Raw genomic sequence first — 56494 nt, 5'->3', positions numbered from 1 at the left:
TGCATTTTCATAAGCGATCCGGGTTAAGAGTTCTCTTAAAAATTCTTCACGTGATCGATGACGTCTATGAGCTAAAGTGTCCAGCAGTTTCACCGTCTCATCTGTCAGTCCCCGAATTTTTACGTCGGCCATTCTTCTCGTCTCCTTTCATTCTTTTCTCGTCCGTCCGGAAAGTTTGCATCCTATTTTCTGCCTCAAGCTCGCAAGAGGGGAAAGGCAGAATTGAAGCGGGATAAGGGAATCGTGCCCCCAAAAGCAGGGGGGTTTGGCGGTGCCAAACCGATCACGTTGGGGTCATAAAAAGCCGCAAATACAGTCTGTAGACCGTGTAAAGTAACGTTTGCACCGTTTTATACGTCCTCAATATTATCCTTTATTTCCATATTTTAGGAATAGACCGTCTTACACTCCCTCAAAAATTGACAATTTATTGTTCTTATCTTGCTTATCTGTAATTTTATGTTTAATTTTAATCATCATTTGTTGGGGACTTTGATACCCTTTTCAAGCAGTTTCTGGTTTGCATCCTGGATCTGAAGTTCCAGTTTTTTTATCTTGTCCTGAAGGTCCCGCTGGAGTTTGACCTGATCCGAAATGCTTGACTGATCGTTCTCCACATTGGATTGAAGATTAGTAATTGTGTTCTCCGTACTCTGAATTTCATCGGGTGTCTGATACTTTTCATTGGCTCGAAGGGAAGTAATTTGCTGCTGCGTTTTTTGAACATCGGCTTGGTCGCCGTCAATGATTTTGCCAATCTTTTTAATCAGCGTCCGTGCGTCTTGTTGCTCCAATCGAGCATACATAATGACATAAGCTTCGTAGCTTTGTGAAACGAGTGCACGATTATCACTCATATGGACACCTGAGACCTTCCAGGTCCCCTGTTCAAAATTACCTTGCGTAGCTGCCCCATTATTTGAAGAATTGGAACCGGAAGCAGTAAGCAAATTGGAAAGATTCACATCACCAATAGAAGCATTTCCATTCTCATTCCAGACGCCAATATCGATGACCAGCTGCCGATAATCCATCGGAACGTGATAAACTTTGAGCACATAATATTGGTCGGTTACTTGCACCAAATCACTTTTAAGCTGAGTCCGTTCAGGAAGTACAGCGACGATATTTCCTATCTTTTTAACACCACTTGTGTCATCACTTTGTGCGGAAATCAGTAGCTGGGCATAGCGCGTTTTTGGGTTTAAGGATTCGGAAATAATGGTTAGATCCGTATTCTCAAGGGTTAATAAACTCCTTGACCCCACACCACTGTCGGCAAAATGTGACCCTGTATAAGTGAAAATACTAAAGCTGAGATACCCAACAGAGAGCACACACAGTACAGCCATAAAATATAAAAACCAGCCCCCGCGATCGGAAAAAAGTTGCGTTTTGGCATGACCTAATGGATGAAAAATTCGGTCCCAAAATGCATCGATCTTATCCTGAAATTCATCCATTGTTCCACTCACCGCTCTTCCTCAAGGACTTCCAAACGCTGAGCTAGATGCTGTTTAGTGACATAGGCATCCCCTTCGATCAGCTGAGGTTGAGGGTCAATTTTAACAGCGGTCTCTTGAATGTTTTTAGCAACTAAGAGATCATTCCAGTCTTTCGGAATCGTCTCAGCCACCGGAACCCAGCTGTTGTTATAGGCATTGTGATAGTAACGAATTTTCGGTTCGTATTGAAAGACTTCCGTTTTATCTTTTATCGCTTTGAAGTAATCGCCAATGACCTGACGAAGCTGGACTTGGCCATTGCTCCCCGTGTTTTTGCTAAGCAGATCCGCACAGATCAACGTCGCTTCCTTCACGTTCTGTCGCGCATGGATGTCGGGTTCTCCCGCGCCGCCTTCATGGGCAAAATTCGTTTCTACCTTCCGGATCGCAGCGAGCCAGGTCCAATCAATACCCGCTTGTTCTCCAACTTTGCGGTAGAAAGAAGCGAGTTTTTTCGGCAGAACGAGGTCATACGGAATCTCATTCACCAACATGTCTTTTCCAGAACGGACAAATGAATAATCCCGTACATCCTCAAAAAAATGGTGACCCGCTGCATCGTTATCAACACAAATATGCGCCTCAATTCGCCGATTGAGGCGCTCCTCCAGTAGTCGGTAATTCTTTAAAAGAGTCTTGAGTTTTAAGCCGTTCATCGAAAAGAACCGTGCGTTTTGAATCTCACGACTGCCCTCATCGATCTTCAAAGTCAAAAAAGAAAGCGCATCAACCGGCGCTTCAAAAAAGTAGATCTTGTCAATGTCACGCGTCTTCCCTACATCAAAATAATAGCCATAATCGCCGGTCGTCAGAATTTTTTTAAACCGTTTGTGAACCGGGGATGTGCGTTTTTCAGGTGGAATCAACCAAGTTCCCTCAAGATTAGCTCCCACAATTTTTTCTTTTTCAATCGGGTCATGCCATTTAAAAATAACATTTCGTTGAGTGTCTTCTGCTAAATAACCTTTTTCTATCAATTCACTGACAAGCCAGGCATTAATACGCCGATTTCCAACCAAATATGCTTTGAGTTCTGCCGTCTGTCCCATTTCGTGTACATCGCGATCATAGTCAAAAGACTGTTTTTCCTGCACTTGGACTGCTGTCTCTTTTCTTCGATATCCGCGATGTTCCAGGATATCCGTGACGGCTTCAATAAATGAAAGGTTGTAAAAAGCTTTGGCCAGATTAATACAGCTTCGATTCTCTCGTTCCTCTCCGCTCCTTGAATTCCAGACATAGTAGCCTTTTGAGGGACAAATGACCAGACTGTCGTGCGTTTTGTTACGATAGTAAGCCCCGGAAACATCGAAATCCTCGCCTTTTGATTGCAAATAAGCGACCATGTCCATCTCTCTCGCATCCGCAATTTCTTTTTCAGTGAAAATACGTTTTCCGTACATCGTCAACCCTCCTGTTAAAAAAGCAGACGCTTCTCTATGCGTCTGCTTTTTCTCATGTGTATTGAATTAATATTTGAATCAAATCATTGAATTAATTCATACATTAATTCTATATTTAATTCTTGAATTAATTTTTCAACTAGCGTTCAAATTTCGCCTTCGCGTCCATCTCCCGCTCCATCTGTTCGTAGGCCATCTCGTCTCGCCAGCGATCATATTCTCTTTTAAATGCACGATTCATTTCTCCCAGAAGTCGGTTGGTCGTTACTTTTCTACGCCATTCCCCGGCGCTCGCCGCTCGTGGCATAGGACGTTCTCGCGGCTTGCTTTGACTGACTGAACGAAACTGATCCGAATAGCTTGGTTCCTGGTGAGTGCCCTGCCGGTACCCATTGACTCCGGGATCCCTCGCCTTTTGCCGCTCCTTATCTGCCTTGAACTGTCCTTCAGCATCCTCATCAAAGTGCTGATGTTGTCTTGGAGCAAGCATCGGAAGCCTATTTTCAGGACGTCTGACGTTCTCTTTTTCATGTTTCTCTTCTGATTGATGAAGTGACTGAAGTGAGATTTGCGGTAAAAATTGTTTTGGATCTTTCACCCCTTTTTTACGCATCTCACGATCAAACGATCGAATCTCCCGAAGTAAGGCATTGCCCGTTCGAGAGAATAGATCAGCGATTTTATGTTCGCGATAGCCGCTGGATGGAAGGGGGATCGTCGCGTCACTCCCCGCGCTGCCTGTTGCAAATCCATTATCCTGAATGAGCGTCTCGCCGATCTCATCATGTTTTCGGTAAACCTGATAGTATTCCTGATCCATCTCGTCCAGCTGGGTATTCAACGCCCTGCATTCATCAAGGTGATAGCTTTGAAGATACAAGCGAATCAGCCGGTCCATCGGCTCCTTAAAGTGTTGGCGCTTGGCATAGCCATATTGCCAGTTATTGCGCTGCGGGGGCAGATGTTGATAGACGTCCAAGATGGCCGATTCAAATACTGGATCATAGAGCACCTTCTTCCGCGTGACATCGGCAACGATTATTCGCCGAATGCAATCATCCAACTGACTCAGCTTATCCGTGTAAGCTAACATCTCATTGACAAAATGACGTTTGGCGTCACGGACTGTAGCGGATTCCCGCCGGCCAATCGGTTGATACTCAATTCGGATTTCACCTGTTTCTGGATCAACAATACGGCAGTCCTTCCACGGTCGAGAAGGCTTCTCTTCCACCATTGATACATGGCAGTGAAGATGTTGCGTATTGTAATGAAAAGCAAGTGTAAAAAGCGGTTTTTGCAACTTTTCTCTATCAATAATTAATTCCATTGTTGTGAGGATATTGCGGACGATGCGGGATTCGTCGAAAGTCTCCGTTGCTGGATCGTAGTATCCATGTTTTCTTAGCCAGTCTGTGTCAAAAGTAAAGAGATCTTGCCACAACACAGAGTCCATGATTTGTGCCCGGTCATAACGCGCCACACGCAGCTTTCGTTCTTCTGGTGTCAAATAATGGCCGTCCATGCCAATAAGACCCTCGCTCTTTTTTTTATCATCTTGATAATCCATAAAAAGCGCAAAACGACCATCCGTCATCTTTTCAATCGCCTCTTTGCGTCCCTGATAGCCAAGGAATCCTGAGAAATGAACCGTTCGCTTTCCTTTCCCGTTTTTATGACTTGGGACAATAAACTGGGCATTATAAAAGATACCAGGAGAGCTGCTCATGAGTTCTCACTTTCTGCTGGTTTCGGATGGCTGTGCTTCTTTGTCCAGAAGATACGTTTACGGTCTGACTCGGCTTTTAGTGCCTCTTTTAAAACATCTGAAGGATCTTTCTCTGCCGTAAATACCCTCAAATAGTCGCTATTATGAAGAGGGGTGTTTAATAGGTCGATGATCACGCGATTCTGGCCAACACATTCATCGACCAGCTTCTTTGTGATATTGATCTGATACATCAGCACATCAATTTGATTCATTCTTTCCTGATAAAGCGCAGCATTATGGACCAATCGAACAAAAAACTGACTTAATGATTCGTCAGAACTCATAAGATTCTCGATCTGTTGCTCAGTCTCAGGCTTGTAGTAAATAGATTTTTTGATCATACCCCTTTCCCTTCCTTCATCCTCTTGCCACTACTTCACTGATTGGTCGATCAAACAGTCCCACTAAAATCATTCCTAATCCTATGAATAACGCCCAGAACGCCAAAGATTTTTTCATAAGAGTCCTCCATTAATTGGCCGCCCCGTCCGGCACAAAGATCGAAGCGTCAGTTATTTTATTGTTTTTTTGGCTGATCGTTACTTGATACCAGCTCACCGAACCGGCAGTCGTTTTGCCATCTTCCTGCCAGTTGTAGTTCACTTCAACAAGCCCGGTATCCGCATCCGTCGATGAGGTGTTCAGAAAGAATTGAATCTGCTGAGCCGTCATTCCTTCATCCTTTGACGGCTGAGAAGTTCCTGAAGCCCCACTGATGGGCTTAACGGACGGGGCCTTTGAATGAGTTGTTGAAGTATCGACGCCTTCGCCAGCACCGACGAGTGACTTTAAAACATCAGGTGTGCAATATTGTGAGGCTTTTGAATAGCGCTGATTAAAACTTCTGGCGTCGTAGGTATAGAGACTGTTGAAAAAATCCCTCACCAGCGTCGTATCCTTTTGTATCCGACTTTTCATTAAATCAGAAGCATTTCGACTTGAGAGAGACGGTTGACTCACTATTGAAGTAGGCTGAGTGAGCTTGGCCGCCTGATCACTGGGCTGAGTTCGAAGCTCGCGTTGTAGTTGTGAATTCTCCTTCTTTGCTGTTTGTAAGGTTTTCTGAGCGTCAGACAGCTGGTCGCTAGCTGAAGACAAGGCAGCGGATGTATACGCCGTTGTCGTAAGCAAAGCCAGTAAAATAATCAGTAGCAGGATCATCAGTTTTCTGTTAATCAGCATTTTTCTTACCCCCCCTTTTTCATTTCACAACACGTCCAAATCCGGCTATGTGACTGCTCCAGTAGGGATTACTAAAGACATCTACGACTTCAATCTGTTGAGGAAGAGGATTGTTGTCTGTTTCCGCATTGACCATCTGATTATTCCCGATATAGATACCCACATGGTCCGCCCCTCCGCTACCGAGCTGGAAGAAAATCAAATCGCCAGGAGAGAGCTTACTTTGATCAATTCTTTGGAAATTAGCGTTTCCTTTGAACATCTCTTGCGAGGTCGGCCTCCCTGATATCTGATAACCGGCCTGGCGAAAGGCATAAATCACGAGTCCCGAGCAGTCAAAAGCATCCGGACCGGTTGCGCCCCACACATACGGTTTCCCACACTGAGCGAGTGCAATATTGACAGCGGTTGATGCTTGTCCTGATGCTCCAGTGAGTGCTCCTCGCAATTGACCCGTTGAAGGATCATAATACTCCAATATTTTTTTGTAATAATTGATGTCACCGCCGCCCGCGCCCAGGGAACGTGCCCAAGTATAAAAATCATTGTGCTCATTCAGAGACCAGTCTTTGATTCCGTTTTCCGCCAGCCAACTGGCAAGCGAAGAAAAATTGTAATAGTCACTGGTTAGATTGACATCATTCTCACTTCGTGCGGACAGCGTGTGGCCGGTAACTTGTGAGAGCGTATCCACGGCGTCTTTCATACAAGCTACCCCATAATGTATGCTTTCTGCAGTGGTCAAGCTATTCGGCTTCTTCCCGGCATATTCACTGGCCTGAAAGATGTCCGGCGTCTTCTCTGCGTTGCCTCCGGACTCAACCATGACGTGCGCCAGAAGCACCGGGAGCCAGGATGAATCTAATCCCTGTTTTTTCATTTCTGTCGCAATTGCATCTTTAAAGCGCAGAACCGCGCCAGAAACTGACCCACCAGCAGGCGTTTCCGACTGTTCATAGTTGTAATAGCCACCAAATACGGAAACCGCGCTGTCCGCAACAATAGTCACGAGCATGACTGAGAAGAACAAAAAAACAGCTGCACCCAGCAGCTGCAATTTCCAAATGAGCGGGATCCGTAAGCGAAACATAACTTAGGCCCCCCCATCGAAGATCGCCTGTTCAGCGGCAGGCAATTCGATATGAAAATGAATGTTTCCATACCCTGAAATATTCAGAATGGTATCCCCGGTAGACAGTCCCGGGATCATATCCAATTCCCGCTCACTCAGCTGAGAACGAAAGGCGCGTCGAATACGCTCAGTTGCCTCTGGTGTTTGCTTCATAATGAACTTATAAGTGGTATTGCCGAAAATGGCCGTCAAAATTTTCTCCATGTCGCCATTCACGTTTTGCGGCAGAACATCATCAAAGTTTTGGCTGAACAGGCCAATCTGGCAAAAATACTTACGTCCTTCACGTGCCAGACGGTCGATCGCTTCCATGACATTAACGTTTCCGCTTTTCACCGTGTTGTGGAACTCATCCCAAATGATGTTGGTATAGACGACGTCCGAGAGATCGATTTGACCGAGATCATACAATTTTTTCTGCATATGACCGACTTTAATCGCATGATCCCAAACCATGTTAAAAACTGAAAACAGCTGAGCATTAAACACGTTTTTATCCTGCTTAAGCAGGCTTTCCAGGTTAAACACCCCAAATTTCATGCTATCGAGCGGGGGTAACGAAGTTTTGCGATCAAAGATTCGAGGGTAGGTTTCAACAATGTTAGTCACCGTTAGCATAATCCCGTCGATCCGTTTCGCTTCGTAAGTATCGACATCTTTTCTCAGATGGCCATTCTCATAGTAGGTTTCTTGTAGCCATTTTCTAAAATCAGAATAAGTCGGATAAGCATCGGCCGGATATTGAGTGATTTTATCCATTTCCAGAGGAAGGGAGTTGTAAAACGCTGTGGAGAGTTTGATGAACTCTTTTTCCTCCTTGGCGTCTCTCTCACCTGAAAGAAAGCGATAATTGATTTTAAGAGCGTCCACAAAGGCCATGAAACTGCCGTGTTCATCAATCTCGTTGGAGGCTTCATCCAGCACCGTCGCAAAGACTTGCCACGGATTGACCGTTCCGTCCGACCCGTTCATGTTCATGGACGAGCCACCCAGCCGTTGGCACAATCGGTCAAACTCGGCACTGACCGCAAAAACAAAATTGTTATTGCCTAAGATCACGGTGTGTTCCGACAATATTTTCAGTAACGTCGACTTGCCGCTGCCCATTGTTCCAAACCCCGAATAGTTATAACTGAGGCGCTGAGTGTCCTTATGCGTCATATCCAGAACAACAACACCTTCAGTGGGTGTGAAGCCCATATATAACCCGCGGGGGTCCAATAATTGAGTAAAGTCAAACGGAAAACTGCCAGCAAGCGATAGGGATTTAATTTCCTGACCCATACGATGCATCAAGGCTTTTTGCTCACTGTAATCCGTAAACAGGGCCAGCCACTCAGCCTTGGCCTCAGCGAGAAAAATCTGAGCATTAAAACCTAACGGCTTCAAATCCTGTTGCAGTGCCTTGACTCTTTCTTCGAGTTCCTCAAGCGTTGGCGCGGACAGGTACATGCGTGTGTTTATTTCCTTGGCACTTTCATCGTCACTGATAATATCCGCGATTAATTGATTCAGAGATTCTAATTCAGACAGGGCTTCGGATTTCTGGCTTTGTTTCGTTGCCTCATCATAGCGGGCTTCCTGTTCGGTTACGGAACGGTCAAGAGCGGGTAACAGTCTATTCTTATCAATCGTGTGAATGTCGACAACCGTCACTACACCCTTACGGTTAAACACCCCATTAGCCCAGAAAGGCCCGGGACGACGGGGATAGCCATAAATATGCAGACAGGTTTCGTAGCCGTCTCCCTTGTGCATGTAACGCTCAGAGAAAGCAATCCCACCTTGCGGTTGGATGTAGCCGAGCAGCTCTTCGTCATAGCCGTCTTTATTGATGCCAGCCGCCCAGTCCTTATGTTCTACATCCTCACCGAACTGAATATAATCCGAATTGAGATTGTCCAATTTATAAAGAATCTGTAACTTCTTCTCAAGCGAGATGTCTCGTATTTTGAAATGTTGCCGTGAGCAGGAGAGCAGAAGCTTCCGGTTCTCATGTAGTTCTTTTTCATCTTCAGCAAAAATTTGCACATAAAATTCTTGATGCGTCAACGTTTTTTGAATGACACTCAATTCACGCCGACGTTCTTCCTGAAAAGGATAATAATCCGTGTTGTTGGTTACCCGGATCTTTTTACTGATAAACTCAATCTGTTGCTGCGTATTGGCTGGAAAGTTCATGAAGATCAACTTAAGATCTGGATGATACTTACGCAGGAAAAAAGAAAACTCAATAATCGCGCTGACTTTATCCGCTTCCTGAAGGCTGTCCAGGTTCAAACCACCAATCTCGTAATAGTCCGTCAGACGTTTTTTTTGCTTCAAACAATCCGGACGGAGGACAGCACGGAATGGATGGAGACTGGATACCTTACGGACATCAGATCGACGGACCTTTTTCTCTTTCCTTTGATGCCTTCTCTTTTGATTAATCTTTTCCCGAAGCTTTCCAGCTTCTTCCTTTTCAACTCGGACGGTATCGTCAAGAAACAAAGGGACTCACTTCCTTTCCATTTCCGTATCCTCAAGATTCAAATCATCTACCTGACGTTTAAACCTGACCGGATGATAAACCGTCCGATCGCGCGCCAAGCAGCAGTATAACGATTGATAGAGCAATTTTTTTGGATTCGCTCGTGAAGGCGTGATCCAGAAGAAAAGAAAAAAACCTACCACAAGGTAGGTTTGGATGCGTAACGACACCGGAATAAAGTCGGTGTACATGATGAAGAACATCAGCACAAACAAGGCGACGAAGTGCCGGATTGAAAAGATGTTCCAGAGCTTCGTCGAAGTACGAATTTGTTTGGGAATGTCAAAAACTTGATTCATTTTATCCTCACTCTCTCAGATTATCATTATGATCATAAGCTTGACGTAAAGTCCGTCCCATCCGCTTTCCACGCACATAACTCTTATGAATATTGGTTTTATGAAACTGGTTCACCACGGCTTTCCTTAACGGATGTTGGAATGCAGTTTGAGCTTGGCGAGGTTCAGAATTCAAATGAAAGGAACCAAAAGACGGCTGGCTGGTACCCTCACCATCTGATTGATAGTTATCGCCATTTGAACCACCTAGTGACATCGGTGGCTCAGCTTCCTCGCCTGAAGCTCCCGAATCGAAGGCTGCTGAACGATCTTCAGGACTATTTTCAAGAGATTGCGACAAGCCACTTGCAGGTGATGAAGCCTCAGTTGACGAATGCGGTATGGAAACTGGCGATTCGGGAGGCGAAGTCGAATTCTTGCCAGCTGTCCCAGGCGCGAGCATGGCGGCCGGAGCGCCTTTCGAATGCAGGAGATCAGCTGGAGTGGCCCGAAGTGCTTCATTTTTCTGCTGCTGATTGTCATTTTTAACGCCTTGGCTCAATGCGCCAGGTTTTGAGGTCCCCCCAGGAATCCCAGTTGCCGAAGGGGCACCTTTTTTCGGATGAAGAAGAGCCGACGCACCGGTTTTTGGATTGCCTTTTTGAGTGCCTTGGGCGCCCGAAGCTCCCGGAACAGCAGCCATGCCGCTCCCTTCTTCCTTTGCACTATTATTCTGTCCTTTAGGATCCATGGCTTGTCCCTTTTCGTCCTTGCCTGGATGCAGAAAATGCTCTCCATCACCACTGACATGCGGCCCAGCAGCTTCAGCGCCTGCAAGTTCCGGCTTTTGCTTCCCAGAAATGCCTTTCTTCTGAGCACCGGCTCCGTTAACGGTGTCATTAGCATGGAGCAAACTTTTCCGCGAATTCCCTGTTTTTTTGCCCATACCTGCAGCACCAGCAACCGCACCGGCGACACCGGCCATAAGCCCGGCACCTTTTTTCATCATCTTTCCAGCCATTCCACCGGCAGCTTTAACTCCTAATAAGCCACCCATCATGCCCCAACCAGCACTTACGCCTGCATCTACACCAAACACACGGGCAAACTGGTCAGGTCCGTTAATCACAAAAATTCCGGCAGCTGCTAATGCGATCAGCTGCACCAGCGCATTGATATGGAGGGTATTAAGCCAAGCCGTATAATCCGAAAACAGGGAGATCATCGCACAAATACAAATCACCGTTGCGATCTCTGCAAAAATGTTTTCGATAACACGTCGAAACTTGGCCATTGAGAAAACATCAAAGAAGGAAAGTACCGTCGCAAAAATCTGATTAAATGCCAGATCAATGCCGATTCCGGCCATTTTTAGCATCGATAAAAGCAGCACTAAACCATCGACAAGGAGGGTCACAAGCGCCGTCCAGAAATGCCAGGTATAGCGGTAATAATAATCACCAAAAATCGATTCCAATGAACTGAGCCAACTCGAAATTCCATTCTTTTTTACAGCGACCGTCTGATAGCTGCCATCGTTATTGATCTGACTCCCGATCTTGTATTCAATGTATTTTCCATTGGTCGTAGCCAAACTTTCAACTGTATTGGGATCAGCAATCTCCGTGATATCTATCTCATCTACAGATTTTGTGTCGAGCTCCTTTTTCAAGGATGTATGTCGAAAATCATCCTGAGCAAAGGTATAAATGTCCGTCACATTATTTAAAATGGTCTGCGTGCCTGTCTGCATAGAGATTCCATTGTCAGAGGCAAAAGCTTTTGAAATCGATAGCATATCGTCCATTAGACTCGGCAACGCCAAAATAATTAGGGCCATTAAAAACAAATGAATGATCGCATCTCCGTATTTTATACGGGCACCAATGATCAGAAATAGCCCGAGCCCAGCAAACACAACAACCAAAATCGCTGCCTCAAGAGGTTTGATTGTTCCAAGAAGTTTCTGAACAGACGAGGCATGAAAAAAATCCAATGTCTTGAGCACCGACTGAAAAGAGCCGTCCAGAAGATCGACCAACTGGCCGATCCCGATTAAGATCAACCAACCCAGCTGCCGAAGAAAATAATTAAGGACACTGACTGGATGCAAGAGAAAGCTAAATTTATTCAGGAAACTTAAAATCGACGAATTATCACTCGGAACGTCTAAAGCAAACGCTGCCGCGGGCCATAATAAAACGCCTAGCCCTGCAAATAAGCAGCTAAGCGTTCGCACTCGCCAAAATTGAGGTTTCATCAATGACCTATTGGGTTTCCAACAAAAAGAGGACATTTTTTCTTTAAACCGGAGCCTACGCATGAACTTTCGCCTCCTCAAAGCCTTTTATCAGCTCCGTGATTTTATTAAAAATGACATCCTTATCAACCGACACAAGTAACCGGAACAGCTCATCCAGAGTGGCCTCCGGTCGTGAAAGCACATCTGCGACCTGACCGGCAAAACCTTTTTCCACAGTATTTTTCTGTAAAAGCTCAATAAGACGCGCTTTATCGGTTGTGTTCCAGCGATCGCAGCAGGGAGACAAAGTGGTGACGTCGGCTCCCATCACGTCCAGTAATATTTTCATCCGACGTCGTTCTCGAAGAGTTGCCTGACTTTTTGCTTCGGGTGAAGTAATATTCTCTGGATCCGCAGTGATCGGTTCCTGCTCAACTGTCTTTTCCACTTTCTCAGCTGAATTGATCTCGGGAGGATCCAATGTCACAAGCAAATCTTGTAACTGTAGCCGACGGTGCTCACTTTCATGCGCTTCTGTGATCTCCTGCCAACTGGCGGTTTCCGTTGGCAAGTAATCATAGTAACCTCTCATCCGAGTTCTCCCCTGATTCAAAATGGGATAAGCCGTGATCGGATGTCCTTCAAGATCTTCATTTTTCATAATCCGTAAAATAACGTTCTCTCCAAATTGCATGGACTCCAGTTCACTAACTGTCATCAGTTCAACGTCCTTGACCATTTCTGTCTCATCCTTATTGACAGAGAACCATTTACCAGTACGGTTAACATCCAGTACCGGACGTTTACCCAGCCGCGTACTAATGAGTTCCGTTGTCTCCTTCGATGGGGTTTTGATTAAAAATGTATACCCACAGTTAGAAAGAATCGTATCTTCTGTACCTTGCGGATACTTATTCAGCTGACTAAAGCTCTGCAAGACAATGAAGAAACGAATGTTGCGGCCGAGACAGGCTGACAATTTTGTATCCATATCCGACACCGGAGGCAAGTTGCCAAACTCATCCAAAAGATAAATCACTGGCCGTTTGCATTCTTGATGAGGCGCATCAAAAGCCCGATCAACTAATTTTTTATAGCTCTGTTCAATAAAGAAAGTGGCCAGCTTATGATTGGTCTTATCTTGATCCGGAATAATTAAAAATGTAGCGACCGGCTGGTCACCAAAACCCATTTTCTCAAAATTGAAATCGTTACGCGCCATCAATGTTGCAACACCCGGTTGAATATAAGTTTTCAATCCAGCAAAAACGTGAGCAGCAATGCCACCGAGTGTTGCAGAAGCCTTCGCTGCCATCTTGATACCACCAAACTGTGCACGAGCCGGATGGCTAATCGGAAGTTCACCAAACAACACATCCAGGCAAGTTTTCGTTTTATACTTCTTAAACAACGCCTGACGTTTTTTCGTATCGTTTTTCGCGTACTTTATCAAGTAGGGATGATTTTCACTGGCAATCACGTCGCTGCTAAGTGATTCCATGACCATAGCAAGGGAGTAAAGCCCAGCCCGGTCTGTTTGATGTCGGCGGATGCACTGTTCAATCAGCAAAATGGCAACTGCGGTAAAGAATAACTGAGCGTTGTCGGCCCACATGGGTTCTTTTGCTTCTGGATTTTCGTAAAAGGTATAAGCAATGTTCATAATCGCTTTAATCGCACGATCCAGTGCCTCGTTTCGAAGAATCGGATCAAGAGATTCATCCAAATATTTGGCATAATCCTCAATAGGTGCTGCAAAAGGGTTAAACGCATTGGACTCATAAGTATGCATCAGATTCAGGATCCGGATTTTATAACCTCTTTTTTTCAGCAGTAAATAGTTTTCTTGAATCAGTTCTCCCTTGGGATCGCTGATAATGAAACTTGCCTTTTTTTCCACACTTCTCGGTCGAGAAAAAGCATCCAGAATCGGTGCAACCGAAAAAACTTTTTTTCCTGATCGCGTGATTCCAATGATGCAGACATTCGTGACTTCTTGAGCAATGGAGATAAGAAACTTTTTTGTTGGTGGCTTGAAGAAAAGTCTCGTTTTTCCCAAAAAACTGGGGGCCTTTTCTGTCTGCTGTCTCTTACTCTCCAGTTGTTCAGTATCCACCAGCTCTGGCAAGTGATTCTCTATACGAACAGTTGGAATTTTAAGATGACTCTTTCGTCGCCACTTTCTCACTTCACGATAAGAAAAATGAGCGATCGGCAATCCCGGAACATCATCAAACGAAGCATCAATATCAGACGGCATGAACGGATATTGCTCAACCAGCTCCTGCCGGGTCGAAAAACGATTGGTCCCAGCTGTGAAGCGATCCTCCATTGCGTAGTACGAGCGCCGGAGGATGAGATAAAAAATAGCGGCCCAAACGGCTGTAAAAGCCGCTAGGATCGCACTGAATAATGGATACTGTGTAAATAACGTCATATGCGAAAAGGACTGTGAAAAACTTGCCGAAAAAGGAATTTCAAACACATGTCCATTCCAAGATCTAACCGATTGATAACTAGCGGTAACGGAACTATCAATCACCTGACAAAGAAGTAGAATGATTAGCCAAATGCCTATTATCACAGGCAAAAGCAGCTTCTTCTGAATGAGATAAGAGGGCAGGTTACGATAGGCCTGCCAGCGATTATTCCGCCAATAGTCCGCCTTATCGTCCTTCCATTTCATGTTTATTCTGAGCCTCCAATGTTTGTCCGCTCTGCTGGGCTTGAAGGGCTAAAATTTTACGATTAGCTTCACTGAGCTCATGCAGGAGCGGCAGTTGTTCCTGATAGATCTTATTGGCTTCGCAATAGGCCAACAAAATTTCGTGAATACAATCTTCTGGTGACTCCATGTGGGCCTCAAAATAGGTCCTTAAAAGTATCTTGGTTTCGTTGATTTGTTTTTTCGTGTACTTCTTTGCAGACATTTTTTCGCCTCCTTTCCGTATGTAAAAAAAAGAACGGCCGCAGCCGTTCCTGATTAAAGAACGTTATGTGAACAGATAAAATGAAAGACACCCATTATACGCTTAGGGGGCGCTCACTAAATCTTCTGTGATCGTCGCTTGATAAGTTCCAGCATAAGCGCTGGCTGGAGCTGACACACGCAAAGGGCTGATGATAGAATAAGTTCCCTGACCGTTACCAGAAGAGGCAGAGGCGACGCTAACCGGGCTGCCAGCATCGATGGCTGTATAACTGCTAATGGAACTGGAAACCGTGCTATCGCTCCCGCCGATGCTTGGTTTGCCAACTTGGAGTGATCCTGTCGGCAGTGTGTGCCCATTACCAGTGAGCTGTGTCGCTTGTAGCGTAACGTGCCATCCGTTTCCATTTCCTCGGTTATCCTGGACGCCAAATGCTCCCGTACTGAAATTTATCGACTGATTTTTTCCACTGCCGGTGGATGAGGTTGATAAATTAGTCGTTGGAGTTTGATCGATCCATAGAAGACTTCCAATATTATTGACTGTCACGTTCTGAGTCGAAACATTGCCAACATTATCCTTTGTCTGGAACGCGTACGTTCCATTTTGCGAAACCGTATAAGACGCGGAACTGCTTGTATGCCAGATGCCGTCCGGCGTCTGGATCGCCTGCACGCCCGACTGGCTGTCCGAAGCGCTCGCCGAAAGCGTCACCGGCGTATGGACTTCTGAAGATGGATTCCCCGAAACTGAGAGAGACGGTGCTGTATTGTCAATCTTCACGATCACGGTCTCCTTGTACGTCTGGCCCCGGGCGTCAACAACAGTATAAGAATAGGTACCGGCCTGCGTAAGCGTATCCGTATAGCTCGGATTATTGATCACCGTCCCGTTTGGCAACGTAATCGACTTAATCTGAAAGTCTGACGTATCAACCAGGGAATACTTCAGATTATTAAACGTCACGTCGGCGTCGCCTGTATTCGTGATCGGTAAGTTGGTCCAGGCCTGTAAATTCATGGCATAGCTTGCTGGGATTGACACCGTCTGATTAAACGAATAGGTTCCGTCCGCCTTCAGCGTCGACAGCGGAATTGAGATCATCGGCACGAAGGCTGTCCCCAGGTTATACTCGTTATTCGACTGCGCCATCACATAATAGATAAAGCCGATCGACAGATTGCCGCTGACCTTGGCACTGTTAAACTTAACGGATCCGCTGATATTGACCTGTTTACCGGTGTAGCTGGTATAGTTAGGAAATGTATAGAACACATTATCTCGCGATTTCTGTTCCCCGCTATAATTCGCTCCCACTTGATTATCGCTTGTAATTGTCACCGTGACGGGATTCGTCGTCCAACCAGTATTTGACTGAGATACGATCACGCTTGACGGCGGATTGATATTAGAAACCGGAATCGTCAGATCGCGGACATTGCCGGCCTTGTCATACGTCTTAAAAACATAGTAGCCATTGGAGGATACGGTATATGAAAAAGATGAAGCCGTCGTCGTCGACCCATCCGGCAGCACCGTGTGGTCCACCCCGGACGAATCGTCCGTCGCCGAAAACGTCAGCGCATACGCTCCGTTTTCCCGCTGGCTTAAAACGCTGCTATTCGTCAATGTCAATACCGGCAGCGTTGTATCCGAATTTCCAGTTGTCGACGCAAAGGGCTCCGAAGAATAGTCGACATCGGCGGTTGCATAATTGACATAATTCGAATTGATATAGACGGACGACGCCACCTGGTTATAGGGCAGCTCATCGACAGCCTTCGTCGCCACAATCAAAGCATAGCCATTATCTTTATTAATGACCTGCCATTGGATCGGTACGCCGAGATATTGACCAAAATTGATCGTCTGGCCGAGCGCGAGGCTACTCGCCGCCACTCCGTTCACCGTGGCCGTCGGCTTTAAGTTCAGGGCCGGAACAATGCCTTCCGGCTGATTGGGCCGGTTGTCTTCGGCGGCGTCCGAGCCGTCCCCCATTGTCATCAGCACGTCCCAGTTTGCGAGAGGCGCATAGGCCGTATCGGTCCACCATTTGTCGTCGGACGGCATGCCCCGCACCGCCGTCGCCTGGCTCGTCAGCGGTCGGTCGAGCGCGTAGCCCCGCTTCTGAATATACTGGTACACGTCCCACACATTCAGCAAAAAAGCCTTGTCATTTACAATATGAGACGAATAACTGTTGCCCTTCGACAGCAAATTGGAAATTGCAAAGGTCAGAGATGATGCATTACTGACATTCGGTCCCGAGCACCAGGTATTCGCGCTGCCCGCGCCAAACGCGCTATTGTAGGCCGGGTTATAATTCACCCGATGAGCCGTCACGGCAATGGCGCTTTGGTCGGCACTCGAAAACTCATGCAGAAATCCTTCCGTCGACGCATAACTCGGAGCAGCTCCGGTATACGAAACACTTCCAGCAGCGGCATTACTGTTAAGCCATTCCCGCAGATTCGAGCTGTCCCACCAGGAACTGCCGTCCACTGCTGGGTTGTAACCGTTAACTGACCCGACCGTTAGGTTAAAGATGCTGTTTGCACGCGAAACTTGCGGCAGAGCAGTGATAGAAAACGATAAAAGCAGAATAAGCGCAGCAGTGAGCCGTATCAGCTTTTTAAACATTCGTTTTCCTCTCCTTTTGGACTTGCTGATCTTGAGTCTTATTTTTTTTCCGATTTATGAAAAATAAGAACAGCCAAACCAGTACGGCTCCTATAATAATTCCACCAATTAATAACCCCCAGTTAATCGTATCTGCAGCAACCGGCCGAGTCTGTGTCTCGCTTTGATAGTTCTTAACTGCTTGATCCATCACCGTAAATGGATAGCTCTCTGTAACTGTCTTTCCCGCAACTTGACGGGTAATCTCTAATCGATAATCGCCAGGGCCAAAAGTTTTTGCCCCCCAAGGGATTGAATAACCTATCGAAGAGCAAGGGGCCATTTTAAAACTATCAGTTTGTCCGGAAAACAGCTTTTGATCATTCGTATAAACTGCCCACTTAAAATTGATGTTCGCAATCGTCGCCGAAGCATTCTCTATTGTTGGCAATACAATTGGCCCGCTTGCGGTAATCGTGACAGACGGTTTTTGAAAAGAAATGTTTGCAGCTGGTGAATTCCCAACAACTGCCTCAATGCCAATCACGCGCTCAACTTGATTAGTAATGATCAAAGATTTGCCTTTCGTTTTTTCAGTGCTCGTTGTTTCAGTAGACGGTGAGCAAAAAGAGAGCCCCCCCAGCAAAACGCCCTCAGTCAGTTTATCCGGCAGCCTCAGCGTATAGGATATGTTCATCGATTGGCCAGACGCAAGGGTTACTTTATTCGGTCCTTCAAGCATGGGTACCATCGCCCGACTCTTATCCGTAAGCTGGGAATAAGGTAGTTTTCGCTGCAAGGTGTACTGAATACCCCCATGAGTTGACGTAAGGGCATTATCTCGTGTGACGTTAATAGTTAAAGGATGTTGTGACAAGTTATGAAGAGCGATAACCAACGGATAACTGTGGCCAGGCTTAGCTGCAAAACGAAAATAGCCTAGATTGTCAGCCGTCACAGAAGCCGGTCGAACGTCGAAATCTAGTCCTGCCGCGTGCGTGGGCAACGCAGTGAAAAGTAAACAAAAAATTAAGGGGACGAAGGACAGACAGATCTTTTTGATCAATTTTGCGTATCTCCTTTCGATTTTATTCAATTTGGCCCTTATGCCCTTCTGAATCGCAATTTCAATGAAAAAAGCAATAATAGAGAAATTACAATTCAGAAAGACACAAAGGTTTGTGTCTTTCGAATAAAATCACGGTGCAGTTGCCAGATCATAAACGATATTGGTCGTATAGGTCCCGGCGTATGTGTTTGCTGGAACATTCACGGTCAGATTTTTTAAAGCTGCTGTATAACTGCCCATGCCGTTTCCGGCTGGAGAGCTGAGAAGAGTCACTGCACCGCTATCGACCGCAGCAGAATTGCTTGTGGTAATCGACGGGACGGTTGAAGATGTTGGATCTTGTTTACTGACGGATTGCACGGGATCAATTGTTGCCGAACCGACCGGTAATGTTTTTGATCCTGCCGCCACCTGCGGACTGCTCACCATTAAGTGCCACCCTGCCCCAGTACCGGATGCATCTGTCACAGCCACATTGCCCAAAGAAACAGCAGTCGTCGTATCGTAACCGGTAAGGCCGACTGCTGGCAGCGTGACTCCACTACCGGAACTGACGGTTCGAGTGCCCCCATTAATTTGTACCGTCGCCGTCTGAGTGGCTGTTGGATCCGCGGCATGACTGACGCCTAAGCCAGACATAAAAATTAAGACAGCCGTGATAAGGACGACTGCCAGCTTCAAAAAACGATTTTCTTTAATTACTGTGGACATTTTTACACCTTCTTTAAATTGATTTCATCGACTGATGAATCCTTTTCAACATGAGCATTCTTCTTCTGTTTCTTCTGTTTCAGTCTTTTGCTTCTTTGTCTCAGAAGAATAAACCCCCAGATCCTCTTTCAGGAATACAGTCTGTGCTCGCTCGTCCCAACTTTGCGCTTGACTCACCTGTTCGTTTCGGTTAACCAGATAGCGGTTGAATTTTTGAACATCCATATCAGTAGAACCACCTTGATCCAAGCGGACCATATCTTGGCTGAGTTCAAAAATCGCCTGCTGTCGTAGTTTAAGATAGCTCACGTTGGCCTTATCAGTCGTTTCCACTGACGAAAATACCATCGAGTTTATCGAATGGTAAGTACTACCCACATAGTCGTTAAACAGCAATTTTTTGTATTCCGTCCTGTAATCGGTCAAGAGCTGATCGTGAGCATCAAGGGGTTTCGTTGCTTTTAACTCTGTGCGTTTAGCCGCCAGACGTTCAGCTATTTTCTCCGTATGTTCGGAAATCTGGCGATTCACATGCACAAGTCCATCAATCATCCGATTCTGAAGCGCTTTTTTTAGCCGTTCAGGAGATTCAGCGATCACTTGGAGTTTTTCCTTCACTTGATCCTTAAAGTGGATTAAAGCTTCTTTCAAACCTTTTTTATAGTCATCAAGACGCTCAGGCCAACCCTTTGGAGCCTCCTCTTTTGGCTTTTCCTTCTCCTTCTGATAGCATTCAAGCAGATGCTCTACTCGTTTAAAGTGATCATCCAGCAGTTGTTTCATATCGTGACGTGTGATAAATTGCCGATCATTTTTTTCAATTCTATTGATGAGATACCGATAGATCTGGAGAAAATTATCATTGGTCGTATTCATCAACGCAAGTTTTTCCAAACGTTCACTAGGTTCAACCTTCTGTTCATCTTGTTGTAAGGGTGAAGAGAGTGCTTCATGAGATTCCGCAGACTCAAAGGATTTCAGCGGTTTCAAAGTCCCGATGACTTTCGGAAATCCATTGGATAAATTACCGAGTTGACTTGCTACGTTGATCATTTCTTCATGTCCAATGCCTTCACGCGCTGCAAGTTCCTTCTCTTTTTGCTTTAGATGTTCTTGCTTGGTGGGCATTTCATTAAAAAAATCTTGTATTTGTTTCTCAAACGAAACTGAACCTTCCCTTTCATTAAGGGGCAAGGTGTTAATCAAGCTTTCATAATCGGTTGCCATTTCTTATCCACCTACCTTCTCATTTATTTAATTCTTTTTGAAAAGCCCCAATGTCTAACAAATTGAAAAGTGACTTTCTCCGGAATGTAAAACCAGTCTGGTGCATGGATGCCTGTTTTCCAAAATACGAGAAGTATGACCACATACACCAAAATAATAAAGATAAGCCATTTTAATCCAGTCGAAAGAAGGGAAGAAAAATGGCGTTCATAGCGATTGTTTCTATCTGCTGCTGCTTTGGCCAGTGCTTTTATCTGCCGTCGACTCTTTTTTATTTCCCTTTCGTGAGCCTTTTGCTGACGCGCAAGTTCTTGATCTTTTTCCTGTAGACGTGTTTCAAAATGATTCATCCGGCTGTCTACGGCAGAACCGACAAGGCTCTCAATTTCAGGTACAAATTCATGAACGTCATGTGTTTTCTGATCTCTTGTTGGCGCAGAATCACGTGGAGGCTCAACCGGTGTTGGTCCCTCTTCCAGCTCATTAACGAGAACCTCTAGAGTGGATTCTTCTTTGCTTTCTGCTTTTGCAGTTTTCGCCTCCTCCCTAATCAGATCTGAATCAGGCAAAACATGTTTCACAGGACGTTCGCGACGTTTCTCCATCCAACCTTTGATCTCATGGACACCTTGATGAATCCCTCTAATGGACCCCCTCCATAAACGTCCGATCTTCTTTAAAAGGACCTCTGCTTTTTCTTTACGTAAATATCGATGAACTGTCTGATTTTTTCGTTTATTACTCGATTTGTCTTTACGAATTTCCTCTTCCTTTAACCAACCGAGGATCTGATGGTATTGTTTACGGTTCAATTTTTTCAGTCGATAGTAAAGATCGAATCGTTCCTTTAAGTAAGGGATCACGGTCTTATTAAGACCTGTCGAATATTGCGTCTTAAAGAAAGACTCAGCGGATGCGGTAAGTAGGGAGATGGTGAAAGTTTCCGACTCAATGCTCTGACAGAATTGGTCAAAATCCGTTAAAGTCATCTCTTTCGGGAGAGAGAGTGACGCATCAGTCGATGTTTCAATTCTGACCGTCAACATCAGCCTCAGCCTCCAAACGTCGAAACAAAGAACGACACACCTGCTACGGCTAAAAGAATAAAGGCAATACCGGCAATCGTTGACCAAATGTGATCCTTCGCCCACTCTTTCAACTTACGTGGGCCAAAGAAAGCTAAGCCAATGATGCCAAATGAGACCGCTGCAATTCCTGGAAAAATCGTCTTAATAAAACTCATAACGGAGTTTGAGCCACTGTTAACACTGGATGAAAGACTCGATGCGAAAGTGTCTTTGGGGAAACCAGCAGCAAGAATTGCTGCCAGTGCCAGCGTTGGTAACATCAGACGTACCAACCTCCGATGTTTTTTAAGCATTGCTTTGACCTTTGTCATTTCTGACAGCGTCCTTTCTTGATTTTTTGACATATAAAAAAGCACCCGATTTAGGAAGCTTTATGCCAGTTCTAAAATTGTTTGTGTTCGGTCCATAACTAATTTTTCTAACTTAAAACACCGTAAAGAATTAATACCCGGACAATAAAAATCAATAGCCATGTGTTTTTGCAAACGTTTGGAGTCAAAGCCAAACGTCATGGAGACAAAATCCCTCCTTCGGCATTGAAATTTTCTCCGGGTCTCTATGTCCTGAAGTTCTTTAAAAGACACTTCAAACATTAATACAGACCCCCCATTTGACATTTAAGACCCTTCCAATCTGTTGCATTAATGAAGAAACAAATGGATGAAGCCTACTTTTACCCCATCACCCACTGCACCTGGGATCAGCGAATTCCAGTAGTTAATGATGTTATTCAGAGTGGCCGGAAACTGGACTTTCATGATCTGGAACAGGAGCGCGCCGACGGCTACCAGGAAAGCTGACCATAACAGACGATCAATGTTTTGTTCCATGTTCTCACCTCCTTTCAGGAGAATCACAAACAAAAAAGCGCCCATTTTCTCATGTAAAGAAAATGAGTGCTCTTTGAATAACACAGGCAGAGTTTCGATTGACACTTAGAAATCCTGAAAATACCTAAACTGACTCGTCCAAACAAACTTCCATCAAATAACGGGTATACAAGAACCAATTATTAAGAACCCCGGATTAATGAAACCGAAGATCCATTAGCAACCTCATTCGTCGGCGGCAGGTTAAAAAACGGCAAACCGATTTTTCCAATAATCTTGTAGTCCACTTCTGTGCCATAGGGCAATTGAGCCGTCCCAGAGAGAGACTCTACCGTAAACATCCCGTTATAACGTTCCCTATTCAATGTTTGTAATGTCGCCGTCGCCTGGTCAGTTAAACCTCCTTCTTTTTGGATGGTCTCATTAACAGTTGTCCTAAATTCGTTAATCTTGTTCATCTGTATCGAATAACTATCAACGCCAACTGACCCAAACAGCAGCATGAGACCGATATAAGCCCCTATCAAAAAACCAAGCAGATCTTCCAAATCTTTCACTCCTTCCTTAAAGCTTTAACAAATGGGCCAGCTGCGTAAGCGGCGTCGCACAGATGGCAAGCTCGGGAATCATAATCAACAAGGTCGTGATCGTTGGAAACAGCATCAGCCGGCGTAATTTTCGCCGGCTGATTTCCTTCTGCCCATCAAGAATCATCGCCTGATTTTGACGGCTGAGCTGATACAAAATTTCAGGGTCATTTGAGGACTGCTGATAATCATATAGAGTATGCATAAACGTATAGGCCTCATCTGAGGCACAAGTCTCTTTAACAAAATGTGTAAAAGGAGCCTCAGATTCGGGTTCGTCACGCAATCCAATGAGAAATTGATTAAGCGGTTCTTTCAAAACATCGTCTGGTGCCATCCCCTCAAAGAGCTCCCGGCATGATTTCAACAGTGTTGAAGCATTCATTTCCAAACGTGGCAACACATCCTGCATGAAACGACCAAAAAGATATTCCATGCGGAACTGATACCAAACAAAGTCTGTGCGCGTCATGCGATACAGCACTTGCCAGACGATTAGCGGTACAATCGGGGCGGCGTAGATGAAGATAGGCAGATTCAAGAGATAGCCAAGGAACCCCGATAAAGCACCAAACACTACACTGACTAAGAGGCGTTTCTTTTGGGTACGACGACAGTCTACAAGGCTTGCACCCATCCTCTGCATCATGTTATATAGATCATCCTCGGCCAGCCAGTCCCACAGATTGTGTTTAGATCGGGTAAGGCCTTCCTGCATCGTTTCTTTCATCGGCTACACCTCCGTATTATTGTCATCGGTCGCCCGTTGGTACCAAAGATGAAAAACTATGGCAGCCGCAAGGAAATAGATAGAATCTGCTATCCACCCCAGCGGTTGATGTGCGGTGTGCTGGACATAGTTGGACCATCCAAGGGAGACGGCAGTAAAGAGCACAAATCCAAAGGTTGCCCAAGTCATCTGAATATAATCTAAAGCTCTTTTTTGTTTCTGACTCATGTACCGCTCACGTTCGATTTTGGTCTCATTGTGGCAGTGTGATAAATTCGTAAAAGCACGCTCACTCATTCGCCCCTCGATACTCGCACGCTTGAGCTGCAGCGCGTATTGATAAAACCAATTGTCGTCCCGGTACTTTTCTGCAAAGGCTAAAAAAGCCTCATTTTTCTCCTCATCGGTCGTCCCTCGCAAGTGATTTCTCAAGATTCTAACATCCTCTTTTAGCTCACCATTGAGGTGCGTAAAGGTGAAACTCAACGCATTAAGTACTGTGCGGCTTTCTTTAAACAGCGCTTGCGTCATCAGTTTTATAAATTTGTCTCGTTCATTGAAAGCCTTCGTTTCATAGACACGTCGCGCAGATACACGAAGCATTACACGATAGCCATAAAGAGCACCAACCAAACCAAAGACGATACTGAGCCACCAATAGTGATAGAACAGATAGGACACGCCGCCCAGAATCAGCGTCGGCTTGAGTACGGCCCACAAAATTTCTCGATTTTGTGAGACATGACCGTAGGCCTTCTTCCAAGCAATGACTTCCTCAAGGTTCCAGCCGTTTTTGTTGGCCATTGTGCCCACTGACCTTCCTCTTAAACCTAAACACTTGCACTGCAACATTTCGGGTATTCTCTTGTATGCTCATGTTTTTCCTCCTGTTAAACGGCATAATCCGATTCAATGGCTTCATTTAAAGAAATCGTTGAGTTCGGCATTTGAAATTTCACATGATTTGCCATCATCTTTCGTTTCAAGCGATTGCTGATGGGACCAATGACGGTTTTCCACTGGCCCCACTCTTCCCAACGCGCATAGAGCGTGGTCGGCAGTTGATTGGGCTGATACTCCACAATCTCATTGATATAGCGAATGCGACGTCCATTAAGCTTCGTGATAGCCATTTGAATGCCAATCTGGAAATAGCTTTGTAACTGTCGGCGCAGCATCGTTTCATTGGCCTGTGAAACCTCCAGACACATATCCACCAGGCGGTCAAGTATACCCCGCGCACTGTAAGCGTGTAAGGTTGAAATGACATTGTGATTGGTCAATGCTGCTTTACGTAGTGCCCAAGCCTCCGCACCATCTCGTGCCTCAGCCAGCATCAACCATTTCGGGTTATGCCGTAGACACATATAAATGAGATCCGTTGATGACATGGTGGGACAAGCCACATAGGTTTCAATGCCTTTCTTTTCCGGAAAGTTTTCCTTCAAATGCATCTCATCCGAATCGGCGACCATACATAATTTTTCTTGAATAATAGAAATTAAGAGTTTCTGCAACTCAGTTTTCCCAGCGCCAGTCTCCCCGGAGATCAAGATGTTACAATGGCTGCGAACCAAAGCAAACAGCAAATCTAGAACCCATTCATCGGCAATCACATTAAAATTTTCCCGTGTAAGCACAAGCCCCGGCCGGCTGAAACGAATGTCAAAAGTCGTGGTCTTGCGATCTGGAGACAGTGATTTATGCGCGGCATCCATACGCATGAAGCCGATCTGTGCGCTTAAATTGGGATTCTTCTCGCTGAATTCCTTATCCACAGCGTCAGCAAAACTATGAATGACCTTGATTATCTCATCTACGGAAGCTTGATCTGGCAAAAATGGACCCTCGTTCGTGTCACCATACAACCAACTGCCGTCATAACAAAGATCTGTGACGCCTGGATGCTCCTTTTCAACTCGCTCCAAGAAAGCAAAACCCACCATTTCTTGCAAGGCATAGGCAATTTTTTCTTCCGTATCAAAGATTTTCTGATAATTTTCATCCGCTGCAATGACTGCTCCCAGCGCTTTCCTCGATTCAGGATTGGTATAAGCCTCCCAAACCAATTCTGCCTGATCTTCTTTTAACTGTTTGAATACGCCTTTGATGACTTTTGGGTCCGTCCACTGATCCGCTCTCTCCGTGTACTCTGACTCGGTGCCTGAATCAAAATTGGGTTGAGGCGTCTCTTGCTTCCTTGAGAAGCTTTGGCTATCGACTAATACCATCGCGTTCTTCCTCGCTCTCCTTCATTTTTTTGAAATAAAAAAAGGGCCACTCGATTGTCCTTTCACAATCGGATGGCCCCGGATTCTTGCTTTATTCATTTGAAACATCCTGTCAATCCTCCTTTACCCAACCTGCGGAGGACGTTGAAGGAGGATGCGAGACGAGCGACAAAAACAATCGAATGATCACTAAATCTTGAGGTGGCGAAAAATTGTCAGCCGTTAATATTTTTTTCTCTGCATTTGGTTTCATCTGTTCTTTCCCCCCCCATTTAATCATTGCCTGCTACATCCGTGCGGTAAGTCCGATGATAAGGGATATTGCGATCGTCAGTGACTGTGATGCTCACTGCCTTGATGTCCCCACTGTCGTTTAAAAAACTAAACGCGAATGATTCCTTTTTCAACTTGACATTGACGTTTTTCTTAAAAAGCGCTTCAAATTTGTTTTCAAATTCTGTCGTATCCATGTAGCAAACAGTCGGATCGATTCGACTGCTCTTGTCCAAGCTCTCAACTTCAGCGGTCTGAGCGGATTCGGTCATCGTATTGATAATCGCGTAATGGCGATAGCCTTCAGTATAAAAATGAACGGTCAGTATGAGAAAAAATAAAACGATACTGATCATTAAGCCTATCCAAATGACTTTCCGCGGCATCTCGGATCTCCTTTCATTCATTTTTACAAAAAAATAGACCCTCAAAAAATCTGAGGATCTTTTACATCAGAAATAACGGAACATGTTTTTTCAAGAGTGCAATTTGAGCCAAGCAACGTCACTACTCGACCAGTTTTTGGGTATTCCATCTGGAAAAGGATTGTTGCTGTCAACAGGACTAATAATAATATTATCATCTTTAATGGTCGGCGATCCCATCCAGCCATACATATAAGCATAAATATTCAAAGCATCATACATCTTGATCGTTACTTGGTTGACACCCATGGAATTGGTACAATAATCAACTGGATAACTGTAAGGCAAGGTAACATGATTCTTAGGCCAGATGGGTGTGTAGAACTCATTATAACCATTAATCAAGCTCTGAGTAATACGTGAATCATGACTAGAAACTTCCTGATCCGTGAATAAATACCCCGTGTCCCTTTCAACGTTAATGTGAGGAAACTGGAAAGTATCTGCCCGGTAGTATATTCCACCAGCAGTAAAAGAACTTCGAGAAGCTGTCATCGGTACCTCAACGGAAGAACCATTGATTGGATAATTCAAATCCGAGTCCTGTAACTCTTTCGGAGCCTCAAAGGTCACGGCATTATCAGGAACTGAAACAGCCGTCTGATAATCAGTCCCCAACTCATTACTGTACCCCAAAGTTACCGTACTTTTTACTCCGTAGCCAGATTTCACTGCAGGTAATGAATTGGCATTATAATGAAACGTCTCATAAAAACTCTGCATTGGAGTAGTCGGTGTTATTTCCGTCATAACCACGCGTGAGAACGAAGAGCCATGTATCAGATTCGTTAAATTTAAGCCAACGGTTTCCTGTGAACTTGCATATCCGTCTGTGGTCAAACTATTCTCATTCGCGATCACATCAAAATCATGGCTGTCATAATTCTCCAACCTCACCGTATACGGCTGATGAGTGTCAACCTGAAGAATCCGGCTTGGAACCGAAAACTGCAGGTTCGTTGGTAAACCGAGTGCAGAGTATTGTTGCGTCGCGAGTTGCTGATTACCATGATACAATGAGATATTAATTTTGCTAGTCGCCATACCGTTTGTCTCATAAGGATAGATATTCGTTTTATCCAAATATACTTTAACCGGTAGCCCTTGAGCTGCCGGTGCTGTGTATATTTGAAGTTTATCGATTCCTATCTTTATCAGAGGCAATTGATAGTAATAATTGATGACCACATTTCCGGTTCCAATCGTTCCACTTTGTGCTGAACCTGTTTCCTTAACGTAATGATACGTGTAGCTCCCGTTCTTGAAATTCGTTGGGGATGTTTCAGAATACGCATCCCCCTGATGCTTTGTATAGCTTTTGGAAGGGGCAATAGCTTTTCCGGTTCTACTGTCCAAATAATTAACTGTTACTGTTCGTCGTAATTTATAATAGAGGGTAAAGGTTTCATCATTACTTGGGACAGTTCCTGTCACGTGATTGGTGCTCACCGGATCATATTGCATTCCATTTGAAATAAAATCATTTTTCGGACCGTAATTAAATTTTGACCCGATCAAAAGCAAATGTTTATCCGTTTCAAATGTTTGACCAGGCGCAAATTTATTCTTATGAATAATTGTAATTGTTTTCTGGCGTACAAAAAAATGGACAGTGAATCCGGCCTTAACTGTAGGATCGACATAAAGGGATGGCGTCTGTAGAACGGGTTGATAGGCGCTATCATTTGGCAAATACAAAATAGATGCTAATTGTTGTTCCCAAGCATTAACATTGCCAGTTTTATAATCAGCATTGTAGCTCAACAGTGCTGTGAAATAAAACGACTGTCCTCCCCATACTTTTATCGATCCACCTTTTTGTGCTGCACCTCCGATAACATGGATTGTAACCCCTGATGGAATATTCAAAGCCGCATAGCTTTTGTTTGACCCGTTTACTCTAATAATTGATGATTGCTGAACATTTCCCTGAATGCTAGAAGAAACATAACTGGTACTAAAAGTAATGTTATAACCAGGTTTATCTTGTTTCCTAGCATGTGTATAAAGGCTCTGAATGAAAGGATCAGTATTGGCGTATGATTGACTTGGGCTGGTCTTTCCCAATTTCCACAGATTCAACGCTACCCAGGTCTTTACGTAGTCCGTCTTTGCCCCTGATCCTCGATATCCTGCACCACCATAACCGTAATACAGCAATGATATAATACTTGAATTATTAAAATCTTGACCATTATTGTAACCAGTTCCTCCCGATGAAGCGGGCAAACTATTCATATCAAAACAATATACAAGTTTACTTCCATTCATAAGATACGCAGTAGTATGTGCGTATCCCGCTGAATCATACCAAGTTAAATCCCCTGCCGCATGAATAGTCGCTGCTTGAACCTCCTGTGGTGGTTGTAAAATAGGCAAAAAAAAGATGAGCATCAACATGCTCACCGCAAATACATTAATTATTCTTTTTTTCACGTATCCTTACCTCCAATTTTATTTGCCAGTGTTAACTTTATATCCATCATACGTAGTTCCATCAGGTGCTGTATAACTTCCAGTCTTCGTTACTTTGCCTGAATTAATTGCATTAAGCGCACTTTGCAAATTTCCCTGATTCGAACTGGTTGTTGGATCACTCGGATTGCTCGAATGCCGATTAGAAGAAGTAGGAGCTCTATAAGAAGATGACGCTGTATACGTCGATCTTGAAGTCACTGTTGAACCGCTGCTGCTTGAATAACTACTATGAACTGGTGCAGAATAAGTCGATTGGCTAGAAGAAGTGGAAGAACTGGTTGAATTGCTTTGCGCTGCTTGATTCTGCTCAACTGAAGGCTTGCTTGCGCTTGTGGTAGCAGAAGATGCAGCGGGTTGTTGAGCAGCCGTCGAATGATTGGTTATGGTTACCACAGCTGTTTTTGCTTTTTCAGAACCTGCTTTTGCTTTATCTTGATTACTATTTTGGGATTTTGCAACTTTTTTTGTCGCATGATCCTTGCTATGCTTCACCGCAGCGGTTACCTTCGCCAAATGCGATGGCTGAGAAGCAGCGTAAACCAACGTTGCTCCCCCACCGCCAACAATCAGCACAGCCACAGCAATTACAGAAGCAAGAACACGCCTGCGTTTTATGGTTTTAACAAGCGTCAATACTTTTGATCTCAGAGAACCCGACTTCGTTTGCTGATGTTGAGCACGCATAATTCTTCCCCCTATCTTTTATTTTTCCTATGTTTCACCTATTTTAAGAGACACGTGGATCAAATAATATAAAACTATGTGTTAATTAAAGTATAACGTTATGTAAGTCTCAACGAAATTTCAGAAATTAGAGCATTTATTAATGAATGGAGCTGTTCTCTTGTACAAAAGAAAAGAAACGTAAAAAAGAGGAATAACACTTATGTTAAGCCACAATGACAAACACATTGGGAACATAAAAACCACGTTGTCGTTCAGCAAGACGCGAATTCATCGGAAACGCCTCTGCATTGAAAACTGTTAGAAGTCCGACGACTTATTGTCCCCAGTTTTCTCGGGTTTCAGCCCAGCTGTTCACCCGCAACTCTTTTTCAGGCCCGCTATACTAACCAGAAGCTTGATTGTATCCTGAAAATGCTGTCGCTAACCCGCACCTGCTGAAAGCTTAAACCTCGGTCCAGGGGAGTGGTATCACCCGAGCGGCATATGCGACAGGTAAAGATTTTTGTCCGCTCGGAGGGAGGACATCCCTACTATGAAGTTACCGGCGGCTAAGTTCGCCAGTTATTGTATCGCCCCCTTCAATTTTCAAATTAATTATAGCACCTGATCATTTGATTGCAATTCTCTTTTTGTATGCTTGATGGTTAGGCGCTGGGTACAATGCTTCCGTACAGAAAAGTTTGCTCATTGGATGCGTTCGCCGGCCAATAATCACGCTATTGGCATCGTAAACTGTCCGGATTTGCCAATAAATAGCATGCAGTTTGTACGGCTGGCTGTATCGTTCATTGACTGCCTCATCATGAAAAACAAACAAGGTCGATCCATCGAAAAGCCGCAGTCTGACGCCATATTTTTCAATTTCATTCAAGGACATAACCCGACTAATTTGCCTGTGCATTGCAGATTTTTTACTCATAATCGACACTCCTTTCGTGATAAAAACAATAAGCTGCCGGGAGTCAGACTGATGGACTCCAAATAACTTATGCAGTTAAAGCACCGCCAAGCATGTCTCTAAAATAGCATTTTTTTTTAAGATTAACAGTTTACCTGGCAACCAGTTCCAAGGACTTTTAATTTTTTTGGGGTGAAAATAAAAAATATCTAATAAAAAAATCCCATCAATATAGGATTTTCTCTTTTCTTGCCCCTCTTCTGGGGGAAGCAAAACAACTGTCGCAAAGTAAGCGTTTACATTTATAGATAAGTAGAGTGGATATATTTTTTCTCTACACGTACTATTTACGTCTTAACGAAGAATATATCATCAGTTCCGTAATCCGTAAAAACCACCTGGCCGGAATCCCTTTGTTCCAACAGAAAAAGAATAAGTTCACTGTACAGTCGAGGTCTACCAGAGCTCGAAAAATAACCGTAATGTCTTGTACATAGCTGATCAATCTCAAAAGCAAGATCCAGGGCACTGGATTCCTGACCACGTTGTATCTCGTCAAACAAACGATACAATGTTTCAGCAGCCTCAAAGTCAGATCCAAATATCGAACGGGGTAGCATAGGCATTTCTTTCTGCTCAGGTGAAGGAGATAAGGCTTGTCCCCTTTCAACTGGCACTGAATGGTCTGTAGTTAGGTTTGGCTCAGTAATGCGTGAGCTCCGCTTAAAATAATAATTTCGTTCATATTCTGCGAACAATTCTTTTAATAGCTTTCTTTGTTGAGTATTTAGTGGCAAGTTTGCGGCATTAAATTTCTGAATGTCTTCCGGTATTTCCATTCCGCCATGTTCAAGCGTGTGAATTAAGTGTTTTTGATTCTTAAGAGCCGATTGATAAAGTTCTTCATCCCCGAACCTCTCTGACTGCCGACGAGCGTTTCGAACGGTGCGAGTTAATAAATCAGATTGTTCTCCAGACAACCCTAATAAACGATGACCAAAACATGTTTCTCCTAAGTAGAGCTTGCCATGCTGACGATTAATTTCGGCCTTTTCTTCTGGCATGAGAATACACTTACAGCTATCCATCGGCCCAACATAAGCAAGCGTATAGCGATATCGGAGCACCTTCCCACAATGACAGACAAACTGCCGAGTCTTTTTCCATTCTGATCCTGCATCCTCTACGCAGACAAATTTCCAGTTGACATCAAGTGTATTCCTGAATATTTCCGAATATTGCAAATAATTTTGAAAGATTTGATCAACTTGCATCATATCACCTCACGATTTAAGGCCAGCACGTTTTACGGTTCAGGCCCTTTTTCAACATCTTCACTTTCGTCGTCGTTTAATGACTCAACATCTTTTTTTTCTTCCTGCAAAATATGATTGATGTTTTTCTGAAATTCTGGAAGATCGTGCCCAATGGTTTCCCATAAGACATTAAAGTCAATATTCTCATAATCATGAACGATGCGGTTGCGCATACCCCTTAACCCTTTCCAAGGCATATCCGTATGTTCTTCCTGAACTTCAGTGCTTAATCGTTTGGCCAACTCGCCCATTTGAAGAACTGTAAAGGCACACGAAGCCAAAGTTTTTTTGTCATCTAAAAATTGAGTGTAAGAGTAGCCATTCACAAATGATTTGACATCACTAATGTAATTGCTCAGTTTCTGCAAAACGATGCGATCCTTGTTTTTCATAAAGGACAATCCCTTCTCTCTCCACAGAATTTAAGAAATCACGATTATTTTTAATGTCGACAATCTCGAACAAATCAATTTCTTTTTTAAGGGCTTCCGTTATATCTTCAAGAAGGCCGTAAAAATTTATATTGACTAGATGGCCATGGCTGTCGATGACCAGATCTACGTCACTTTGCTCGGTCTCTTCACCTCTGGCATACGAACCGAAAAGCACTGCCCGATAAACTGGCTCGCGCTCAAAAATGGGACGCAATTTTTCCTTGATTTCTTCAATGTGTTGCGTTTGCATGTCCTGTTTCCTCCCTCCATGTTCAATATTAAATAAAATTAGGTTCCTACATCTGTAGTCCTTTCAATTGATGTTGCAGTCGATCCATTGCCTGCTCATCTGAGGATCCATCATTTTGGGAACCGGAGAATTTTTTCTGACTCTTATCATGATGCACGGATTCAAGAACGGGTTCCACTCGCTCATCAAAAGAATTGTCCCCAAAATCAGAGAGACCGTTCTGCCGGATAAAAGCAATTAGCCTCTTTTCGCGCTGTGTCAGATGAAGATCATCTGATTGCTTATCATTGTACACGGTCAATCCCTTTTTAATCAAATCAATAATAAGTTGAGTGCGGCTACGTTCAGACGCTACCATCAAATCATTGAACTCTGTAATCCAATCCTCCGTTTCGTCCAGGGTTCGGTTAGGTGTAAACGTTATTCCCTTCCCCGGCTCGATACCACCTTTCAATTTATTTTTTCGACTCATCATCTCATCATCCTTTGTCGCTAAAAAATTAATTTATAATTTATATTATACACGATAATTCAAATTATAAATTAATCCAAATTATTTTTATCACACCTTCTGTATTTTAAATAGCATGAAATCAATCTATCTTTGACTTATTTGATGGTTTAATTCATAATTTAATTTAATCATTTTTTGTTCCAAAAGTATAACTGGAATAAAATGCTCAATAGTTCTTTCTTATTTGTATTGTATTAGCTGTCTACCGTGAAGCATAGTTACTTTTCACTGTTCAACGTTTCGTGAATTTTCGTAACATAATATTTCACCCCATCTGAAATCAAATGATCTCTTCGCCTGAGTGTGGGAAACCTGGAAATCCCAGTCTAAGTCATTAACAATCACTACAAACGCAGGCAAGTGAAATTATGGTTGCAATTCACAATCTCATGCATTATCTCTTCATTGCGAGGACGAACAAAAATAGATTAAATCAGAACCCTGCTGCAGTGAGCAGCTATCACTCCTGAAGCGCTGCGAATCGACAAAAATGGAAGCTTATGAAGTATCAAAGGATTTCAATTGGCTGAAAAATAATGCGCCATACTTGGTAGAAACACTAAATAAGTGATTTTTTACTCATCACTACGAAAATCATTGTAAAGTGCCTTAATGATCATGGCGTAAAAATATCTTTTGTTTATTTTGAGAACTGAAGTTTCTCCGTTTCTTATCTGCGTGATATCGACTACATAGTCATTCACTATTCTCAAATTTACGCTTTCTTTCCCATCATCAAAGATTGTTCTCTGTCTGTTTTCGTCATCCATCATATGGGGTAATTTATCAAACTGGGTCATTGCAAACCACCATTTATTTAATAAGATCATTTGATCATGAGTAAGTGCGATTTGTACATGAGACCTTACGATTTTTTCGCCTTTTTTCGTAAAAAAATATTCTTGTTCAACAACAAATCTGTGATCTTGAAAATAGGCTATTATTTTTTGATTTTTACTGTCCTTTATTACATATTGTTCCATAGCCAGGGTTATCCTCTCGTAGATGAGTCATTCTAATATTTACAGCCTTTTTTATTTGCATTTATATTGGTTCCTTAATCTCTCAACAGAATCGATAATTTTGCTTCTCACTTTTTCCTAAATCGTTTTGGTAACCAAAGAACGAATCATTGGAAAGACTATTCTAAAGTCTTTTGAACATACGAATTTCTTCCTTAATATGTTACATTAGCCGTCTACTTTGTATTGCCTTCAGGCATATGTTCACTCGTCTACATACACTCCGTCTTGAGAAAGAAAATCACGAAGCTTATAGTATTGTTCGAAAAGATCGACGTAGCATTCAACAATGTCTGCAAGATTTTTCTTCTTCTGACGGAGTAGCCAGTTTTTCTTAGTTTCAGTTCGAGTTAGTTTGTCTATGCGTTCCAGGCATTCGTGTCTGTAGGGTATTGCCATCACACCATCTCGTCTAATATCGCGCTCTTGGTACTTGATTTCGGTTAATTGTCTTTCCAATTGTTTGATATACGCTTTGTCTGGAAGAGGTTTGTCGTTTGTGTTTACGTGCTCTGCAAACGAGCATGAATCTGCAACTTGATGGATGCCGAAAGAAAGGAGTGGAGTCTGTTCTTCTTTCCATCCGTAATCTCCTCCAATTTCACACTTACTTCCTTTTTCAAAGACATTTAAGTAAATTAGTTCTTCATGTTCTTCATGTTTTTCATTCATCTATTCAATTCCCTCTTTCAGGCTGGTCATATAAGATAAAATAATCAAAGAAATCTTCATCGGCCCACATTTTCTTTTCAAGCTCGTCTGTATTCTCTCCACTCAATGAAAGTAGCGATATAAATTCCTTTTTTGCGGCCACAATAGCAGCAGCGCGCTCACTCGCTGACAACGTTGGAGCTTCAGCCGATAAATCTGATTTTAAAAATTCTATATTCCAGATAGCTGAATATTTTCTGCTTCAGTCAAACCCATCATTCATTCCTCCTTTTTTCACATGAACTATCAACTGTGACTCACCTGAACCAACCTTTTTGTATCATATATGAAACCTTTTTCAAAGCAAATGATTTATTTTCGTTTAACCAATTATTAATTTTTGATAAATCATCACTTTTTGTTAAAACTTGGATTTCTTTTGAATCCACATACTTAACGAGTTCCGGGTATTTATAATTGAAAGTTGTCACTACCATGCGATATTTTTTAACATCGGAGCGTTTATGCTCTCTGGCTTCTAGACCGTCCATCACTTCGTCAAAAGAATCTTCTCAAAGTCAACGTGAGTGTTTCCATAACTAAATTTGGTAATTTCAACCTTCACGTACTTGATGTTACCTAGTTTAAAATCGTTATCTTTTTCCATGAACGTCCTCCTTTAGAAATCACGTCTTTTCCTTATTTGTCAATGCTTTTCCGATGGATTAGCTGCGATCTTTATAAAGTGAGTATGCTGCTCTTTTGACATGCCCGCATTTGAACAAAGGAATGTGCCGGACGACAGTATATCATAAATAGCTTGCGCGTCTTTTCCAATGACTTCTGATGGTTGGAGTGTTGATTGACCGGCGCGAGTGTAGCCTAGAACGATCTGTTTGGATTTATTAGAGCCTATTTCTATTTGATTTACTGTGTGCTTCATTTTTTATGCCTCCTGAATTACCCGTTTAATTGACCTTTGGCAAGGGTAATAATGGTATGTTTTCTGAGATACAATATGGATTTATTATGTCTGTCATCTTTTGCACGGTAAGTGTGTATCGGAAGTTCTTTTCGTTAAACAACGATGCTGCTTTATTCGGTTTCGGTGTGCTTACCGTACGTGGGCCGATTGTGTTTTCGTTAAACAAATACGCTGCTTTATCCTTCATAATCGCACTTTTTTGTTGCGACGTTTGAAGACGTATGGAACGCCCTTTCTTTCGCCATCTATACGAGAGATACATTACATTTTAAACGCTCTTTCATGGACAATTCATCAGGCATTTGCAAACTCAAAGTCGTTTTTGGGGGGCTTCTACGTTTTGAACTCTCAATCCATTTTCTTACTGGAAATTGATACATGTACCGTATCTTCCTTTCAAATTAGTGTCATATTGCAAATTAACTAACTTTAAAAACCATCATCACATTGTGAAACTGTGGAACGTCGATGATGGATCTGAAGAAATCACCTTTTCCAGTGATAAATCCGTAAGGAACTTTGCAAGGTGCATCGCCAAATTCGCGCCAAGCTGCTTCAGCTGAGTACTGGCCAAAATGTTCTATCCACGGTTTCTTTACTTTTTCGGAAAGTTCTTTCCATGTTTTGTAAAGGCTACCCGTATCGTCAATGTCGTAAATACGCTGCCAACCCGGATGTTTATCACACCAAGTTAATGCTTTATCCGCTGCTTCTTCTATCGTGTATGTTTCTGTCAAACTAATCGACTCCTTCCTTCGCCTTTGCTGTCAACTATTTGAAGTCATCATTTTTCAACATATAATAGATCCTTATAGCTTTTCTTTACCCCTATCCCTTTAGCATGCAGATTAAAGTACCTTGCAACGACTAATTCAACATCTGCCTTTTGAATTGAATTAAGGTTGTCGTAATAAGCAATGCAACGATCTGGTTCTCTTGAATTGCGTTCAGAAAAAAGCATTTGCCAAGTCTCTAAGGCTGTATGATGTGCATGTACTATCATCCATTCAATGATTTCTGTTTGCTTGTCATTAAGAACTAATTTTTGTTTGAACATTCCTATTACCCCTTTATAAGAGAATGAGAGACGTTACTAGTACAGAGCGATTTATGATCGTCTAAAAGAAATTTCTATGTTCGTTTACCGGTGTCCCAATCATGGAATATTCAATTTTTTTACCATCAAGCTCAGAAAACCGTCTAAGCTTAATACCCCCATGTTTATATACATATTTCCAGTAGGTATACCAGTAGTGTAAAAATCCCAATTTTATAGCCTGATATTCCTTTTCAAAAGCATCAATTCGTGCGTTTTTTTTATTCATACCAAAACAGGCAAGGCGTTCAGCAAACAACCAAGCTTTCACTTCATATGATGTCGGTGCCTTCTTTTTAGAATTATCATTGTGGTTTTCTGGTATCCATTTAATAAATCTGATGATAGTGAACATTTCCCCTGTGATTTCACCCGTTTTACTATTTATTTTTTGAGAAAAAATATGGGGCTCTTTCTTAGTTTCAAGGTTATACTTAACATGCTGCATCACTGCGTCGTCAAGTGTCACTGTTCTCTCTTTTCCATTTTCATCCTCAAATAATGCTGTTGCTTGTCCCTTTTAGTCAATTTTGATTATCTCCGTTCCGTTCTGCTACAATTAAGCAAAAGCGGAGGTGTTATTTATGTGTGGCCGTTTTACAATCATAGCGACATATGATCTTATCGTATATCGATTCAACATTAAGAAAAGTTCTTTACAATTTGAGTATCATCAAAGCTTTAATGTCGCTCCTGGTCAGCAGATTCTCACTGTGATTAATGACGGGAAAGAAAACCGTGCTGGCTTCTTAAAATGGGGCCTCATTCCGTCATGGGCTAAAGACCCAAAGATCGGCTACAGGATGATCAACGCACGAGCCGAGTCCGTTGCTACAAAGCCGAGTTTCCGCACGGCCTTTAAAAAGCATCGATGCCTAATCGTCGCTGACAGCTTCTATGAATGGACGCATGACAATTTGAAGAATAAACGACCATTTCGTTTCAAGCTGAAAAATGATGACCTTTTTGCCATGGCCGGTTTATGGGAGTCATGGAAATCACCTGAAGGCCAGATTATCCATTCCTGTACGATCATCACAACTGAAGCTAATGAGATCATGATTCCAGTTCACAATCGCATGCCAGTAATTCTTCGTCGTGAAGACGAACAAAAATGGATTAATCCAGGCTCTGCCAGCAGTGAGCAGTTGTCGCTATTGAAACCTTACGATTCGAATGAAATGGAGGCTTATGAAGTATCTAAAGATGTAAACTTGCCAAAAAATAACGATCCACACTTGATTCAAAAAATTTGAATTCAATTTTTTAATGAATACTTGATTAAATTTAATACTTTGTCTACTCATCAAAAGCCCTGATAAATAATGGATTCTCCCACAGCTATCTTATCTCCCGATCCTTCTAATTCCTATATGGAGCATCGTCTTTTTCCTATTCAAACGGGAAAACGAGCGTTCTAGCGCAACCAAGAAATATAATCACAAATATCACTCAGCGCTCTCTAAACCACGTTAAATTGACATTCAGAGTCTTCAACTATTCTCCCATCTTCAAGGTGGATGAGCGTTAGATATGGTTCGTCTAAATCGTCTCTAACTACAGTCCCGAAAAGCACCCTATCCGTCTCATAATGGAAACAAACCTTCACTCTTTTATTTAAAAATGGCCCTTGCTCAGGAAATTTTTCATAATCTATATTCTGATGAACGCCCATTCTCTTGACCCCCTCACGATTACTTTTGAAAAATACTTTGTTGATTTACCATTTATTTTGTAAACAATGCCTTCAATTTCTGACCAATAGCTTTTATTTTGTTAGAAATAGACACATCTAATCCCTCCTAAAGCCACCACAACAAACAAGATTCTCTGCCAAAGCTCCTTCAGTCTTACAAAACCTTTTATTTTCTTTTTTAAAGAAATTATTACATTCCTCACATTTATTTGTTGGTGCATCCGGACCTTCGCCAAAAATTCTCGCGCACTTTACTATCAGGGAATAGAAACATACATGCATTGCCAGTCACTTCACAATGACTACTAACGAATGCAGAACAACCCATTTTTTTCGCTCCTTTGCTTTGTATGTCCATAAAGTAGTGACGTACTGAGCGTCCATCACTGATTATCAGGCTTAGGTAACAATAAAGGCATGTTTTGAGGAAAATAGTAAGGCAATAAATCGTTCATTCTCTGCACCGCGAGCTCTGTTCTTAGAGGCAACTGCATTTCAGCCTGCAGCAATGTTTCCTCTTCAGAGACGTATGAAGGCCCTGCATCTGTTTCTATAAGATGATATCCCAGAAATTTTATAATTCCTTTGTACTCCTCGTCGTACCCTCTTGGGTAATACTGAACGGTCCGTGACTCAAAGATCATTTTCATATAACTTTTGATTTCAATACGCTCTGAAGCATCACTTTCTTTTTGATAGAATAAAGACACTTTAATTTATTAAGCATGACTTCATCAAATGACCAATAAATTTAGTTCACGTCCCTGGTTAGAAAAGATTAGATTTGAGAAATTACCTTATATTAAGAGGGTCTTTCTCAATCACAAAGGTTATTCTTCCGTCGCTCATTTTTACTTCCTGCAGAGGGGAAGTCACAATTTTATTTTCGTAATAAACGTCCTTTGGTCTTGTTCCAAATAGATTGCCGTTTCTTATTCATTTCTCCCACGCTTGTTGAGTACTTGATGACGTTTGCGATAATCTTGTTCCAACTCATTCGTCACGTTATTCTTAAAATCATAGATTTCTTTATTCAGTCTAAAAATCTCCTCCTCACGATGATCAAGTAAGGAAAGTAAATGCTGTGCATCTCCGGCTGTTCCTTCTCCTGCAAGAACTCTTTCACGCTCAGCTTTTTCTACCCTCGGTTCCCGGATGATAAGCCCCTTTTCAAGATCATAGTCATCAGCATATCCACCATTGAAAGCAAGTGCTAGGATGCAGAACGTTTCATTGTCACCGGCATTAAAGATCTCTTGATTGGACACGCCGACCGCGTTCAGCTTTTTCCGATTTTCCTCATTGTTGGCAACAAGAATATAAGCATCCTCTCCTCCATTGCGCTCAAGTACCTCTAAACTGTTCAGTACGTCTATTACGTCTTGCTTGCCCATGCTTAGTCCTCCATTTAATCATTTTTCGATTTATCGAAGATTCGTTCTAAACTTTCATATTCATCAGGTGTCAGCTGCTGCGATTTCATGCACTCTTCATATGAATAGCCTCTTTCCATGGCACATGCACTGCAAATAGTATGTTCCACATCCACCCACCAGCAAGGGCCGTAGTCAGTCATGCAAGCATGGGTATCAGTGCAACCACAATATTTGCAGACACCACTTTCAGAATTAGTAAGTAAGAACGTTTCATCAAGGATATATTTTTCTCCTGGGTGAAAATGAAACATAACTTTATTTAGCCTTATTTCATCATTGGGTGTTAGACTATTTGGATAGGCAATAGGGTGAGTAGAGTAACGCCTTACAGCATCACTCCACTTTCTTGCCGGGAAAACGTAGGACATTCCTTTTGACTCCTTTTGTTTTCATTACTTTTTTGTGCTTATCAATTCTTTTACCAGTGTGACACTTTCCTCTTACAATCTTTTCTCCTTGATGATTTGCCACCCATCTCGTAACCGTGCCTTCAAATCATACTTTTGAAGTGGCTCATACAAGTGAACCTTTTCTCTGCCCTCTATTCGAAACAAAAGAATCCATTTTCGCTGACTCATGTAGTCACCTCAAATTTTAGGAAAAATTCAAGTTCTTGCTATGTTGCACAAATGGCACCATCAATGATTAGTGCTTCAATTAATCTCATCAGGATTGAAGACTCCAGTTTCTTTTTTCTTTGTAAGATCGATGACATAAATTTTTTGAATAAAGTCAATAACTTTTTCTAAAGAAATTCCTTTTGAATAACACTGAAAACCTAATTCTAAGGTCTGAGCCGTTGCTTCGCTCAAGTTTAATTGGTTTTTCGAATCCACACGACTCTTCCCCGCTTTTTCTCTCAAATGCAGATATTGTTCAAAGTAGAATTTTGTTTCAACCAATATTATCACTCCCTTTATTTTTGCAATGAGCCAACCAGTGCAATAAGATAGGAGCGCGCAGTAATAAAAGCAGCGTCACGAATGATCTCTGGAGAAGGCAGTGTATACTCCGCCATGTCTCGAAAGTAATAGTAGCCGAACAGGACGCCACCCCCGACAAGTCCGAAGCGCTCAGCATCTTTGGCCTTCACATACCAAAAATGATCCAGTTCTTCTTTTACTCGATGGGCATAATTATTCATGCTTTCCAATACCAATGCCGTGATATTGACATCTTTCACACGCGCCCAACTGGCCGTAAAGAGAACATTTTTTTCATTCTCTTCCTTTCCTTCCCCCTGCAACAGTCGTTCGACGCCAGGAGCGATCACCGAATCCACAAATTCCTCGCGATTGCGATAAAGAGAAGCATCTGCTTCACCGAGTGCTTTACGAATCGGTGCAAAATTGTCAAGGGCTACTATATTTTTCATCAACTGATCGATGAAAGCATTGGTTCCGAGTGAACCCTCAGCCTTTAAAATGGCGTTTGTGCTGATGTTTTTATCAATCTTGCCGTTTCGATAGTAGGCCTTATCTGCTGTACCAGCTCCCAGATCAGCTAGTGCATAGGTCGATTGGATACCGAACTCTTCAGCCAAAGGCGTAGTCAGTAGTTTGCCCTGCTGAATGTCATAGCCCAGTCCAAGCACACTATTCACACCTTCCACACGCATGGTTCCGGCATAAATGTCTAGCAGTACGCTGCCTCCGCTGAATGGACCATCGATAAAAATCACCCTGTGCTTGCCGAACAACTTGTCCAGCGCTGATTGTCCAACCTCTTGATACTCGCCAATCGGAATTCCACCCGAATAATTGATTCGCACAGAACTTTTCCCTAATCGAAGGGCTGCAACCGCTAAAGACGTGAGATCCGTAACAGTCATCAACTCACTGCCTGACTTGAGGGCACCGTCTTCAGGCTGCACCATCCCTTCGCGATCCATCGCATACCGACCCACATAGTAATAGTTTCTACGATGATTCGCTGGCAGCGCATCACTGATAATCTGTACATGCAGGACGTCTTCACCCCTTAGCTGTTGTCCTCCTGTCAATTCCGAGTTTGAAAGCTCGGCGGCCGCCGTTGCCGGAGCCGGTGCCATGACTGTCGGAATGGCAAAACTTTCGATATTTCCTTCTTGGTTTAAATAGCTCACTTTTGTGGACGTGTTTCCAGGATCGACACCGGCAAACAATTCATCTTCTTTAAGTAAATCCAGTATTTTTGTCATCTTATTAGCCTCCAATTTTTTTAAATTAATTTATAAATTAATTCATAATTAAAGTATAGATCATCCAATAAATTAATTCAATAATTAATTTATCCTTCTATTCCTATCTCTTGCCCAAATTATTCCCGTTTCAATGCTATAAAAAATGAAGAACAAAGTGACTAACGAAGGAAAATCATGGGCTGAAAAATCTAGCTGCCCAATCACCGGGACGCCTGTCTGAACGAAAGTCCATAGGATGCCGGTCGTAAAGAAGGCTTTCAAAAAAGCAAGACAAAGTTGCCATATGAGTCGTATAGGAAAAAGAAGGTAATTAAACATTAACTTTCCGTAAGTGCTCAGACACTCGCCTCTCTCATATTCATACATGGCCATGACCAGACTCACTCCTACGTATGCTGACCCAAAATCCTCAACGATCGAGTATTTGTCCGGTACAGTTAATAAACGCTGTGCACTTTTTTTATCTTGAATAATATTTTCTTCTTTCAATATTTGAAGAGCAGCGCGCCATGCCTGACGTTCATGAAACCAGAGGAACACCGCATTCTTACTTTTCAGGACTTTTTCTTTCCATGTTCCTTTACAGTTTCGTCGTATCTCGAAATGACCGAGTTCATGGGCCAGGTCAAAAGTCTGGATCAGAACATTGTCATCTGTAAATTGGGGAAGGACGATTTCATTAATCTCTTGTTCTACTACCAGCCCATGTTCATACTGGTATAGAGGAAAAGGATACATTAACGAATTTTTGAAGGACTTTCTTATTTGAAGGCCCTCGCTCTTTATCCGTTCCAGAATCTTATCCTTTGAATTTTCAGCAAACGCTTGGAGTTTCGGGTCGCTTACGACCAAGCGGTTATACATTTCCCGATTAAACATTTCTTTAAAATAAATGGGATCTTCGTAATCGGGCCATCGCTTACTTTCCATTTTTACGTTCTCCCCCTTCCCATTATCCCCTCGCACCTTTGTCAACGTCCCCGGTCAGTTCTTTAACAGAATGTTTTTCGCCTGAAACTAAAAGTGACCGGGCTGTCAAAGTAAACGCCATAACCAGCAGACCATAAAAGAGAAATACAAGAACTAGAACAAATTCCGCGAACAAAGCAGATTTTTGAAAGTTGATGAGTTTGGCAAAACTGACCAGTGACCAGGAGGTCACACACACTGCTCCAAGCATAAAACTTGATAATGCAGCAACTTTTTTACGATTTTTCAAACAGACACAGCTCCTTGAATAAATTTTTTTCATTTTCTGATTCAATGAGTCGCTCACTCGTTGCATCAGGAACATAAAATACCTCGTGATCGTTACTCGTAGAAATATTCCCATCCATATTTTCTTGACTATTGGAGCTTGTAACCCCTGACCAACGTGCCCCTCGGGATCACAAATTGATATTTTTTAAAACTTCGTGTGACCGGAAAGAGTGAATCCGTATTTTCTCTATGATTTTCAAACCTTGCATAATGGTAGTGCTTTTCAAGACTCTTGTCTTTAAACTGTGCCTCCAATACAACTAACTTTGGACTGACATCAGATTTTTCTTGAAAATAAATGGGACTGTCACTGCTGTCCAACTGTTTTATTTGATAACCTAAGGGTGTGTCCACAATATATTGATAATAGGTTTCATCATCTTGTTCAAAATTCGTAACAAAGCCACTCTCAATTCCTACCGTTGTATGTTCAGCCTGATAGTCTTTTAACGCGATTAAAGATCTTATTTGAATCGCTCGATAGGTAAAAGGCTGTTTGGCAACGAAGTCATTAATTTTTTTTGTATAGTGATTGTTAATGGCAAGTCCTCCTAACCAACCGCTTACGGGAAGGAGAAGAACGATGAGACAGATAAAAAACGAAAGGCCAGCGGAATTCCCCATTTTTTTCTTTTCATCAAGAAAAATGAGTAGAACAATGAGTAAAACAGCGACAATCCCCAAGATCCAAAGTGTCACCCAAAGTGTCAGATGAGCCTGACGTTGTGCTTCTTGCAAAGCATTAATAGCTCCCATGTCTGAACTACCTCCATTCATCCTCTTCATCATCACGAACAATTGTCGAAATTAGATAGACGATGCCCGTGCCGACGAGGATGATGATACTGACAAGAAGACAAGAAATCATTGCCAATCCCAATACGGGATGTACTGAATCAATAAAATTGGAAAATCTAAAAGCTTCTCCATAAGCGAGTACCATAAAGCCGAAGATAAAGCTGATTCCAAGCCACAAAGTTAACCATTTTTCAAAGCGCTTGATGACATTCCCTTTCGATTTTGCTTGTTTTTCCTGCGTTGTCATTTGCTCCCCATCCCTTCTCCATTTATCTTCTGATACGTCTTTTGTCCTTATGACAAGCATTTCGCGTTCTTTTCTTCCTCCGATGACTGGACAGGCAATAACGGCAAGCCCTAAGAATAAAAGGAATAGAGTTCCGATAACAAGCATGATTATTTGCCTGCTCTCAATGTCTTTATTAAATTCCATGGAAAATCGTTTTTTACCGAAGAAAGAGCTTCTTCACGGATGACCGCACGTTGCCACTCAATTGATCCAATCCTTAACTGATCAGAACTTTTTTTTCTCATGAGTTACCCCTCCCGAATTTATTTAAAACTAGTTATCTTCACTATCCCCAATCTGCTCCTTCATACCTTTAACGATAGTCGGCGTTTGGCCATAGGTTTTAACATATTGATCATCAAACCGTGCATAGTCTTTGGGTTTAGATAGAGATAATAAGCCTCTTTTTTCGTCACGATATGATTGCCATTATCGATTGATAAATACGCATTGACGTCATTGAGCACGATACTCTGTATTTGACCGTTCTCAAAATAAATGAAAAGGGTCCGTTCATAGTCATCTTCAAGTTTCAACTTTGAGATTTGCCCGTTTATGGCGTGATCCGGAACGTTACCTCGGGAATTTCCATTTACTAGATCTAGATCTAAACTTAATAAGAAAATTAAAACTAAAACTATAATGATAACAATTAAAAATGGGACAATAGGGATTTTTTTAATCACGATAGTGCCTCCTCAAATAAAGGAACGCCTCTTTTGAACTTGTAGCCCATGCGCTCCATCTTGTCACGGACACCTCGTGCGCTCTTACCAATCCGTGAAGCAATTTCTTCTAAACATTGTCCGTTTTCCGCCATCGAGGTCATAGTAGAGAGTTCTTCTGCTGAATAGAATCGATTGTTTGCTCTTACGGGACGGGCTTTGATCCCTAAAAAATAGATTCTCCGTTTAATGGCCTCCTCCGATCGACGCAAACGGAACGCAATTTCCGGATAAGTAAACCGCTGTAAAATGAGGAGATTCTGGAGCTTTCGGTCCTCTTCACGTGTCCAAGCATCTGTGAGACTCCTTTTTATCCGCCAATCTCGAATACTATCAGCTTGACGCCTCGTTTTGACCCAGGTCGGTTCGGGGCCGAGAAGATAGGGTTCAACTTTAGAAAAATCAATCAGAGATTTATGGAACTCCGCCCATTTCCAAAATTTGGACATATCTACAGTTTTGACTTCATGCGCGACAAACACCCTTGTTTCTATAGGAAGACTAAACCGATTGATCCACTTCATGACAACTGAATAGGACACGCAAAGGGCACGGCTAAGTTGATTAATAGTCAAGACATCGGCGATAAACCTTGGATCCCTCAGCCCTTCACGATTTGCCCGATTTCTTACAGCCGAAACCGAACGATTGAGGCGATTCGCGATCGAATGTAGGCTTAATGTTCCCCATGCATCTCTTAGAAAGTGGATATCCTCTGCCGTCCATGTACGTTTCATCATTGACTTCACCGCCCTCATCAGGATTCGTTCCAATACTTCTTGCGTGCTTTTTCCAATTCATGTTCAAAGCCATGTACGCCTTTTTGAATGCGTCGGGATTGTCCACGAAATCGGGAAGAAAACTCTTGGTCCGTCATCCGTTTATTGCCGTTATGAATTGATACAAGCAGGCGGGTCACTTCGTTCATAGAGATCACTCCTCTTCAAGAAATGACGGCTTAAAGCCGTCCAAAGAACTGCAAATAAAGGTAGCCGAGCACGCAGATGACGATACCGATGAGTGGAATGAGCCGTTTTGGACTGGTCCAGCCGCTGGTTTTCTTAAATTTTTTTGCGTTGTTTTTGTCATATTTTCCGTAGTTCATGTTCTTTCGCTCCTTTAGGTGATGAATCGATCAATCATGGTTTTTCAGAGAAATTGTTGCTTTACAAATCTAGCCATGCTTTCAAATCAGGATGATCCTCTGCCGCAAAATGCAAGGCCATAAGAGCCCCCAAGTTAGTAAAAATGCCAGTAGAGCCCTTTCCGCAGTTAATCAATACGAACCTTTGGAATCGTTCTTTGCCCGTCAAAGGATTCACAATAGGTGAGTGGCTATAAACGGCTTTCACCCAATCCTCCATTTGATCGTGAGAAAAAAAGCCTTTGGGTTGTTCAAGGAAGCATTCAAAAATCAAACGGGAACGTACAGTAGATCTAATTTGACTGATCCCGTTAAGCCGTGCAAGGAGTAGATCAGACACTGGCTTTTTTAGGACATAAGGCTTCAGCTCGGAAAATATCAATGAAACAACCTCCCTTTCATTTCAAGAGAGAAAAAACCACATAACCCTCTTTTTGTTCAAAGTCTGTAATATATCCAATTTGTCGGGACACATGTCGGCCGGTGTACCCGGAATCCGGAACATATTCTTTGAGAATCACAGAATCGCCCGCTTGAAAATTGCGATCATTAAAACGAATTTCAAAAGGTTTAGCTCCGCTGATTACCGGTTCAAAATATTCCGGTTCAATTTTTAAACTGTGCGTCCGATGACCCGTACCAAACCGACGAATGGTCTTCGATCTTTTCTTAGCAGGATGAGGAGCTTTCATTTGCACAAATAAATGCGTGTTCACTGGATGTTTGACTCGACGCAATACTAAATCATCTCCCATAGCGTTTCTTCTTTATTTGGTTTGTTCATCATCGGCTGCTTCCGTTTTCTATGGATCCACGTAACAAATGACTGAGCCTCCCGCCATGCTTCGTTGAATGGGATATTTTCTGCCACCATTACAGTTCCCTGACTGCGCTTTTTCCCCCCAAAAAACTTCTCACGCCAGACATCGGCAGACTCTTCAGTAACCCCTTTGCGCTCGATAAAGAGAAAGGATCCTTCGCCATACTGATACACATAGAAGGTGCCATGACCAAAAACGAGAAATCCCAATCGACGAGCTGCAGCATTTTCCATAAAGCGATCTCTAATTCGCTTTCGATTCTCCTTAAAGGCTTGCCGGAGCTCTGGCGGCAGTGCTTGGGTTGTCCAGAGCCGGTATCCCTTGTTCTGTTTCGTTAACCGGATGTTCCGGAGATAAATCTCATCGAAAAGATGGGCCATGGCTATCCTCCTTGGTTTTTAGACTTTGAAATACACAGCGCTTAGAGAATGGTCACTAAGCCAGGAACTCTTTTCTGTGATAGAGACAACCGTCTATAACCAGCACCTGTCGGGAAAGAAGTTTATTGAATGATCTCCGAATGATACTTTCAGATAAATGAGGCTGACCATCGCGCAATGTCATCAAATATTTCCTATAAGCCGTCGCCGAGTCGATCTCCGTGAGCGTGGCGAGATTAGGCTTGGAGAGCGCATAACTTATATAACGATCTCTTGCCGCTTCCAGCGTATCTGCAGCAATGAGTGCATAATACGGTTGTTGAAATTCGAAGTACTTCATTGCGGGCATCTTATTGGCACTTCCTTTCATAAATGGATTGAGCATAGCCGAGTTGCTGACCCATGTAAGGCGCATCGGGACTGCCTCCTGCAAGTAACCAATGTCCCACCCGTTTGCGAATATCTGTCTGAACATGGGCTGGCAATTTAGGCATTAACGCTTGAAGTTGGCCTAAATCACTCATGCTTTCTGACTTTTTCATCATGCGATCTCTCCTTCACTGGGATGAATTGAGTGAAGCGTGCCGACGGTCGATATTTAAAAATTTTGCGTATTCTCGAACAAAGACCGCTTCAACCGTTCCCACTGGACCATTACGCTGTTTGGCAAGGATTAATTCGACAATGTTTTTATTCTGGGATTGCCGGTCATAATAGTCATCCCTGTAGAGGAACAGTATGGCATCTGCATCTTGTTCAATGGATCCTGACTCGCGCAGATCGCTCATCATTGGATGCTTATCCATCCGGGTTTCTACGTTTCGTGAGAGCTGGCAAACAAGGACAATCGGTAAATGGAACTTTCTCGCCATCTGTTTCAATTCTCGGGTCAGCGTTGAGACGGCCTGTACCCGGTTTTCATAATGTCCAGTCATCTCAATCAATCCTAGGTAGTCAATGATCGCCAAATGCTTATAATCAGGCATTTCCCGGATGGAATGGACCAATTTTGCACGAATACTGGAAAGCGTCTGCATCGACTCATCATGGAAAGCAAGCGGAACCTTGAGCAGCCGATCGATCCCATAAAGTAAATTCTGTGCTTCCTGACTGGTCATAAATCGTTTAGGATTCCGCCATTTACCGGCGTCGACGTTGCAAATAGCGGAAAGCAAACGCTTGTACAAGGCTTTCTGTGGCATTTCCAAAGTGAAAAAATCCACACATACCTTTTCCTGACTCGCCGAATGCGCTAAATGAAGCGTAAAAGCTGTTTTTCCCATAGACGGCCGACCGGCCACAACAATCAAATCCTCAGCTTGCAGTCCGCCAGTCATCTGATCGAGATCTGTAATTCCGGTTGAGATTCCAGTTAACTCACCTTGATCCTCGAACAGTGACTCGGCAATTTCCTCTAACGTCTCTCTTGGACTGCTTTCTTCTTGATCCGTTTTGATGGCAAGTTCGTCCAATTGTCGGGCAAGAAGCTCCATCCCTTCCTCGGAAGGCTGTTGCACAAATCGCTCAGCTTTCCTTCTCGACTCGCGTAACCGCCACGCACGATCCACCGTGCGCTGATAGAAATCAAAATTTGTGGTTGTCGCAACGGAATTAGACAACTCCAAGAGATAAGACGTTCCGCCGACATTTCCTAATTGATCCCCTAATTCTGTAGAGACGGTGACAGGATCGATTGCGACTCCTTGTTCTGAAAGCGATAAATAAGCTGAAAATAGGATTTGATGGGCCTTTTTTTTAAATTTATCCGAGGTAAGCCAGCAACCATCCATCAAGCTGCCATCACATAAAATGGCACCGAGAACAGCTTGTTCTGCTTCAAGTCCGACCTGCAGGTGTTCCATCCAGATCACCTCCAAGCTTTTCAAATAACTGTCTTAGCTGTTCCTCCCGGATGGGATTCTTCGTCGCTGCTGCCTCCCACTGGCCCATTTTTTGAACTTCATCGGCATAGGAATCACGCTCGACAAAGGCAAGAAGATCCGACGGCAGTGGAGCTTGATGCCGAGTCTTTGGATCGCAAATATATTCATGAAAGCGATTCATCGTCGCCTGAAAATCTGCATTCTTCGCGACCGCTGCCCAAGTCTGGGGATATTGCTCATTGATATTGAGATAAGGGTACAATTGGACGATCTTCTCACAGAGGATCGCCACCTCCTCCGCTCTCATGTTTCAACCACTCCTTAATGCAGGCATTTTTATCTTTCCGTACTCCAGACTGTTTCTTTTTTTTAAACTGCATTTGGGCAAGCAGTTTATCGAAATTCTTCCGCAGGCTAGCCGGTGATTGGATGACCGTCCTCCAAAAATCATCTCCTGCAACCCACTGAATCACAGTTAAGATCTCATCAGCACTGCGCTTTTCCCGCCGTCCTTCCACCATCAGCCGAATTTCATTGGCCCATCGCTCTAGGTTTGGCTCCCTAAAATTGGGAATCACAAGCTTAATGTTTTTAAGCAATTGCTGAGCCAAGGCCATTTGTTTTTCGGAATAGGCGATCTTCGTATTTCTTTGACGAGAGATCTTTTGATCTTTTTCTAGTTCTTTTTCTAGATCTATATCTGCAGCGTGACTTAACGTAACGCCTAACGGTATTCCTGCGTCATTCGTAACGTTACGCCTAACGTTACCTTTGTTAAGAACGCCGTTACCTGAATGCTCATCGTTTGAAGAGGCTGCTGTTTTTTCTGGTGTTAGTACCTCTTCTTCCTTACCTGAAGGCAACGCCTTTAATCGTTGGCGTTTACGAAACCTTTGTTGACGCAACCGGTTCTGTTCTTTCGCCATTTCCAACCGGTCGACGTTTTGATATTTGTCCCAGTTTGTAATCTGAATGGCCTCGTTATCATCGAGGTTGATCATGCCGAACTTTTCCAGAGTGATCAGCGCCATTTTAACCGTCTCTATCGGCCGGTCAAAAAGAGTAGCCAGTTGATCACTTTTTAGAGGAATGGTATCCGTCAACATAATGTAGCCGTTGGCATTCGATTTCCCCGCATAGGTAAGCAATTTGATCCAAATGATCAGGACCGTATCGCCTGCAGGCATCTTTTCAATCAATCGAATTTTCTGATTGTCGAACATTGAGATCTGCAGCTTAATCCACGTGATCGCCATTCTGCTCATCCCTCCCGTCAAGGCACATCACGGGCCCGATTAAGCGATGATGACCACTCTTCCGGCCTGGATATATTCATCCAGGCCCTCATTCAAATATTTTTTTATGTTGGCCATGGCTTCCCTGCGCCAAGCACCTCCGTCAGCCTCGAAAAGGCCACTAAGCGGCCCATTTTGTAGCCGGAAAATAAAAGGTGAAGAGGGCTGCTCCACTTCTGTGAATGTACGAAAGGGTTTGAGGATTACTGGATTGGGCACTTTTTCCAACTCAACGTTGACAACGCTTCTTTTGACTTCAATTTTTTGGGAGACACCATCATCCGCAGAATTCTTGACATCCTTCTCTTCGATGTTTCCAACAAACGAAAGGAGAGCCGACCGATCATTTTGTTCTTCTTGTCGATCTGATGAGGGTAAAAAGCAACTTTGAAGTTTGATAATGAAAGATTCCACATCATAAAAATGATTAAATGCGAACTCAGGTAAATAGGCTTGGGCCCGGAGATAAAAATCACGTTCAGCGTCCGAATTCAAATAACCCCGAACTTCGACACAGGTAGGGTCGACGATATGAATCAGAAGTCGGCCAATTTCTGAATTCAATGTGCCGTCGAAATCACTTTTAACATAAGTCACTATGGCAGATAGATTTTGCACTTGTACCGGCTTGGCTATGGCCTGCTTAACTAAATGTAACAGTTTATCAGAATAATTCTGACCATTAACCTCTTCCAAATGTGCTTCTCCAAGACTAACCAGGTACTCTAAGGCTTCTTTTTCTAACATGGTAAGATCCCAACCTTTCTAATTTTTTTGCCTTTTCAAATCGATCACTTTTTCACCACTATCTGTGAGCTGGTTTCCCTCTTCATCCATGTAGGTTTGTCCGGGAATACCTGAAAAAATTTCTTTTACCAATCCTTTTCCCTGAGCATCGACACCGACTCTAAAAGTTGTTCCGACAGCTTTGTCTGGGACTAGCTTCGTTTTGACATTGATGCCGACGTTCGCCATGTCGCGTTCTTCATTCGGAATCAATACCACTTCCACAATGACCGAGCGCTTCTTGGTCGCTTCAGCATTCGGATTGGCAATGTTAAGCAAGACATCCTGCAAGGCATGATTAAAGCGTTCGGTCAGTCCACCCTTAGCCAGTGCTTCCAGATCGATTTTTCTCCAACTTGAATCGTCCACAAACTACACCTCCTTCCTGACTGGCTATCTTATTCAACGGCAGATGCCCACGGCTGCCGGACAGGAAGTATTCTCCTGTTTCGAATTTGATAGAACGAACGAAATAAAGTTAACTTTTTCCCACTCTCCTAAAAATCTATTTGATCGATTGAAAGCAGATCTGATAAAATAAAGGAGTGATGTACAGAACTTCAGCTTTGGCTGAAGTTTTATTTGATTCACCGGCCTTGAAATCTCGTCCGTATGGCTTCCAACGCCAATTTTCGATTTTTGATATCTAAGTAATCCAGATCAGACAAGTTAAATGGGTTGCTTTCGTTATATAAATGCAGGGCAAGAGCAAGCATAATTTTCTCGCCATGGCTCCATTGAGCGGATAGATCTTTTAGACCATCAATCTCTACGAGCCTTGCATTCAGATCAAAATAATCTGTATTAAAAACAGATGATAATTTCGGATGTTCGGCAAACAAAAGCAACATTGGTGCCCAATTACGATCCCTAAGTAAGTCTTCAGGTATATGTCTTTCCAATACCAATGCCCTCCCTCGGTTAATAAAGCTATGATTACTCAGACTTCAGCTTCCAAAATGTTTCAACTTCATAGCTGGCAAATCATATTTGATCACTACTGCTTGTTACCCAACTTTTTCAAAGAAATCTGGAAAATGCTTGCTTAAAAAGTCATACATTGGTTGTGCTAGAAAGCACCATTTATCACCACTATTTGATGGGAAGTGTGTAAATTTCTCTAATTCTTGTTTAAACTTCGGTTGATAAAGAATGTTGTCTTTGATCCAATTGGTGCTTTTTCCTGTGGAAATTCTTACATCATCCAAGTGCCACCAAACTTTTTGGTTTTCGATCTCCTCCTGTAGAAGTCTCTTAATCTCATGCTTTACGACATCATCGCTTACAATAATTTGAACTCCTTCCAAGTTACTCACCTCAATTGATTTAACATTTTTAACATAAAAATCTCTCCATTTTGTGATATAATGGGCCTAGTCAAATAGCCTCTTTTTCCTTTTCAGTCTTCAAAATAACGCTTAAAGCGTCATCTGAGCCAAAAAAAATATAATCTCGTGGTATTGAGTATAGTTCGCAAATTTTATCAATAGTAGTAATGTCAAGATTTCCTGAATCCTTCTCCCAACGCCTTAAAGTGTCAGCCGTCACTCCAAGTTTTAAAGCAGCTTCACTCTGAGTTAAATCTGCCCTTATCCTCAGACTTCTCAATGTAAATTTTAGATACATTGGTATTTGCTTCCCTACAATCATGGATGCCACTCCCTTCATTTCAAAATAATTATATACCGCTTAAAGCGTTTTTACAATAGGTATTTCGTTTTAAGCGTAATTTTATTTGCTTTTTTCGTTATAAATAACGCTTTTTGTGGTAAAATTAATATTATGAAAATCAATTTAAAGGAGTGAATTATTAATGGATGGTCAACAAGCAATTGACATTTTTTCAAAAAATTTATCCTATCTTTTACAATTAAGAGATGAATCAGTAAAAGATCTTTCGAACATTTTGGGCATTGCTTATTCAACTGTTTCCGACTGGAAAAATGGACGAAAAATGCCAAGAGCTGCTGCATTACAAGCCATCGCTGACCATTTTTCTGTCAATATATCGGATTTACTCATGGAAGATAACAAAGAAAAATCAAAAATAATGACTATCCCTCTTTTTGGAGATGTCGCTGCAGGTGCTTTGTTTAGTATCGATGGAAAACAAAAACCAGATTCGTATATTGACATTCCTGTTGAATTTATTAGTAAGTACGCTTACAACGGAAAGTTATTTGCGATGAAAGTCAATGGCGATAGTATGAATAAGATAATCCCAGATAAATCGTTCGTGATAGCTAAACCAGAAGAACTCTCTGAGTATAAAGATGGTGATATTGTCATCTTTAGCCATGGAAATGGATACTCAATTAAAAGGTTCCTTCCCCATGCATTAGAAGGTGGCATATTATTTAAGGCTGAAACCACCAATCCAATAATTAAAGATATTTTTGTTTCTAAAGACACGATAGAAGATTTGAAAATTTGGGCAAAAATCATTTGGTACTCTGTTTTATTAGATTAACTCTTTTCATAAAATAATTTTAGAGATTGAGGTGATCATATGGCGAGTATTTCAAAACGAAATGGAATGTGGCAATACCGAGTTTCTTATAAAGATGGAGGAAAATATCGAAATAAAACTAAAGGAGGTTTTAGCACCAAAAGAGAAGCACAAATCGCAGCCGCCGTGATCGAAAATCTTGTTGGACGGGGGGCAAAACTTAAAGCAGGTGATCAAATTTTTACAGATTATTTTCAATGGTGGTATGAAACATACCGAAAAGGAAAGAAATCCCCTGAGAATGATCGCGACGTTGAACGTGCGATTAAATTTGCCAAAAAAATGTTCAATGGGATGGCAATAAAAGATATTGATAAAGGAACTTATCAAAACGCATTAAATATATACGCAAAAAATCATTCAACTTCGTCCGTTCGCAAACATCACATTTACATGCGAGCCTGCTTCCGAGAAGCTATAGAAGAAGATATAATATTTAAAGATCCTACATTCAATGCTGTTACAATCGGAAAGGTCAAAGAAAAGAAAGAAAGTTTAAAATACATTAATTACTCTGATGAATTGCGTCTTGTTGCGGAAATTGTTAAGGATCTACGTCCGCGGTATATTTCGCGGTATATCATATTGTTTGGTCTTGCGACCGGATGTCGTTTCAGTGAAATATTAGGTATGACATGGGATTGTATAAATTTTAAAAAACATACAGCTAGGGTTAATAAAACATGGGATTATCAAGATACCAATGATTTTGGAGATACAAAAAATGATGCATCAATGCGTGTAATCAGCATTGATGGCAAAACATGCGAAATACTCGAACAATTAAAGGCAGCACAAACAAACAAAGCTGTCGAAACAGGATTGCGAAATATTCACAACTTATGCTTTGTAAATGATAAGATGGAGCTAGTTTCTAATAACGCTGTCAACAAATGTCTTAAAAGTCTTTGTGCAAAATTGGGGATACAAGAAATAACTTGCCACTCTCTTAGACACACTCACGCCTCAATGCTTTTATATAAAGGAATCAACATAAAATATATTTCGCGTCGGCTTGGACATAAAAGTATCATCACAACGCTAGATACTTATTCTCATATTATTGATGAATTACAACAAGTTGGTAATGAACAAACAATGGCGGCACTCAACAGCCTCTATTTTTCGCGCAAAATTGGCGCAAAATGATTTGATTTTCTTTGATTCTTTTTGATTTTCTTCAAAAAGAAAACCGCCAAAAAATCCTATGAAATCAGCATTTTTCAGTGGTTTTCATTTTTTAAAGATTCTCTCTGATACTCCAAAAATGGAGACGGTGGGAGTTGAACCCACGTCCAGAAGCATCGTAATTAAAGTTTCTACGAGCGTAGTCGATGTATTAGCAGTTCATCCCGGCGTCGGCCCGTCGACAGGCTTCCGCGGGACTATCCCGATTGATCTCTTCCCTGGCCCTCAGGATGCGGGCTTCCGGCGTATCCCACTAAAGTGAGTCCCTTACCCTACCACATGGGCGATGGAGGGAGGAACCGCTAAAGCTGATTAGGCAGCTAAAGCGAGGTTTTCGTTCTTTTTGCCAGTTATGGCTTTGGCGTTTTTACGAGGCCGACCCCCTCGGCTCGCCGCTTAAACCCGACCTACCCCTGTCGAATCCGAAACGTCCCCGAGTTAAACAATATTCCCTGCTGACAATTTTATACCAGTCAGCGCATGTATTATAGCAGATAATATTTTAAAATGCAACTTATAATTTTTGACGTCCATAGAACGATTTCTTAATTTCGTGTCGGGCCGTTTGTTTTTTTCAATGGTTTCGCGCTTATCGCAGCTTCTCTTATCCCGACCCAGTCCGACAGGCATTTTTGCGACTCTGTTTTTACATATACATTAAGCGGAATAAAGGCATAGCCTGCTTATCTGCAGCGGCGCCAAATTTATAGATTTCTTTCTGATCCATGAGAAGCTTGCGTATTCTGAGCGGATCATAGTCATAGCGGTTGGCCCTGCCCGCCGGCGGCCGCTTATCGGTCCGGACGATGGTTTCGGTCTTCTCAGCCGGTTTTTCGGTCAACTCGGGCTCGCTTTCGGTCGGCGCAAGCAGTTTTTCGGTCGGGAGCTATCCTTTTTCGGTCGCCGGCGGCCGCTTATCGGTCCGGACGAGAGTGTATGATAGTTTGTGTAAATGGAGAATCAGCTTATAAGCTGATTCTTTGAGACCATAAAAAAGGAAGGATA

Annotated in this window: 72 protein-coding genes and 1 other RNA gene (1 of these 73 cut by a window edge); 3 read left to right on the top strand and 70 right to left on the bottom strand. The window is 42.7% G+C overall.

The window, feature by feature from the left end; translation table 11 throughout:
- From Q6A92_RS09745 to Q6A92_RS09545, 41 genes are all read right to left on the bottom strand, one after another.
- Nucleotides 1–132: the 5' portion of a FitA-like ribbon-helix-helix domain-containing protein gene (locus Q6A92_RS09745; RefSeq protein ID WP_332237976.1), read on the bottom strand. It extends 156 nt beyond the left edge of the window; 132 of the gene's 288 nt are visible here — the first part of the coding sequence; the start codon lies at nt 130–132; the stop codon falls past the left edge of the window.
- A 344-nt stretch (nt 133–476) separates the two neighbouring features.
- A complete protein-coding gene (locus tag Q6A92_RS09740; RefSeq protein WP_332237974.1) occupies nt 477–1463 on the bottom strand; it encodes a hypothetical protein in 987 nt (328 codons plus the stop codon).
- An 8-nt stretch (nt 1464–1471) separates the two neighbouring features.
- Nucleotides 1472–2857, bottom strand: a complete 1386-nt coding sequence (locus tag Q6A92_RS09735) for a DUF3991 domain-containing protein (RefSeq protein WP_332237973.1) — start codon at nt 2855–2857, stop codon at nt 1472–1474.
- Between the two features lie 190 nt (nt 2858–3047).
- On the bottom strand, nt 3048–4637 hold the full coding sequence (mobP2, locus tag Q6A92_RS09730) for a MobP2 family relaxase (RefSeq protein ID WP_332237972.1): 1590 nt from the start codon (nt 4635–4637) through the stop codon (nt 3048–3050).
- Nucleotides 4634–5020, bottom strand: coding sequence for a hypothetical protein (locus Q6A92_RS09725; protein WP_332237971.1), 387 nt, complete (start codon nt 5018–5020; stop codon nt 4634–4636). The genes mobP2 and Q6A92_RS09725 overlap by 4 nt, the downstream gene beginning before the upstream one ends.
- 130 nt (nt 5021–5150) lie before the next feature.
- Nucleotides 5151–5861, bottom strand: coding sequence for a hypothetical protein (locus Q6A92_RS09720; protein WP_332237969.1), 711 nt, complete (start codon nt 5859–5861; stop codon nt 5151–5153).
- A 19-nt stretch (nt 5862–5880) separates the two neighbouring features.
- Nucleotides 5881–6951, bottom strand: coding sequence for a C40 family peptidase (locus Q6A92_RS09715; protein ID WP_332237967.1), 1071 nt, complete (start codon nt 6949–6951; stop codon nt 5881–5883).
- A gap of 3 nt (nt 6952–6954) precedes the next feature.
- Nucleotides 6955–9486 (bottom strand): VirB4 family type IV secretion system protein, encoded by a 2532-nt coding sequence (locus Q6A92_RS09710; RefSeq protein WP_332237965.1) that lies wholly within the window; start codon nt 9484–9486, stop codon nt 6955–6957.
- 6 nt (nt 9487–9492) lie between these two features.
- On the bottom strand, nt 9493–9825 hold the full coding sequence (locus Q6A92_RS09705; protein WP_332237964.1) for a DUF5592 family protein: 333 nt from the start codon (nt 9823–9825) through the stop codon (nt 9493–9495).
- A gap of 7 nt (nt 9826–9832) precedes the next feature.
- Entirely contained in the window at nt 9833–12127 is a 2295-nt protein-coding gene (locus Q6A92_RS09700) for a pLS20_p028 family conjugation system transmembrane protein (protein WP_332237963.1), read from the bottom strand.
- A complete protein-coding gene (locus tag Q6A92_RS09695) occupies nt 12120–14732 on the bottom strand; it encodes a VirD4-like conjugal transfer protein, CD1115 family (RefSeq protein ID WP_332237961.1) in 2613 nt (870 codons plus the stop codon). Before Q6A92_RS09695 ends, Q6A92_RS09700 begins: the two co-directional genes overlap by 8 nt.
- The gene (locus tag Q6A92_RS09690) at nt 14713–14976 is read right to left on the bottom strand and encodes a hypothetical protein (RefSeq protein ID WP_332237960.1); all 264 of its coding nucleotides are present in this window, start codon (nt 14974–14976) and stop codon (nt 14713–14715) included. Before Q6A92_RS09690 ends, Q6A92_RS09695 begins: the two co-directional genes overlap by 20 nt.
- A 102-nt stretch (nt 14977–15078) precedes the next feature.
- Nucleotides 15079–17616: a WxL domain-containing protein gene (locus Q6A92_RS09685; RefSeq protein ID WP_332237959.1), complete on the bottom strand. Its 2538-nt coding sequence runs from the start codon at nt 17614–17616 to the stop codon at nt 15079–15081.
- Nucleotides 17609–18661 (bottom strand): WxL protein peptidoglycan domain-containing protein, encoded by a 1053-nt coding sequence (locus Q6A92_RS09680; RefSeq protein WP_332237958.1) that lies wholly within the window; start codon nt 18659–18661, stop codon nt 17609–17611. Before Q6A92_RS09680 ends, Q6A92_RS09685 begins: the two co-directional genes overlap by 8 nt.
- A 132-nt stretch (nt 18662–18793) precedes the next feature.
- Nucleotides 18794–19375, bottom strand: coding sequence for a WxL domain-containing protein (locus Q6A92_RS09675; RefSeq protein WP_332237957.1), 582 nt, complete (start codon nt 19373–19375; stop codon nt 18794–18796).
- Nucleotides 19376–19420: 45 nt separating this feature from the next.
- Nucleotides 19421–20602, bottom strand: coding sequence for a hypothetical protein (locus Q6A92_RS09670; RefSeq protein ID WP_332237955.1), 1182 nt, complete (start codon nt 20600–20602; stop codon nt 19421–19423).
- A 23-nt stretch (nt 20603–20625) separates the two neighbouring features.
- Nucleotides 20626–21648, bottom strand: coding sequence for a hypothetical protein (locus Q6A92_RS09665; RefSeq protein ID WP_332237954.1), 1023 nt, complete (start codon nt 21646–21648; stop codon nt 20626–20628).
- A gap of 5 nt (nt 21649–21653) precedes the next feature.
- Nucleotides 21654–22034 carry a hypothetical protein gene (locus Q6A92_RS09660; protein ID WP_332237953.1) on the bottom strand — a complete coding sequence of 127 codons (381 nt, stop codon included), beginning with the start codon at nt 22032–22034 and terminating at the stop codon, nt 21654–21656.
- A gap of 27 nt (nt 22035–22061) precedes the next feature.
- The gene (locus Q6A92_RS09655) at nt 22062–22283 is read right to left on the bottom strand and encodes a hypothetical protein (protein WP_332237952.1); all 222 of its coding nucleotides are present in this window, start codon (nt 22281–22283) and stop codon (nt 22062–22064) included.
- A 48-nt stretch (nt 22284–22331) separates the two neighbouring features.
- A complete protein-coding gene (locus tag Q6A92_RS09650) occupies nt 22332–22520 on the bottom strand; it encodes a hypothetical protein (RefSeq protein ID WP_332237951.1) in 189 nt (62 codons plus the stop codon).
- A gap of 182 nt (nt 22521–22702) precedes the next feature.
- Nucleotides 22703–23068 (bottom strand): hypothetical protein, encoded by a 366-nt coding sequence (locus Q6A92_RS09645; protein ID WP_332237950.1) that lies wholly within the window; start codon nt 23066–23068, stop codon nt 22703–22705.
- Nucleotides 23069–23084: 16 nt separating this feature from the next.
- Complete coding sequence (locus tag Q6A92_RS09640) at nt 23085–23837, bottom strand: hypothetical protein (protein WP_332237949.1); 753 nt, start codon at nt 23835–23837, stop codon at nt 23085–23087.
- Nucleotides 23838–23840: 3 nt separating this feature from the next.
- Nucleotides 23841–24650 (bottom strand): hypothetical protein, encoded by an 810-nt coding sequence (locus Q6A92_RS09635; protein ID WP_332237948.1) that lies wholly within the window; start codon nt 24648–24650, stop codon nt 23841–23843.
- Between the two features lie 77 nt (nt 24651–24727).
- On the bottom strand, nt 24728–26068 hold the full coding sequence (locus Q6A92_RS09630) for an ATPase, T2SS/T4P/T4SS family (protein WP_332237945.1): 1341 nt from the start codon (nt 26066–26068) through the stop codon (nt 24728–24730).
- Nucleotides 26069–26180: 112 nt separating this feature from the next.
- The gene (locus Q6A92_RS09625; protein WP_332237944.1) at nt 26181–26321 is read right to left on the bottom strand and encodes a hypothetical protein; all 141 of its coding nucleotides are present in this window, start codon (nt 26319–26321) and stop codon (nt 26181–26183) included.
- Between the two features lie 19 nt (nt 26322–26340).
- Nucleotides 26341–26727: a hypothetical protein gene (locus Q6A92_RS09620; RefSeq protein WP_332237943.1), complete on the bottom strand. Its 387-nt coding sequence runs from the start codon at nt 26725–26727 to the stop codon at nt 26341–26343.
- Between the two features lie 90 nt (nt 26728–26817).
- On the bottom strand, nt 26818–29202 hold the full coding sequence (locus tag Q6A92_RS09615; protein ID WP_332237942.1) for a MucBP domain-containing protein: 2385 nt from the start codon (nt 29200–29202) through the stop codon (nt 26818–26820).
- A gap of 18 nt (nt 29203–29220) precedes the next feature.
- Nucleotides 29221–29928: a hypothetical protein gene (locus Q6A92_RS09610; RefSeq protein ID WP_332237941.1), complete on the bottom strand. Its 708-nt coding sequence runs from the start codon at nt 29926–29928 to the stop codon at nt 29221–29223.
- Nucleotides 29929–30538: 610 nt separating this feature from the next.
- The gene (locus tag Q6A92_RS09605; protein WP_332237939.1) at nt 30539–30850 is read right to left on the bottom strand and encodes a hypothetical protein; all 312 of its coding nucleotides are present in this window, start codon (nt 30848–30850) and stop codon (nt 30539–30541) included.
- A 326-nt stretch (nt 30851–31176) separates the two neighbouring features.
- Nucleotides 31177–32103 (bottom strand): hypothetical protein, encoded by a 927-nt coding sequence (locus tag Q6A92_RS09600; RefSeq protein WP_332237938.1) that lies wholly within the window; start codon nt 32101–32103, stop codon nt 31177–31179.
- A 32-nt stretch (nt 32104–32135) separates the two neighbouring features.
- Nucleotides 32136–32537, bottom strand: coding sequence for a HepT-like ribonuclease domain-containing protein (locus Q6A92_RS09595; RefSeq protein ID WP_332237937.1), 402 nt, complete (start codon nt 32535–32537; stop codon nt 32136–32138).
- Entirely contained in the window at nt 32488–32829 is a 342-nt protein-coding gene (locus tag Q6A92_RS09590) for a nucleotidyltransferase family protein (RefSeq protein ID WP_332237936.1), read from the bottom strand. Before Q6A92_RS09590 ends, Q6A92_RS09595 begins: the two co-directional genes overlap by 50 nt.
- A gap of 46 nt (nt 32830–32875) precedes the next feature.
- Entirely contained in the window at nt 32876–33301 is a 426-nt protein-coding gene (locus Q6A92_RS09585; protein ID WP_332237934.1) for a hypothetical protein, read from the bottom strand.
- Nucleotides 33302–33918: 617 nt separating this feature from the next.
- On the bottom strand, nt 33919–34326 hold the full coding sequence (locus Q6A92_RS09580; RefSeq protein WP_332237933.1) for a hypothetical protein: 408 nt from the start codon (nt 34324–34326) through the stop codon (nt 33919–33921).
- A gap of 243 nt (nt 34327–34569) precedes the next feature.
- Nucleotides 34570–35037, bottom strand: a complete 468-nt coding sequence (locus Q6A92_RS09575) for a hypothetical protein (RefSeq protein ID WP_332237931.1) — start codon at nt 35035–35037, stop codon at nt 34570–34572.
- A 4-nt stretch (nt 35038–35041) separates the two neighbouring features.
- The gene (locus Q6A92_RS09570; RefSeq protein WP_332237930.1) at nt 35042–35209 is read right to left on the bottom strand and encodes a hypothetical protein; all 168 of its coding nucleotides are present in this window, start codon (nt 35207–35209) and stop codon (nt 35042–35044) included.
- 124 nt (nt 35210–35333) lie between these two features.
- A complete protein-coding gene (locus Q6A92_RS09565; RefSeq protein ID WP_332237929.1) occupies nt 35334–35570 on the bottom strand; it encodes a hypothetical protein in 237 nt (78 codons plus the stop codon).
- Between the two features lie 152 nt (nt 35571–35722).
- Entirely contained in the window at nt 35723–35959 is a 237-nt protein-coding gene (locus tag Q6A92_RS09560) for a hypothetical protein (RefSeq protein WP_332237928.1), read from the bottom strand.
- Nucleotides 35960–36420: 461 nt separating this feature from the next.
- On the bottom strand, nt 36421–36738 hold the full coding sequence (locus Q6A92_RS09555) for a hypothetical protein (RefSeq protein ID WP_332237927.1): 318 nt from the start codon (nt 36736–36738) through the stop codon (nt 36421–36423).
- Between the two features lie 47 nt (nt 36739–36785).
- Nucleotides 36786–37058 (bottom strand): hypothetical protein, encoded by a 273-nt coding sequence (locus Q6A92_RS09550; RefSeq protein ID WP_332237926.1) that lies wholly within the window; start codon nt 37056–37058, stop codon nt 36786–36788.
- A 61-nt stretch (nt 37059–37119) separates the two neighbouring features.
- Nucleotides 37120–37566, bottom strand: a complete 447-nt coding sequence (locus Q6A92_RS09545) for a hypothetical protein (RefSeq protein WP_332237925.1) — start codon at nt 37564–37566, stop codon at nt 37120–37122.
- A gap of 115 nt (nt 37567–37681) precedes the next feature.
- Between Q6A92_RS09545 and Q6A92_RS09540 the strand changes: the two genes are divergently transcribed.
- Nucleotides 37682–38353, top strand: coding sequence for an SOS response-associated peptidase (locus Q6A92_RS09540; RefSeq protein ID WP_332237923.1), 672 nt, complete (start codon nt 37682–37684; stop codon nt 38351–38353).
- Nucleotides 38354–38559: 206 nt separating this feature from the next.
- On the opposite strand, the gene Q6A92_RS09535 is transcribed toward Q6A92_RS09540, so the two are convergent.
- The 27 genes from Q6A92_RS09535 to Q6A92_RS09410 all read right to left on the bottom strand — a co-directional run bounded on the left by Q6A92_RS09535 (nt 38560) and on the right by Q6A92_RS09410 (nt 53442).
- The gene (locus tag Q6A92_RS09535) at nt 38560–38772 is read right to left on the bottom strand and encodes a hypothetical protein (RefSeq protein ID WP_332237921.1); all 213 of its coding nucleotides are present in this window, start codon (nt 38770–38772) and stop codon (nt 38560–38562) included.
- 953 nt (nt 38773–39725) lie between these two features.
- Nucleotides 39726–40187: a hypothetical protein gene (locus Q6A92_RS09530; RefSeq protein ID WP_332237920.1), complete on the bottom strand. Its 462-nt coding sequence runs from the start codon at nt 40185–40187 to the stop codon at nt 39726–39728.
- A 14-nt stretch (nt 40188–40201) separates the two neighbouring features.
- Complete coding sequence (locus Q6A92_RS09525) at nt 40202–40597, bottom strand: hypothetical protein (protein WP_332237919.1); 396 nt, start codon at nt 40595–40597, stop codon at nt 40202–40204.
- A gap of 285 nt (nt 40598–40882) precedes the next feature.
- The gene (locus Q6A92_RS09520; RefSeq protein WP_332237918.1) at nt 40883–41131 is read right to left on the bottom strand and encodes a hypothetical protein; all 249 of its coding nucleotides are present in this window, start codon (nt 41129–41131) and stop codon (nt 40883–40885) included.
- Nucleotides 41132–41145: 14 nt separating this feature from the next.
- Nucleotides 41146–42408: a hypothetical protein gene (locus Q6A92_RS09515; protein WP_332237917.1), complete on the bottom strand. Its 1263-nt coding sequence runs from the start codon at nt 42406–42408 to the stop codon at nt 41146–41148.
- A gap of 84 nt (nt 42409–42492) precedes the next feature.
- Nucleotides 42493–43341, bottom strand: a complete 849-nt coding sequence (locus Q6A92_RS09510; RefSeq protein ID WP_332237915.1) for a hypothetical protein — start codon at nt 43339–43341, stop codon at nt 42493–42495.
- Nucleotides 43342–43363: 22 nt separating this feature from the next.
- On the bottom strand, nt 43364–43630 hold the full coding sequence (locus Q6A92_RS09505) for a hypothetical protein (RefSeq protein ID WP_332237913.1): 267 nt from the start codon (nt 43628–43630) through the stop codon (nt 43364–43366).
- Nucleotides 43631–43758: 128 nt separating this feature from the next.
- Nucleotides 43759–44427 carry a hypothetical protein gene (locus tag Q6A92_RS09500; protein ID WP_332237911.1) on the bottom strand — a complete coding sequence of 223 codons (669 nt, stop codon included), beginning with the start codon at nt 44425–44427 and terminating at the stop codon, nt 43759–43761.
- Nucleotides 44428–44434: 7 nt separating this feature from the next.
- Nucleotides 44435–44863 carry a hypothetical protein gene (locus tag Q6A92_RS09495; RefSeq protein ID WP_332237909.1) on the bottom strand — a complete coding sequence of 143 codons (429 nt, stop codon included), beginning with the start codon at nt 44861–44863 and terminating at the stop codon, nt 44435–44437.
- 2 nt (nt 44864–44865) lie between these two features.
- Nucleotides 44866–45003, bottom strand: coding sequence for a hypothetical protein (locus Q6A92_RS09490; RefSeq protein ID WP_332237907.1), 138 nt, complete (start codon nt 45001–45003; stop codon nt 44866–44868).
- Between the two features lie 60 nt (nt 45004–45063).
- Entirely contained in the window at nt 45064–45444 is a 381-nt protein-coding gene (locus tag Q6A92_RS09485; protein ID WP_332237906.1) for a hypothetical protein, read from the bottom strand.
- Entirely contained in the window at nt 45441–46223 is a 783-nt protein-coding gene (locus tag Q6A92_RS09480; protein WP_332237904.1) for a hypothetical protein, read from the bottom strand. The genes Q6A92_RS09485 and Q6A92_RS09480 overlap by 4 nt, the downstream gene beginning before the upstream one ends.
- A 17-nt stretch (nt 46224–46240) precedes the next feature.
- A complete protein-coding gene (locus Q6A92_RS09475) occupies nt 46241–46411 on the bottom strand; it encodes a hypothetical protein (RefSeq protein ID WP_332237902.1) in 171 nt (56 codons plus the stop codon).
- A 30-nt stretch (nt 46412–46441) separates the two neighbouring features.
- A complete protein-coding gene (locus Q6A92_RS09470) occupies nt 46442–46588 on the bottom strand; it encodes a hypothetical protein (protein WP_332237901.1) in 147 nt (48 codons plus the stop codon).
- 61 nt (nt 46589–46649) lie between these two features.
- Nucleotides 46650–47009 (bottom strand): hypothetical protein, encoded by a 360-nt coding sequence (locus Q6A92_RS09465; RefSeq protein ID WP_332237899.1) that lies wholly within the window; start codon nt 47007–47009, stop codon nt 46650–46652.
- A 16-nt stretch (nt 47010–47025) separates the two neighbouring features.
- Nucleotides 47026–47382 carry an ASCH/PUA domain-containing protein gene (locus Q6A92_RS09460; RefSeq protein ID WP_332237898.1) on the bottom strand — a complete coding sequence of 119 codons (357 nt, stop codon included), beginning with the start codon at nt 47380–47382 and terminating at the stop codon, nt 47026–47028.
- Nucleotides 47367–47828 carry a hypothetical protein gene (locus tag Q6A92_RS09455; RefSeq protein ID WP_332237896.1) on the bottom strand — a complete coding sequence of 154 codons (462 nt, stop codon included), beginning with the start codon at nt 47826–47828 and terminating at the stop codon, nt 47367–47369. Before Q6A92_RS09455 ends, Q6A92_RS09460 begins: the two co-directional genes overlap by 16 nt.
- A 55-nt stretch (nt 47829–47883) precedes the next feature.
- Nucleotides 47884–48243 carry a hypothetical protein gene (locus Q6A92_RS09450; protein ID WP_332237895.1) on the bottom strand — a complete coding sequence of 120 codons (360 nt, stop codon included), beginning with the start codon at nt 48241–48243 and terminating at the stop codon, nt 47884–47886.
- Nucleotides 48179–48322, bottom strand: a complete 144-nt coding sequence (locus Q6A92_RS20290) for a DUF6877 family protein (protein ID WP_443029713.1) — start codon at nt 48320–48322, stop codon at nt 48179–48181. The genes Q6A92_RS09450 and Q6A92_RS20290 overlap by 65 nt, the downstream gene beginning before the upstream one ends.
- Before the next feature lie 63 nt (nt 48323–48385).
- Entirely contained in the window at nt 48386–49690 is a 1305-nt protein-coding gene (locus tag Q6A92_RS09445) for a replicative DNA helicase (protein ID WP_332237893.1), read from the bottom strand.
- Entirely contained in the window at nt 49665–50018 is a 354-nt protein-coding gene (locus Q6A92_RS09440; protein WP_332237892.1) for a hypothetical protein, read from the bottom strand. The genes Q6A92_RS09445 and Q6A92_RS09440 overlap by 26 nt, the downstream gene beginning before the upstream one ends.
- Nucleotides 49987–50967: a phage replisome organizer N-terminal domain-containing protein gene (locus tag Q6A92_RS09435; RefSeq protein WP_332237891.1), complete on the bottom strand. Its 981-nt coding sequence runs from the start codon at nt 50965–50967 to the stop codon at nt 49987–49989. Before Q6A92_RS09435 ends, Q6A92_RS09440 begins: the two co-directional genes overlap by 32 nt.
- 39 nt (nt 50968–51006) lie before the next feature.
- Entirely contained in the window at nt 51007–51753 is a 747-nt protein-coding gene (locus Q6A92_RS09430) for a hypothetical protein (protein WP_332237890.1), read from the bottom strand.
- 18 nt (nt 51754–51771) lie between these two features.
- A complete protein-coding gene (locus tag Q6A92_RS09425; RefSeq protein ID WP_332237889.1) occupies nt 51772–52161 on the bottom strand; it encodes a replication terminator protein in 390 nt (129 codons plus the stop codon).
- A gap of 218 nt (nt 52162–52379) precedes the next feature.
- Nucleotides 52380–52694, bottom strand: a complete 315-nt coding sequence (locus tag Q6A92_RS09420; protein WP_332237888.1) for a hypothetical protein — start codon at nt 52692–52694, stop codon at nt 52380–52382.
- A 105-nt stretch (nt 52695–52799) separates the two neighbouring features.
- Nucleotides 52800–53099, bottom strand: coding sequence for a DUF771 domain-containing protein (locus Q6A92_RS09415; RefSeq protein WP_332237887.1), 300 nt, complete (start codon nt 53097–53099; stop codon nt 52800–52802).
- A gap of 70 nt (nt 53100–53169) precedes the next feature.
- Nucleotides 53170–53442: a helix-turn-helix domain-containing protein gene (locus Q6A92_RS09410; protein WP_332237886.1), complete on the bottom strand. Its 273-nt coding sequence runs from the start codon at nt 53440–53442 to the stop codon at nt 53170–53172.
- A 163-nt stretch (nt 53443–53605) separates the two neighbouring features.
- On the opposite strand from Q6A92_RS09410, the gene Q6A92_RS09405 reads away from it, so the two are divergent.
- Nucleotides 53606–54262 carry a LexA family protein gene (locus tag Q6A92_RS09405; protein WP_332237885.1) on the top strand — a complete coding sequence of 219 codons (657 nt, stop codon included), beginning with the start codon at nt 53606–53608 and terminating at the stop codon, nt 54260–54262.
- 39 nt (nt 54263–54301) lie between these two features.
- Entirely contained in the window at nt 54302–55450 is a 1149-nt protein-coding gene (locus Q6A92_RS09400) for a tyrosine-type recombinase/integrase (RefSeq protein ID WP_332237884.1), read from the top strand.
- A gap of 116 nt (nt 55451–55566) precedes the next feature.
- On the opposite strand, the gene ssrA is transcribed toward Q6A92_RS09400, so the two are convergent.
- Nucleotides 55567–55924, bottom strand: a transfer-messenger RNA (tmRNA) gene (gene ssrA / locus Q6A92_RS09395).
- Nucleotides 55925–56135: 211 nt separating this feature from the next.
- On the bottom strand, nt 56136–56330 hold the full coding sequence (locus tag Q6A92_RS09390; RefSeq protein ID WP_332237883.1) for a hypothetical protein: 195 nt from the start codon (nt 56328–56330) through the stop codon (nt 56136–56138).
- Nucleotides 56331–56494 lie beyond the last annotated feature (164 nt).

This window comes from Sporolactobacillus sp. KGMB 08714, assembly GCF_036598985.1.
Classification (GTDB): domain Bacteria; phylum Bacillota; class Bacilli; order Bacillales; family Sporolactobacillaceae; genus Sporolactobacillus.
This window is presented reverse-complemented; position numbering and strand designations above follow the sequence as displayed.

Coding starts and splice junctions, on each gene's coding strand:
- Q6A92_RS09590 (WP_332237936.1), bottom strand. CDS start 32,829: ATGCAAACGCAACACATTGAAGAAATCAAGGAAAAATTGCGTCCCATT.
- Q6A92_RS09460 (WP_332237898.1), bottom strand. CDS start 47,382: ATGGGAGATGATTTAGTATTGCGTCGAGTCAAACATCCAGTGAACACG.
- Q6A92_RS09620 (WP_332237943.1), bottom strand. CDS start 26,727: ATGCCGCGGAAAGTCATTTGGATAGGCTTAATGATCAGTATCGTTTTA.
- Q6A92_RS09695 (WP_332237961.1), bottom strand. CDS start 14,732: ATGAAATGGAAGGACGATAAGGCGGACTATTGGCGGAATAATCGCTGG.
- Q6A92_RS09670 (WP_332237955.1), bottom strand. CDS start 20,602: ATGGCAACCGATTATGAAAGCTTGATTAACACCTTGCCCCTTAATGAA.
- Q6A92_RS09455 (WP_332237896.1), bottom strand. CDS start 47,828: ATGGCCCATCTTTTCGATGAGATTTATCTCCGGAACATCCGGTTAACG.
- Q6A92_RS09575 (WP_332237931.1), bottom strand. CDS start 35,037: ATGAATGAAAAACATGAAGAACATGAAGAACTAATTTACTTAAATGTC.
- Q6A92_RS09640 (WP_332237949.1), bottom strand. CDS start 23,837: ATGAAAGAAACGATGCAGGAAGGCCTTACCCGATCTAAACACAATCTG.
- Q6A92_RS09650 (WP_332237951.1), bottom strand. CDS start 22,520: ATGGAACAAAACATTGATCGTCTGTTATGGTCAGCTTTCCTGGTAGCC.
- Q6A92_RS09735 (WP_332237973.1), bottom strand. CDS start 2,857: ATGGACATGGTCGCTTATTTGCAATCAAAAGGCGAGGATTTCGATGTT.
- Q6A92_RS09515 (WP_332237917.1), bottom strand. CDS start 42,408: ATGACAAAAATACTGGATTTACTTAAAGAAGATGAATTGTTTGCCGGT.
- Q6A92_RS09510 (WP_332237915.1), bottom strand. CDS start 43,341: ATGGAAAGTAAGCGATGGCCCGATTACGAAGATCCCATTTATTTTAAA.
- Q6A92_RS09690 (WP_332237960.1), bottom strand. CDS start 14,976: ATGTCTGCAAAGAAGTACACGAAAAAACAAATCAACGAAACCAAGATA.
- Q6A92_RS09655 (WP_332237952.1), bottom strand. CDS start 22,283: ATGTTTGAAGTGTCTTTTAAAGAACTTCAGGACATAGAGACCCGGAGA.
- Q6A92_RS09540 (WP_332237923.1), top strand. CDS start 37,682: ATGTGTGGCCGTTTTACAATCATAGCGACATATGATCTTATCGTATAT.
- Q6A92_RS09740 (WP_332237974.1), bottom strand. CDS start 1,463: ATGGATGAATTTCAGGATAAGATCGATGCATTTTGGGACCGAATTTTT.
- Q6A92_RS09685 (WP_332237959.1), bottom strand. CDS start 17,616: ATGTTTAAAAAGCTGATACGGCTCACTGCTGCGCTTATTCTGCTTTTA.
- Q6A92_RS09675 (WP_332237957.1), bottom strand. CDS start 19,375: ATGTCCACAGTAATTAAAGAAAATCGTTTTTTGAAGCTGGCAGTCGTC.
- Q6A92_RS09580 (WP_332237933.1), bottom strand. CDS start 34,326: ATGGAACAATATGTAATAAAGGACAGTAAAAATCAAAAAATAATAGCC.
- Q6A92_RS09405 (WP_332237885.1), top strand. CDS start 53,606: ATGGATGGTCAACAAGCAATTGACATTTTTTCAAAAAATTTATCCTAT.
- Q6A92_RS09430 (WP_332237890.1), bottom strand. CDS start 51,753: ATGTTAGAAAAAGAAGCCTTAGAGTACCTGGTTAGTCTTGGAGAAGCA.
- Q6A92_RS09400 (WP_332237884.1), top strand. CDS start 54,302: ATGGCGAGTATTTCAAAACGAAATGGAATGTGGCAATACCGAGTTTCT.
- Q6A92_RS09705 (WP_332237964.1), bottom strand. CDS start 9,825: ATGAATCAAGTTTTTGACATTCCCAAACAAATTCGTACTTCGACGAAG.
- Q6A92_RS09625 (WP_332237944.1), bottom strand. CDS start 26,321: ATGAAACCAAATGCAGAGAAAAAAATATTAACGGCTGACAATTTTTCG.
- Q6A92_RS09600 (WP_332237938.1), bottom strand. CDS start 32,103: ATGCAAGTTGATCAAATCTTTCAAAATTATTTGCAATATTCGGAAATA.
- Q6A92_RS09715 (WP_332237967.1), bottom strand. CDS start 6,951: ATGTTTCGCTTACGGATCCCGCTCATTTGGAAATTGCAGCTGCTGGGT.
- Q6A92_RS09560 (WP_332237928.1), bottom strand. CDS start 35,959: ATGAAGCACACAGTAAATCAAATAGAAATAGGCTCTAATAAATCCAAA.
- Q6A92_RS09445 (WP_332237893.1), bottom strand. CDS start 49,690: ATGGAACACCTGCAGGTCGGACTTGAAGCAGAACAAGCTGTTCTCGGT.
- Q6A92_RS09665 (WP_332237954.1), bottom strand. CDS start 21,648: ATGTTGACGGTCAGAATTGAAACATCGACTGATGCGTCACTCTCTCTC.
- mobP2 (WP_332237972.1), bottom strand. CDS start 4,637: ATGAGCAGCTCTCCTGGTATCTTTTATAATGCCCAGTTTATTGTCCCA.
- Q6A92_RS09410 (WP_332237886.1), bottom strand. CDS start 53,442: ATGATTGTAGGGAAGCAAATACCAATGTATCTAAAATTTACATTGAGA.
- Q6A92_RS09725 (WP_332237971.1), bottom strand. CDS start 5,020: ATGATCAAAAAATCTATTTACTACAAGCCTGAGACTGAGCAACAGATC.
- Q6A92_RS09585 (WP_332237934.1), bottom strand. CDS start 33,301: ATGAGTCGAAAAAATAAATTGAAAGGTGGTATCGAGCCGGGGAAGGGA.
- Q6A92_RS09660 (WP_332237953.1), bottom strand. CDS start 22,034: ATGTCAAAAAATCAAGAAAGGACGCTGTCAGAAATGACAAAGGTCAAA.
- Q6A92_RS09440 (WP_332237892.1), bottom strand. CDS start 50,018: ATGAGAGCGGAGGAGGTGGCGATCCTCTGTGAGAAGATCGTCCAATTG.
- Q6A92_RS09630 (WP_332237945.1), bottom strand. CDS start 26,068: ATGGTATTAGTCGATAGCCAAAGCTTCTCAAGGAAGCAAGAGACGCCT.
- Q6A92_RS09720 (WP_332237969.1), bottom strand. CDS start 5,861: ATGCTGATTAACAGAAAACTGATGATCCTGCTACTGATTATTTTACTG.
- Q6A92_RS09535 (WP_332237921.1), bottom strand. CDS start 38,772: ATGGGCGTTCATCAGAATATAGATTATGAAAAATTTCCTGAGCAAGGG.
- Q6A92_RS20290 (WP_443029713.1), bottom strand. CDS start 48,322: ATGCCTAAATTGCCAGCCCATGTTCAGACAGATATTCGCAAACGGGTG.
- Q6A92_RS09435 (WP_332237891.1), bottom strand. CDS start 50,967: ATGGCGATCACGTGGATTAAGCTGCAGATCTCAATGTTCGACAATCAG.
- Q6A92_RS09470 (WP_332237901.1), bottom strand. CDS start 46,588: ATGAACTACGGAAAATATGACAAAAACAACGCAAAAAAATTTAAGAAA.
- Q6A92_RS09450 (WP_332237895.1), bottom strand. CDS start 48,243: ATGCGCCTTACATGGGTCAGCAACTCGGCTATGCTCAATCCATTTATG.
- Q6A92_RS09530 (WP_332237920.1), bottom strand. CDS start 40,187: ATGGGCAAGCAAGACGTAATAGACGTACTGAACAGTTTAGAGGTACTT.
- Q6A92_RS09500 (WP_332237911.1), bottom strand. CDS start 44,427: ATGGGAGCTATTAATGCTTTGCAAGAAGCACAACGTCAGGCTCATCTG.
- Q6A92_RS09495 (WP_332237909.1), bottom strand. CDS start 44,863: ATGCTTGTTATCGGAACTCTATTCCTTTTATTCTTAGGGCTTGCCGTT.
- Q6A92_RS09605 (WP_332237939.1), bottom strand. CDS start 30,850: ATGAGTAAAAAATCTGCAATGCACAGGCAAATTAGTCGGGTTATGTCC.
- Q6A92_RS09490 (WP_332237907.1), bottom strand. CDS start 45,003: ATGAGAAAAAAAAGTTCTGATCAGTTAAGGATTGGATCAATTGAGTGG.
- Q6A92_RS09525 (WP_332237919.1), bottom strand. CDS start 40,597: ATGTCCTACGTTTTCCCGGCAAGAAAGTGGAGTGATGCTGTAAGGCGT.
- Q6A92_RS09700 (WP_332237963.1), bottom strand. CDS start 12,127: ATGCGTAGGCTCCGGTTTAAAGAAAAAATGTCCTCTTTTTGTTGGAAA.
- Q6A92_RS09480 (WP_332237904.1), bottom strand. CDS start 46,223: ATGATGAAACGTACATGGACGGCAGAGGATATCCACTTTCTAAGAGAT.
- Q6A92_RS09595 (WP_332237937.1), bottom strand. CDS start 32,537: ATGAAAAACAAGGATCGCATCGTTTTGCAGAAACTGAGCAATTACATT.
- Q6A92_RS09475 (WP_332237902.1), bottom strand. CDS start 46,411: ATGAACGAAGTGACCCGCCTGCTTGTATCAATTCATAACGGCAATAAA.
- Q6A92_RS09550 (WP_332237926.1), bottom strand. CDS start 37,058: ATGTTCAAACAAAAATTAGTTCTTAATGACAAGCAAACAGAAATCATT.
- Q6A92_RS09610 (WP_332237941.1), bottom strand. CDS start 29,928: ATGCGTGCTCAACATCAGCAAACGAAGTCGGGTTCTCTGAGATCAAAA.